This is a genomic window from Streptomyces sp. NBC_00727, from assembly GCF_045161745.1.
Lineage (GTDB): Bacteria > Actinomycetota > Actinomycetes > Streptomycetales > Streptomycetaceae > Streptomyces.
Genome location: NZ_CP108981.1, coordinates 5,415,850 through 5,473,520, shown reverse-complemented (window position 1 = coordinate 5,473,520; position 57,671 = coordinate 5,415,850). Strand labels below are relative to the sequence as shown.

Sequence of the window (57,671 nt, the reverse complement as noted above, 5' to 3'; positions counted from 1 at the left end):
GCCTACGGGTCGCGACTGACATCGGCGGCCACTCCCGGCCTCACGCGGGGAGGTGGAGCGGGTTGGCCACGCTGCCGTGGACCGCCGCGTGCGGGCGTACCGGCCGGTCGCGGTAGCCGTCCAGGTGCAGGCGGTTGCGGTTGAGACAGAGGCGGTCGATGCGCGGGGTCAGCATGTCGAACATCTCGAACCGTTCCTTCAGCTCCGGGAACCGGGCGTGGTGGCGCAGAATCTCCGCCCGCACGAGTGACCAGAATTCGCCCTCGGGGACGCCCAGCTGTTCCTCGCAGAGCGGGGAGAGGAAGCGGAAGACCCCGGTGAAGAGGCCGGAGTGGATGAACTGGGTGAGGAAGGCCGGCTCCTCGGTCAGCAGGACGCGGCGCACGTCCTCCGGCATGGTGTCGTGCTCGGGGAGCGGCTGCGCGCTGACGTTGACGTCGTCCACGAAGTCCTTGATCGCGAGGCGCACGGGCACGTCCTGCTCGTCGAAGACCACGATCGCGTTCTCGCCGTGCGGGGAGAAGACGGTGCCGTAGCGGTAGAGGAAGTGCAGGAGTGGCGGCAGCAGGGCGGCGAAGAGCCGGGACAGCCAGACGGTGGGCGCCAGTCCGGAGCGGGCGACCAGTTCGGCGGTGAAGGCCCGTCCCCGCGGGTCGGTGTGCAGCAGGGACGCGAGGGTACGGGCACGCTCGCCCGGTGCCAGGCGCGGCGGCAGGGGCTCGCGCCAGATCGCCCCGAGGATCTCCTTGAACTGGTACGGCGCCTCGGGGAGGTGGTCGTACAGCGGGTGCTCGACGGTGACCGAGGCGACCTCGCCGAGCAGGATCACGCCGCAGGTGTCCCGCAGGAACGGGTCGTTGTCGCGCAGCCCCTGCACCCAGCCGGTGACGGCGGGCGCGGCGACGGTGCGCTCGGTCGGCAGCCCGCGCCAGACCAGGGTGTTGAGGATCGAGAGCGGGAGCTTGACCGTGTGCCGGTCGGGCCGCGCGATGTTGGCGAACGTACGGATGGACTGCTGCGGCAGCCGTACGTCCGGGTCGGCGGGCAACGGCACGATCTCGCCGGCGGCGATGGCCGGGGCGAACAGCGGCACGATCCACTCGTCCCACTGCCAGGGGTGGACGGGCAGGAAGTGATAGCCGTCCGGGTCGAGGCCGCGGCCGCGCAGGATGTCCGCGAAGGCCGCGCGGACGTCCGGGTCGAGCTCCTGTGCGTAGAGCCGGTCCGGGGTGGCCAGAGCGGGCACGCCCCGGTACTCGGCGATCCGGTGGGAGACGGCGAGCCAGGGCAGCCGGACCGGCTCGCGGGCCTCGGGGGCGTAGCGGGAGGCGTCGGTGGCGGAGAAGCCCAGGCGGCCCTTGTTGGCGACGATCCAGGGGTGGCCGGTCTGGTGGCCCTCCAGTTCCGCGTAGCCGAGGCCGGCCAGCTCCGCTGCTGTGAGCGCGGTGTGGTCCAGGCGGGCGTCCGCGGCGAGCGTGTGGGTCAGCTCGCGGACCAGGTGGCCGAGCGTGGCGCCGTCGAGGCCGAGGAGGCGGCGGGCCCGGGTGAGGAACAGCAGCGGATCACGGAAGGGGACACTGCCCTCCTCGCGTACGAAGGCACTCTCCGTGGCCGCGCAGTCCGCTGCCCGGATCGAGTCGGGGTCCACCCGCCAGCTCCCGTACACACCGCGCCGGGCGGTGAAGGTGATGCTGCCGCCGTCGTCCAGCGGCAGGGTGTACGTGCTGCCGCCGGCGGTTCGTGGAGCCGGCTCGATGACTTCCTCGTAGGCGAATTCACCGAGCATCTTCGCGAGCATCCGGGAGGCGGCCCGGTCCCAGGCGGTGCGGTTCAGTTCGGGGGTGCTGAGCAGTGCGGGCGGCTCCGTTGCGTCGTGGTGCGCAGGGTATTTCGGCACGGGGACTCCTCGGGAGGGAACCGATGGGGTTCGAGCGGTGCGGGCGGATGAGGGAAGCGTTCATGGCTGGCTGCGGTGGGCTCGGTCGCGGATCATCAGCGCGGCCCGCTTCTCCGGGAGTTCGATCTCGGCGGAGAAGCGAAATCCGGCGCTCAGGAAGGCGGAGACGGACGGGACGTTGCGGATGTCGGGCTCGGCCACGACCCGGGTGCAGAAGGGGACGTGGCCGAGCACGAGATCGGTCACGGCACGCAGCAGCGTCGTGCCGGTGCCGCGGCCCCGGCGGCGTCCTTCGCCGATGAGGAGGTGGACGCCCATGTCGTGCGGCCGGGCCGGGTAGTGGCGGGCGAGCGGGTCGAGGTCGGCGCGGTAGAGCTCCCAGTAGCTCATGGGCGTGCCCGACAGCACCCCGACGCACGGGGTGCTGTGACTGGCGCCGTCGAGCTGGGGGGCGAGGTGCCGGGCCATGACGCTCTCGTCGCCGGCCAGCTCCCAGAAGGCGGCGACGACGGGGTCGTTCATCCAGCGGCTGATCGTCGCGAGATCCCGCTCCGGGTGCACCGGAACGAGCTGGAACTCCCCGGCCGGTGTGGTCACGGGGGCCCAGTCCGCCGTCAGGACGGAACCGGCGTGCGCGTCGGGCGGAGACACGGGCGGCGCTCCTTTCTCGGCTCTCGACGACCGGCTGTCGATATCCGGCTATCGACGACCGGCTGTCGATCCAGCTGCCAACGACCGGTCTTCGGCGATCAGCTCTAGCCCCCGCGCTCAGCCGTGCAGGGGATTGGTGATGGTGACGTAAACGGACTGGGTGTCCACGGGACCGACGAGTTCATCGAGTCCGTGGAGACGGGTCAGCATGTTGGCCTTGCAGCGCAGGCGCGGGTTTTGGAGCAGGTGGGCGGGGAACGGCGAACCCAGTTCGCTCGCCGACTTCAGGAAGCGGCGGAACGCGTCCAGGAGCATCTGCTCGTCGGCGAGCCGCTGGGCGCCGAACGCCCCGATCAGTCCGAATACGTTGTTGATGCCGAGGTAGTAGGCGAAGCGTTCGTCCGTGACGGCGTCGGAGACGAAGGTGTCGCTGACCTTTCCGATGCCGGGGAGCCTGCGGTCGAGCGCCGCGCGGTGGGATTCGCGGAAGTAATAGCCCTGATTGTCACGGTAACGGCCGCCGGCGGGCCAGCCGTCGGCGTCGAGCAGGACCAGGGTGTTCTGCTGGTGGGCTTCGAGCGCGACACCGGCATGGGCGTCGAGCCAGAGCACCGGGTTCACGACGCGTTCCAGGTAGCGCAGGAACCACTCGGCGGCGACCGCCGTCGTGGTCCGCCCGGTGGCCGCGGCGAGGCGGTGGACGACGTCGGCGAGGCGGGAGTAGAGGCCCGTCCGGCCCGGCCAGGGGCGTGGGGCGGTGAGTCCGGCGATGCAGACCGCGTCGTCGTACCGCTCGAAGGGGTTGTGCCGCAGCATGACGTCCAGGCCGTGCACGGGCGCGCCGTCCGGGGTGTCGACGGCGAGCCAGGCGGGGTCGCGCACGATGTCGAAGCCGGGGTGCACTGCGTGCCACTGGCGGGCGAGGCCGGTGCGGAGCAGCCGGTGGACCTCGACGCCCCGATGGAGCTCCTTGCGGAGGTTCTCCCGGCGGGAGTTGGTGATGCGGACGCCGAGGGAGAGCTTCAGCATCAGGTCGGCGCCCGGCCGGTGCACGGTGCGCACCGACGAGGTGGGGTGCCAGGGCGCGCCGTACGGGCCGAGGTCGTGGAGGAGGCCGGAGTCGAGCAGGGCGGCGACCTCGGGCCTGCTCCGCAGCTCACGGGCCTGCCAGGGGTGGAGGGGAATGAGCGCGGCGTGTTCGGGGAAGAGCAGGCCCTGGGCGTGCCGGGCGACGAGGTCGGCGGCGGAGACGGGACGGCCCTGATCGGTCCACGCGGAGTCGGTCGCCAGTACGGCGCGGTCGGCGGCCATCCAGTGGAGCGGGAAGGAACCGTGCAACTCGGGTGAGTAGAGGCGCGTTTCGGCGTCGGTGAGCCCTTCCCTGCTCTTGGGCGAGGGATGCAGCGGGTGGCCGAGCAGGAGCGACTGTTCGGCGGTGAGGAAGAGGTCCGCCTCGTCGGGGGTGTGGGGCCGGCGGCGCCGTTCGTCGATGAACGCGGCGGTGCGCCGTACGGAGTCGGCGACCCGGCCGGCCATGTCGGCGCCGTCGTGGTGGCCGGCCTCCCGGCCGAGCAGCGCGGCCACGGTGACGGCGTCGGCGGTGGGCGCGGTGGCGGGCGCCTGCTCCAGGGCGGGCGGCCCGAAGCGGTGCCAGCCCGTGGGGGACCAGTGGAGGACCGGGACGAGGAGCGCGGTGCCGCTCGCGGGGAGCGGGATGCGCAGGGTCTCCCCCGCGGGCCGGGGCAGGTCGCTCTCCCGGACCCAGCAGCGCAGCAGGTTCTCGACGCCGGCCGTGTCGGCGGCGCGGAGCGGGTCGGGATGGTCCAGGGGGTCGGCGGAATCGGTCGCCTCGTCCGGGTTTGTCGCCGCCGGGGCCGGGGAAGCCGGCCTCGACGTGTGCCACAGCCCGTGCGGTGTCTCCTTCTGGCGCGGCACGGTCGTCGCCTCGACGGCGAGTTGACCGGGGGTGTCGGCCTCGGGGAGGTGGCTGGGGGGAGGGCCGTCGGCCTCGGGCGCGGGGGTGGGGTTCACGGCGGTCTTCCTGTGCTGGTGTCCGGGGTCAGCGGATCGATCCGGTCGGCAGGCGGCGGTGCGGTGAGCGCTCCGCGGCTGCCAGGGCGTCGGCGAGGCGGTCGACGACCGCCGTCGCCTGTTCGTCGGTGAGCGTGAGGGGCGGGAGCAGGCGTACGACGGTGGAGTGGCGGCCGCCGAGTTCGACGATGAGGCCGCGGCTCAGGCACTCCTGCTGGAGGGCGACGGCGAGGACCGGGTCGGGTGGCGGCTCGGTGCCGGTGCCCGACGGTCGGGCTTCGGGGTCGACGATCTCCACGCCGATCATCAGGCCCCTCCCCCGGACGTCACCGATGCACGGGTGGTCGGCGGCGAGCGACCTGAGGCTCGTCAGCATGCGGTCGCCGAGGGCCCCGGCCCGCTCGGCGAGGCCGTTCTCCCGGACGTACGCGAGGGTGGCGGTGCCGGCGGCCATGGCAAGCTGGTTGCCGCGGAAGGTGCCTGCGTGGGCGCCGGGCTGCCAGGTGTCGAGCTCGGAGCGGTACACGATCACGGCGAGCGGGAGGGAGCCGCCGATGGCCTTGGACAGCACCATCACGTCGGGCACGATCCCGCTGTGCTCGACGGCCCAGAAGGCACCGGTCCGGCCTACGCCGGTCTGCACCTCGTCGGCGATCAGCGGGATGGACCGGGTCTCGGTGATCTCCCGCATCCGGCGCATCCAGCCGTCCGGCGCGGGGTTGACCCCGCCCTCGCCCTGGACCGGTTCGAGGATCATTCCGGCGGGTGCGGGCGTCCCGCTCTTGGGGTCGTCCAGCAGGCTCTCGGTCCAGCGGGCGGCGGTCCGCGCTCCGGCTTCGCCGCCGATGCCGAAGGGACAGCGGTAGTCCTGCGGGAACGGCAGCCTGGTCACCCGTACGTCCTCGGCGCCGCCGGAAGCGGCGAGGGCGCCCGCCGTCATGCCGTGGTAGGCGCCGGTGAAGGCCAGCAGACCGCTCCGGCCGGTGGCGGCGCGGACGAGCTTGAACGCCGCCTCGACCGCGTCCGTACCGGCGGGACCGCAGAACTGGATGCGGGCGTTGTCGGCGAACTGCCGCGGCAGGGTGGCGAAGAGCTCCGTGGTGAAGGCGTCCTTGACGGGGGTCGCGAGGTCCAGCACATGCAGTGGGGCACCCGAGTCGATGACCTTCTTGATCGCCTCCAGGACGACCGGGTGGTTGTGGCCGAGCGCCAACGTCCCCGCCCCGGACAGGCAGTCGAGATAGCGCCGCCCGTCCGCGCCCTCGATGGTCAGTCCCCGGGCCCGCACCGGCACGATCGGCAGCGACCTGGCGTAGGTACGGGCGGCCGATTCGCGCAGCGACTGGCGGCGCAGGATGCCTTCGTGGGCGGCCAGGGGTGGCGCCGGAGCTGGTTCGGTCACGGCCACGGCTCTTGATCCTCCCGCTGTAACAGTTGCGTTGCACGTCAGTACGATTTCGCAAGGACGGCCTGCGAGGGTGAACGCTGTCTCCGTGCCCCCGGACGTACCAACGACCGAGGGGGCAAAGGATCACGGGTAAATCCGAAGATCCTTGCGGGGCGCAACCCTGCCGCGCACCGCCGACAGCGGCACCGGCATAGTGGGGGGCCGCGCCGGGCTCGGGCACCTCCCGAAGGCCGCCGCGCACCTGCCCGTTCGGGGCACCATGCGGTGCGTCGCGCGCAAGTGCAGTACGGAAGCGTTGAGTTACGAAGTCCCAGGGGGATCAGCAGATGCGTCTCATTCGACCAGGAAACACCGCACGCCGCCGGGGAAGTGCGCGTCGCGCCTCCTCCCCCGTGCTCGCCACCGCCGCGTTCGCCGCCGTGCTCGCGCTCACGGCCACCGCCTGCGGGCCGACCGAGGACGACGCCAACGCCGAGCCGAGCAGCAGCTCGGCGGGTGCGACGTCGGACGGCAAGATCTCCCTTCCGGACGATCTGAAGGACCGGCTCAAGGAACACGGGATCGACGTCGACAAGTGGAAGAACGGCGAGTGGAAGAACTGGGACAAGGACAAGTGGCTGCGTGAGGCCAAGGACTACATCAACCCGATCATCGCGGGCCTCTGGGACCCGGACCGCATGCGGGACGCGGACAAGCCGCCGGAGAAGCCTGTCGACAACGACATCTCGGGCGACGAGGGTGTGACGGACCCGACGCCCGCGCCGGTCCGGGCCGTGGGCGTGAAGACGCCGTACCACGACAACGCCCCGGAGTCGGGCAAGCTGTTCTTCGACGGCCCCGAGGGCTCGATGGTCTGCTCGGCGACCGTGGTGAAGGACCCTGCGCACCCCGGCAAGTCCAACATGGTGTGGACGGCCGGCCACTGCGTGCACGCGGGCAAGAAGGGCGGCTGGTACCGCAACATCGCCTTCGTCCCCTCGTACAACAACAGCGGTCTGTCGACGGCCGAGCTGCGCGACAACCCGCCGAAGGAGAAGGTCGCCCCCTACGGCATCTGGTGGGGCACCTGGGCGCAGACCTCGCAGCAGTGGATCGACCAGGGTGCGTCGGTCGGTGGCCTGGGCGCCCCGTACGACTTCGCCGTGCTGCACGTCACGCCCGAGGAGGGCGCCGGCGGCAAGTCCCTGGAGGAGACGGTCGGCTCGGCCCTGCCGGTCGAGTTCAACGCTCCGGCCGTGCCCAAGATCTCCGGCATGACGGCCACCGGCTTCCCGGCGGCGGCCCCGTACGACGGCCAGAAGATGTTCCAGTGCCAGGACAAGCCGGGCCGTCTCTCCCTCGCCCAGGCCGACCCGACGATGTACCGCATCGGCTGCTCGATGACCGGCGGTTCCTCCGGCGGCGGCTGGGTCGCCACCGGCCAGGACGGCAAGCCCGCGCTGGTCTCGAACACCTCCATCGGCCCGGTGACGGCGGGCTGGCTCGCCGGACCGCGCTTCGGCAAGGAGGCCAAGGGCGTCTACGACTCGGTCAGCAAGAAGTACGCGGAGAAGTAACAACGGGGCCGCGCCCGCAGGGGCGCGGCCGGGCAGAGGTCAGAGGCCCCCGGAGCGGCACGGTCCGCTTCGGGGGCCTCTGGCGCGCGGACACCGATTGTGCAGAATCCAGGGGGATTCCCTTTCATGCGTTCCATACGTCCCTTGCTCGCCGCGACCGGTCTGGTCGCCGCGAGCGCGCTGACCGTCACGGCCTGCGGCCCGACCGAGGACGAGGGCGCCGACAAGCCGGCTGCCACCGCGTCCGCCTCCGCGTCCGGCGGCACCGAGAAAAGCGGCGGCATCCCCGCCGACCTGGCCGACAAGCTCAAGAAGCACGGGGGGAGCGACAAGTACGGCGCCCGGTAGGGATGTCGTCGGCACCACGGCCGGAGGCCCGTTCCCTCGCGAGGGAACGGGCCTCCGGTTGTTCCGGCGCGGCGCGGCTCAGTGCACCGCGGGGACGAACGCGGCCAGCTCGGAGGCCAGCTCCTCGTTGACCCGCGCCTTGATCAGCGTGCCCTCCGAGGTGTGCTCCTCGGAGACCACTTCGCCCTCGGCGTGCACCCGGGAGACGAGTCCGCCCTGGGTGTACGGCACGAGCGCCTCGACCGAGACCGACGGACGGGGCAGCTCGCTGTCGATCAGGGCGAGCAGCTCGTCGATCCCGGCGCCGGTGCGCGCGGAGACCGCGATGGCGTGCTTCTCGTTGCGCAGGAGGCGCTGGAGGACCAGCGGGTCCGCCGCGTCCGCCTTGTTGATCACGACGATCTCGGGGACGTCCGTCGCCCCGACCTCGCGGATCACCTCGCGTACGGCGGCGAGCTGCTCCTCCGGCACCGGGTGCGCGCCGTCCACCACGTGCAGGATGAGATCGGACTCGCCGACCTCCTCCATGGTGGAACGGAACGCCTCGACGAGGTGGTGCGGCAGATGCCGTACGAACCCGACGGTGTCGGCGAGCGTGTAGATCCGGCCGCTCGGTGTCTCGGCCCGGCGCACGGTCGGGTCCAGGGTGGCGAACAGGGCGTTCTCCACGAGCACGCCCGCCCCGGTGAGGCGGTTGAGGAGCGAGGACTTGCCCGCGTTGGTGTAGCCGGCGATGGCGACCGAGGGGACCTTGTTGCGCCGGCGTTCCTGGCGCTTGAGGTCGCGGCCGGTCTTCATCTCCGCGATCTCCCGGCGCATCTTCGCCATCTTCTCGCGGATGCGACGCCGGTCGGTCTCGATCTTGGTCTCACCGGGACCACGGGTCGCCATGCCGCCACCACCGCTGGTACCGCCACCGCCCATCTGGCGGGACAGCGACTGGCCCCAGCCGCGGAGCCTCGGCAGCATGTACTGCATCTGCGCCAGGGACACCTGCGCCTTGCCCTCGCGGGACTTGGCGTGCTGGGCGAAGATGTCGAGGATCAGGGCGGTCCGGTCGACCACCTTGACCTTGACGACGTCTTCGAGGTGGATCAGCTGGCCGGGGCTGAGCTCACCGTCGCAGACGACGGTGTCGGCCCCGGTCTCGACGACGAGGTCACGCAGTTGGAGCGCCTTGCCGGACCCGATGTACGTGGCCGGGTCGGGCTTGTCACGGCGCTGGAAGACGGCGTCGAGCACCTGGGCTCCGGCCGTCTCGGCGAGCGCCGCAAGCTCGGCGAGCGAATTCTCCGCGTCCTGCACGGTGCCCGAGGTCCAGACACCGACGAGCACCACACGCTCCAGGCGGAGCTGTCGGTACTCGACCTCGGTGACGTCCTCGAGCTCGGTGGAGAGTCCGGCCACGCGTCGCAGCGCGGCCCGCTCCGAGCGGTCCAGCTGTTCGCCGTCCCGCTCTCCGTCGATCTCGAAGCTCCAGGCGACGTCCTCTTCCATCAGGGCGTCGGCCCGCAGGCCCTCGGTGAGGCTCTCGGTCGCGTTCTCCGTGGCACTCTGCGCGTTGTGCGCGTCCTGGGGAAGGGAAGAAGAGGAGGTCATTGGATCCTTACGTCGATAGGAGTGCTTGTGTCAGTCACAACGCGTGACCTGTCCGGATGATTCCCGTCCCGGAAATCCTCCGCCCCGGCGCCGCGGCGACCCGTCGATAGTGGCACGGTCCGTGCGGGGCGTCACCCGGGTTTACGAGTGCGGCGCACCGCTGTGCCAGTCGGGGTGCCCCGGCATGGGCGGTGTCTTCGTCCCGTACAGCCAGCCGTCGAAGAACGCGGTCAGGTCGCGTCCCGACACCTGCGAGGCGAGCCGGACGAAATCGGCCGTGGCGGCGTTGGAGTCGCGGTGCTTGTGCACCCAGCGCCGTTCGAGCCGGTCGAAGGCGTCGCGTCCGATCTCCTGGCGCAGCGCGTACAGGACGAGGGCGCTGCCGTCGTAGACGACCGGCCGGAACAGGCTGATCTTCTGGCCGGGCTTCGGCGCCGCGGGCCGGCCGGGCGGGCCTCCGGCGGCACGCCAGTCATCCGACCGGGTGTAGGCGTTCCGCATGCGCGCCTCCAGGGGCGCGCCGATGCGGTCCTCGGTGTAGCGCGCCTCGTACCAGCTGGCGTGCCCCTCGTTCAGCCAGAGGTCGGACCAGGACTTCGGAGAGACGCTGTCGCCGAACCACTGGTGGGCCAGTTCGTGGACCATGACCGACTCGACGTACCACTCGGGGAAGCGCGTGTCGGTGAACAGGCGCTTCTCGAACAGGGAGAGGGTCTGGGTCTCCAGCTCGAACCCGGTCCGGGTGTCGGCGACGAGGATTCCGTAGTTCTCGAACGGGTACGGGCCGACCTGCCGCTCCATCCACTCCAGCTGGCCGGGGGTCCTCTTCAGCCAGGGTTCCACGCGGTCGCGGTCGGCCGTCGGTACGACGTCGCGCACCGGCAGTCCGTGCGGCCCGGTACGCCGCACCACGGTCGATCCGCCGATGCTGACCTGGGCCAGTTCGGTGGCCATGGGGTGTTGGGTGCGGTAGGTCCAGGTGGTGCCGGCGCCGTCGCGGCTGCGGCCGGTGGGCAGCCCGTTGGCCACCACGGTCAGGTCGTTCGGCGCGGTGACACGGAAGGTGAAGTACGCCTTGTCGGCCGGGTGGTCGTTGCTCGGGAAGACCCGGTGTCCGGCGTCGGCCTGGTTGGCCATGGCGAGCCCGTCGGCAGTGCGCACCCAGCCGCCGCTGTCCTGCTCACCGCCCGGGTCGCTGGTGTGGCGGACGGTGATGCGCAGGGGGATGCCGGCCGGGATGGGGCCCGCCGGGCGGACGACGAGGTCCTCGCCCACGGTCTCGAAGGCGGCGCGCAGCCCGTTGACGGCGACGGAGCGGACGGTGCCTCGGGTGAAGTCGAGGTTGATCCGGTCCAGCGGCTCGGTCGTCCGCGCGTCGATGGTGGTGACGGCGTCCAGCGGCTCGTCGTTGCGGCCCTTGTAGGTGAGGCCGATGTCGTACGCGAGCACGTCGTATCCGGGGTTGCCGAGGTGCGGGAAGAGCGGGTCGCCGATACCGAGGGGCACCGGGTCGGCGGGCAGGGTGGCGGCGACGAGCGCGGCCGACGCGGCGGCCAGCAGAGCGGCCCGCGAGCGGCGGAAGAGGAACGGCATGGACTACGGCTATCAGCGCCGGCCGGCCCGAAGGGCGCGGCGCGCGCCGCGCCACCCGAATGAGAACGCGGTTGACGGCCCGGACCTCAGAGCGCCCCGGCCGGATGCTGGGCGCGACTCACGTCGTAGACGCCGGGCACCTCGCGCATGGCGCGCATCAGCGCGGGCAGACCGGCCGCGTCCGGGAGCCGCAGCGTGTAGGTGTGCCGTACGCGCTGTTCGCTCGGGGGCTCCACGGTGGCGGAGATGACCGCCGCGTCCGCCCGCGCGATCGTCTCGGTGAGGTCGGCGAGCAGCCGGGGGCGGCCGAACGATTCAGCGACCAGTGTCACCCGGCACGCCTGCTCGTCGCCCCAGCTGACGGCGACCGGTGCCCGGCCGACGGCCTTCATGCGGGCCACCGCGGGACACTCCAGGCGGTGCACGGTGACGGCGGCGCCGCCGCGTACGGGGAAGCCGGTGACCTCGTCGGGGGGTACGGGCGTACAGCAGCCGGCGAGCCGTACCGCCGCGTCCGGCCGCTCGGCCACGGCGGTCGCGGTACGGGCCCTGGCGATCTCGGGCACGGCGGGCGGGGCCGGCTGCGGATCGCGGTCCGCCGGTGCGCCCGGCTGCCCGGTCTCCGCCGCCTGCGGGTGGGCGTCGAGCCACCTGGTGATGGCGATGCGGGCGGCGGGCGTGCGCGCGTGGTCGAGCCAGTCCGGCGAAGGGCCGGACGCGGCGTCCTCGGCCAGCAGCGGCTGCACGGTGTCGCCGTCCTTCAGGACGGTGCTGAGGGTGGCCAGCCGGCCGTTCACCCGGGCCCCGATACAGGCGTGGGCCGCGTCCCCGTGCTGGGCGTAGGCCGCGTCGACACAGCTGGCGCCCGCGGGCAGGCCCAGCATGCCGCCGTCCGTGCGGAAGACGGTGATCTCGCGGTCCTGGGCGAGGTCGGCGCGCAGGGTGGTCCAGAAGGTGTCGGGGTCGGGCGCGGACTGCTGCCACTGGAGGAGGCGGGAGAGCCAGCCGGGGCGGGTGGGGTCGGCGCGCTCGCCGTCGGACGGTTCGGCGGTCTGGGGGGCGCCCTCGGAGGCGTACGGATTGCCGAGGGCGACGACGCCGGCCTCGGCGACCTTGTGCATCCGGTGTGTGCGGATGAGGATCTCGGCGACCTCGCCGTCCGGGCCGGCCACCGCGGTGTGCAGCGACTGGTACAGGTTGAACTTGGGGGCGGCGATGAAGTCCTTGAACTCGGAGATCACCGGTGTGAAGCAGGTGTGCAGCTCACCGAGGACGGCGTAGCAGTCGGCGTCCTCACCGACGAGCACCAGGACCCGTCCGAAGTCGCTGCCGCGCAGCTCGCCGCGTTTGATCCGGACGCGGTGGACGGAGACGAAGTGGCGGGGCCTGACCATGACCTCCGAGGAGATGCCCGCCTCCCGCAGGACCGAGGCGATGTTCTCCGCCGTGGCTCCCAGGGGGTCGGGTCCTTCCGCCGCCGCGGCGATCAGCGCGTCGGTGCGGGCGTACTCCTCGGGACGGAGGATGGCGAAGACCAGGTCCTCCAGCTCGGTCTTGAGCGCCTGGACGCCGAGCCGTTCGGCGAGGGGGATCAGCACGTCGCGGGTGACTTTGGCGATCCTGGCCTGTTTCTCGGGGCGCATCACGCCGAGGGTGCGCATGTTGTGCAGCCGGTCGGCGAGCTTGATCGACATGACGCGGACGTCGTCCCCGGTGGCGACCAGCATCTTGCGGAAGGTCTCGGGTTCGGCGGCGGCCCCGTAGTCGACCTTCTCGAGTTTGGTGACCCCGTCGACGAGGTAGCAGACCTCTTCGCCGAACTGTTCCCGCACCTGGTCGAGGGTCACCTCGGTGTCCTCGACCGTGTCGTGGAGCAGGGAGGCGGTCAGCGTGGTGGTCTCGGCGCCCAGCTCGGCGAGGATGAGAGTGACGGCGAGCGGATGGGTGATGTAGGGCTCGCCGCTCTTGCGCATCTGCCCCCGGTGCGAGGTCTCGGCGAGCAGGTAGGCCCGCTGCAGCACGGAGAGGTCGGCGTCGGGGTGGTGGGCCCGGTGCGCCTCGACGACGTGCGCGATGGCGTCGGGGAGCCGGTCGCGGGAGACCGGGCCGAAGAGGGCGGCCCTGCCGAGCCTGCGGAGGTCGATCCGGGGGCGGCCCCGCCTGCGGATGGGAGCACCTGGGCTGGTGGCCTCTGCACTCATGGGGGCACCTCCGGCGACGTCGACCGGCGGTGGGGAGGTGCGGCGCGCCTCCCGGCCGGTGCTTGATGCTACCGAGCCCACCACGTGGCGGAGTCCCGCTCTCGCCCAGCGTGAAACGGATCACCCATTCGAGCGAAGCGTTATCCGTTCAGCGTTTCGAGCCAGGCCGGGTCGATCGTGCCCTCGGCCACGATGACGGCCGGTCCAGTCATCTCGATCTCGCCGTCGGGGTGCTCGGTGATGGCGAGGCTGCCGCCCGGAAGATCGACGGTGTACGTGACCGGCTCGCCGGTCCTCGCGGGGTCGGCCTGGTCGCGGCGGGCCGCCGCCACGGCCACCGCGCACGCTCCGGTGCCGCAGGAGCGGGTCTCGCCGGAGCCCCGCTCGTGGACCCTCATGGCGACGTGGCGGGGCCCGCGGTCCACGACGAACTCGATGTTGACGCCGTCGGGGTAGACGGCGGCCGGGGCGAAGGACGGCTCGGTGAACAGATCACCGGCGTGGGCCAGGTCCTCGACGAACGCGACCGCGTGCGGGTTGCCCATGTTGACGTTGCGGGTCTCCCAGTCGCGGCCGCCGACGGTGACGGTGACGCCGTCGGCGGGGAGCAGGGCGCGTCCCATGGAGACGGTGACGTCGCCGTTCTTGGCGAGGTGGACCTTCTTGACGCCGCCCCGGGTGGCGATCGCGAGGTCGCCCTCCTCGACGAGGCCGGCGCGCTGGAGGTAGCGCGCGAAGACCCGCACGCCGTTGCCGCACATCTCGGCGACGGAGCCGTCGGAGTTGCGGTAGTCCATGAACCACTCGGCGTCCTGCGCCATGGCCTTCGCCTCGGGGTGCGCGGCGGAGCGCACGACGTGGAGCAGGCCGTCGCCGCCGATGCCGGCACGCCGGTCGCAGAGCCGCGCGACGACGGGGGCGGGCAGGTCGACGGCGTTGTCCGGGTCGGGAACGATCACGAAGTCGTTCTCGGTGCCGTGGCCCTTGAGGAAGGCGATCTGCGAGGTGGTCACGGGACAACTGTACGAGGCGGGGCCGACAGCGCGGTAAACGGCCCGCTGTGCGGACAGGGGCGCGGGGCGCTCTCAGGTCCGGCGGCTCCCGCAGGTCAGCGCAGTCGCGCCACGCGCCAGACGGCGAGCGCGACGAGCACGGCGCAGACACCGGCGTAGAGCGCGACCACACGCCAGTCGGGGCGCTGGGACGAGCCCCTGGACGGCAGCCCGGGCCAGGTGTGGCCGACGCGGCGGGCGGCCATCATGGACCAGCCGGCGGCGCAGCAGCTGATCAGCAGGCCGAGCATGGCCACGACCGCCCCGCCGTCGCCGAACTCGAAGGCGAGGGGGAAGGCGAACATCAGCGAGCCCACCGCGGCGAGCGTGACGATCGGCGCGAGCTGCCAGATGCGCAGCCTGCGGACGGGGCGCAGCTCGACCTCGACCTCGGGGGTCACGTCGAGCTCGTCGGGCCCGTCCGGGCTGAGGCTTCCCGCCTCACGCCCGGTCTCCGGTGCGCCGTGTTCCGGTGCGCCGTGTTCCGGTACGCCGTGTTCCGGTGCGTCTTGTTCCGTGTCGCGAGGGCCGGCCTCCATCGCCACGCGCCCTCCCAACTCGGACTCCAGTCGATCGATGCTCGATGATGGCACGCCCGGGGTCGCCGAAATGACGTGCGGAGCGTCCCGATGCCATCACGTGATCAGGCTGTAACCGCCCGTTCGACCAACGCCAGCGCCCGGCCCGGGAGTTCCCCGCGGTGCTCCGCGGCGCCGCTCAGCCACTCGACGCGCGGGTCGCGGCGGAACCAGGAGTCCTGACGGCGCGCGAAGCGTTTGGTGGCGCGCACGGTCTCGGCGCGCGCCTGGTCCTCGGTGCACTCGCCTGCGAGCGCGGACAGCACCTGCTGGTAGCCGAGCGCGCGGGAGGCCGTACGCCCCTCGCGCAGCCCGTGCGTCTCCAGGGCTCGCACCTCGTCGACGAGTCCCGCCTCCCACATGCGGTCGACGCGCAGGGCGATGCGCTCGTCGAGCTCGGGGCGGTCCACGTCGACGCCGATCTGGACGGCGTCGTAGACCCCGTCGTCGCCGGGGAGGTTGGCGGTGAAGGGCTTGCCGGTGATCTCGATGACCTCCAGGGCCCGGACGATGCGCCGGCCGTTGCTCGGCAGGATCGCGCGGCCGGCCTCGGGGTCGGCGGCGGCGAGCCGCGCGTGCAGGGCCCCGGAACCGTGCTCCTCCAGTTCCGCCTCCAGCGCGGCCCGGACGCCGGGGTCCGTGCCGGGGAACTCCAGGGCGTCGATCGCGCCCTTCACGTACAGGCCGGAGCCGCCGACCAGGATCGGGGTGCGGCCGTCGGCGAGCAGCCGGTCGATCTCGGCGCGGGCGAGGCGCTGGTACTCGGCGACGCTGGCGGTCTCGGTGACGTCCCAGATGTCCAGCAGCCGGTGCGGGACCGCCGCGCGCTCGGCGAGCGTCAGCTTGGCGGTGCCGATGTCCATCCCCCGGTAGAGCTGCATGGAGTCGGCGTTGATCACCTCGCCGTCGAGCTGCTGGGCGAGGTACACCCCCAGGTCGGACTTTCCTGCTGCGGTGGGGCCGACGACGGTGATGACCTGAGGTGCGGGAGCTGAGCTTGTCACCGGCCCAGTCTCCCCCAAACCCGCGCCTCACATCCCGAATGAGGGAAGCCCGGGCGGGGAAGGTGACGCGACAGTGCGGTCTTCCCCGTACAGTGGTTGTACATATGGGTTATTTCTCACAGTTTCCGAGTGGAGAAGGTGCCCGATGGGCTTCATGGACAATGTGAAGGCGAAGCTGGCCCCGGCGAAGGAGAAGGTCAGCGACCTCGCGCAGCAGCACGGGGACAAGATCGACCAGGGGCTCGAGAAGGCCGCCCGGACGGTGGACGAGAAGACCAAGGGCAAGTACAGCGACAAGATCGTGACCGGCCGGCAGAAGGCCAAGGACGCGGTGGACAAGCTGGCGAACAAGGACGGCGGGACGACGCCGCCGCCCGCGGCCTGACCGCACGAAGCGAAGGGCCCCGGAGCGCGTCGCTCCGGGGCCCTTCGTACGTTCCGCGGTCCTCAGGACCAGGCGGCGACCAGATAGCCCACCCCGTAGGGCGCGTCCTCATACAGCAGCCGGCCGGCCACACCCGCGCCCTCGGCCGCCCCCGCCAGCACCTGCCAGGGCGCGCGCCCCGCGGCCTTGAGTTCGTACGCGAGCGCCTCGTCGAGGGCGGTCAGCGCCTGCGGGCCGGCGGCGCCCAGGGCGCGCGCGGCCGCCGCGTCGAACGCCGCGGCGCGCTCGTCCAGATAGCCGGGGGCCTTCACGGTGCGGCAGGCGCTGCCGTCGCCCATCACCAGCAGCGCGACCCGGTCCGTCCGGCGTGCCAGCTCGCGCCCGGTCTCCACGCAGCGCGCCGTCTCCAGCGGTTCGCCCACGCCCAGGCCCTCGACGGGGGCGTCCGCCCAGCCCGTACGGGCCAGCAGCCAGGCGCCCACCGCGAGCGAGGGCGGGAGCGGGCGACCGGCCCGCGTTCCCCTGTCCCGGCCGAGCCGAACCTCCAGATCGACGCCGAACTCGCGGAAATCGCCGACGGCCCCCTCCGGGTGGGTGCCGCGCCCCGCCGAGTCGGCCGGGCCGATCACCACGAGCAGGTCGGGCCGGGAGGCCGCGAGGACGCCCAGGGCGTCGGTGCACGCCGTCCGGGCGTCATCCAGCTCGGGTGCGGCGCCGGCGGCGACGTCGGGTACGAGGAGCGGCGGGCAGGGGCAGACAGCGGCGGCGACAAGCATGGTCGGCAGCGTACTGCGGCCCCTCCCCCGCCCGGACCCGGCCGCCCCGTCTCGGGCGTCGGAGGTCAGTCGCAGCCGCAGCCCGGGGCCGCCGCGGCCGGCAGGGGCGCCGGGGCGCCGATGCCGGGCAGGCCGAGCATGACGCCGGCCGGCTTGGCGGCCGCGGCGGCGTCGCGCTTCTCCCAGGCGTCGCCGGAGCGGGTCCGGCGCACCCCGAGCGGGGCGCCCTCGGCGAGCAGGTGGTGCGGGGCGGCGTAGCTGATCTCGACGGTCACCACGTCGCCGGGGCGCACGTCCTGGTCCGGCTTGGTGAAGTGGACCAGGCGGTTGTCGGGGGCGCGGCCGGACAGCCGGTGGGTGGCACCGTCCTTGCGGCCCTCGCCCTCGGCGACCATGACCTCCAGGGTGCGGCCGACCTGCTTCTTGTTCTCCTCCCAGGAGATGTCCTCCTGGAGGGCGGACAGGCGCATGTAGCGCTCCTGGACGACCTCCTTGGGGATCTGCCCCTCCATGTCGGCGGCGGGCGTGCCGGGCCGCTTGGAGTACTGGAAGGTGAAGGCGTTCGCGAAGCGCGCCTCGCGGACCGCGTGCATGGTCTGCTCGAAGTCCTCCTCGGTCTCACCGGGGAAGCCGACGATGATGTCGGTGGAGATCGCGGCGTCCGGCATCGCGGCGCGCACCTTCTCGATGATGCCGAGGAAGCGTTCCTGCCGGTAGGAGCGGCGCATCGCCTTGAGGACCCTGTCCGAACCGGACTGCATCGGCATGTGCAGCTGCGGCATCACGTTCGGCGTCTCGGCCATGGCGGCGATCACGTCGTCGGTGAAGTCGCGCGGGTGCGGCGAGGTGAAGCGGACGCGCTCCAGGCCCTCGATCTTCCCGCAGGCGCGCAGCAGCTTGGAGAAGGCCTCCCGGTCACCGATGTCGGAGCCGTACGCGTTGACGTTCTGGCCGAGCAGGGTGATCTCGGAGACGCCCTCGGCGACCAGGGCCTCGATCTCGGCGAGGATGTCGCCGGTGCGGCGGTCCTTCTCCTTCCCGCGCAGGGCGGGGACGATGCAGAAGGTGCAGGTGTTGTTGCAGCCCACGGAGATGGAGACCCACGCGGCGTACGCGGACTCGCGGCGGGTGGGCAGCGTGGAGGGGAATGCCTCCAGGGACTCGGCGATCTCGACCTGCGCCTCGTCCTGGATCCGGGCGCGCTCCAGCAGCACCGGCAGCTTGCCGATGTTGTGCGTACCGAAGACGACGTCCACCCAGGGAGCCCGCCGCACGATGGTGTCGCGGTCCTTCTGGGCGAGGCAGCCGCCGACCGCGATCTGCATCCCGGGGCGCTTGGTCTTCATCGGGGCGAGCCGGCCGAGGTTGCCGTAGAGCTTGTTGTCGGCGTTCTCACGGACCGCGCACGTGTTGAAGACGACGACGTCGGCGTCGCCGTCGGAGCCCTCGGGCGCCCGGACGTATCCGGCGTCCTCCAGGAGCCCCGACAAGCGTTCGGAGTCGTGGACGTTCATCTGGCACCCGTAGGTGCGCACCTCATAGCTTTTTCTGACGTCCACTGCTTCGCTCCGGTTGCCGCTGCTCATGCGACAAGGGTAGGCGCTGCCCGGACCCCGTCCGTCTCGGGCGGTGTGGGGCACCCCGCACCGGGCGGCCGATCCGCCGGCACCCCTGGTCACGGCCGGGAACGACCTGGCAGGATCGCCGCCATGCTCCCGGCCCTGTCCCGAATCGGCCGGCGTCACGCCCTGCGGGCCGGCGCCGCCCTCGCCGTCGTGCTCGGGATGCTGCTCTGGTGGCTGCTCCCGCTGGGCGACCCGGCGCCGACGGGCAGCCTGTCGTTCAGTACGGGGGTGCGCAGCGGCGTCTACCAGCGCTACGGGGAGCGGCTGAAGGGCGCCCTGGCCACGGATCTGCCCCATGTGTCGATAAAGCTCCAGACGAGCGAGGGTTCGCAGCAGAACCTCGCCAGGGTCGCGGCGGGCGAGGCGGACTTCACCATCGCCACCACCGACGCCGTCGCCACCTATCTGCATGACCGCAAGCCCGGCTACCGGCGGCTGCGCGGCTGTGTCCGGCTCTACGACGACTACATACAGCTGATCGTGAAGCGGGACTCGAACATCCGCAGCGTGGCGGACCTGCGGGGCAGGCGGGTCGCGGTGGGACAGCCGGGGTCCGGCGTGAAGCTGGTCGCCGACCGGCTGATGACGGCCGCCGGTCTCGACCCGGTCCACGACGTGACGCCCTTGCCGGTGGGAATCGACACCATGCCGAGGCTGCTGGAGGAGGGGGAGCTCGACGCGTTCTTCTGGTCCGGCGGGCTGCCCACGACGGCGGTGGCCGATCTGTCGAAACGGTTCTCGATCCGGCTGGTCCCGCTGGAGGAGCCCCTGGTCAAGCAGCTCCAGTCGGCGGGCGGCTCCACGCGCTACTACCGCTCGGCCGTGATGCCCGCCGACGCCTACCGCAACGCGCAGCAGGGCCAGGCCGTCCCCACGGTGGCCGTCGCCAATGTGCTGGTCACCACGGACCGCACCGACGCGGCGATGACCGAGGCGTTCACCCGTACCGTGATCGACAGCCGCGACCGCATCGGACGCGAGGTGCACGCGGCGCAGCTGGTGGACCTGCGCACGGCCATCTACACGGACCCGCTCCCGCTGCACGAAGGGGCGAAGCGCTACTACCGCTCGGTCAAGCCGTAGCGCCTTCCCGGGCCGCGCGGGGCGGCTGCGGGAGTGCGGGCGCGCTCCTCAGCCCTTCGGGTCGTGGCGGGGTACGGAGACCGTCACGCTCAGTCCGCACGGTTCCTTGCGGGCGTACGAGAGCGAGCCGCCGCCCGCCGCCAGGAGCGCCTGGGAGATGGAGAGGCCGAGCCCCGAGCCGTGGATGTTCTGGTGCTGGGGGCTGCGCCAGAAGCGGTCGCCGACCCGTTCGAGCTCCTGCTCGGTGAGGCCGGGGCCGCCGTCCGCGACGACGACCGTCACGTCCTGGCTGCCGGAGGCGACCGTGACGCGGACCTCCTCGTCGGGGGGCGTGAACTTCAGGGCGTTGTCGATGATGGCGTCGAGCGCGCTGGACAGGGCGATGGGGTCCGCCCAGGCGGTGACGGCGGGCGGTCCATCGGCCCGGAGCCGTACGCCCTTCTCCTCGGCCACCGGCCGCCAGGACGCGACCCGTTCGGCGGTGAGCGCGCCGATGTCCGTGAGCTGGAGGTCGCTCTCGGCGTGCTCGGCGAGGGCGAGGTCGAGGAGGTCGTCGAGGACCTGGCCGAGGCGGCGGCCCTCGGTGCGCACGGAGGCGATCTCCTCGTTGCCCTCGGGGAGTTCGAGGGCGAGGAGCTCGATGCGCAGCAGCAGGGCGGCCAGCGGGTTGCGCAACTGGTGGGAGGCGTCGGCGACGAAGGCGCGCTGCTGCTCCAGCACGTCCTCGACGTTGTCGGCCATCTCGTTGAACGAGCGGGCCAGCCGCCTGAGTTCCGGGGGCCCGCCGGACGCGGCGACCCGGGACCGCATCCGGCCGCTGGCGATGTCGTGGGCGGCGGCGTCCAGCGTCTTGACCGGCAGCAGGACCCAGCCGGTGAGGCGGATCGCGGCGCCGACGGCCACCAGCATCGCGACGGCCTCGCCCGCCGCGATCAGCAGCCAGCCCCGCATCGTGTCGCCGCGCATCTGGCCGGTGGGCGAGTCGATGACGACGACGGCGATGACGTCTCCGTCGCGCACGACGGGCGAGGCGACGACGACGCGGCCTTCCTGCCAGGGCCAGACCTGCGGCGGGTCGTGGCTGCGACGGCCGAGCAGCGCCTCGCTGAACGCGGCTCGCCCCTCCCCCTCGACGGGCAGCCGCCAGGCGGCCGGGGCCTTCGCCATGGCGGAGTCGTCGCGGTAGAAGACACCGGCCCGGATGCCGTACACCGAGTTGTACGTTTTCAGCTCGGTCTGGAGGGTACGGCGCCGTTCGTCGTAGCCGCGGGTGCGTTCGGTGATGAACTGGGCGAGCGCGGCGAAGCGTGCCGTGTCGTCGATGCGGTCGATCACGACGCGCTGCTGCTCGGCGGCGGCCACGCTGACGGCCAGCGGGAAGCCGAGGGCGAGCAGGACACTCGCCATCAGGACGATGAGCAGCGGGAGCAGCCGGGTACGCACCGGGGACGTATGCCTTTACGCGGACGGGGAGACGAGGCGGTAGCCGACCCCGCGCACCGTCTCGATCAGTGCGGGCAGCCGCAGCTTGGAGCGCAGTGAGGCGACGTGCACCTCCAGCGTGCGGCCCGTTCCCTCCCAGCTGGTGCGCCACACCTCGCTGATGATCTGTTCGCGGCGGAAGACCACGCCGGGCCGCTGGGCGAGCAGCGCGAGCAGATCGAACTCCTTGCGGGTGAGCTGCACTTCGCTCCCGTCGACGCTGACCCGGCGCGTGGGCAGCTCGATACTGACGTGCCCGAGACGCAGTGCGGCGACGGGCGTGGACACGGTGTCCTCGTTGCCCGCCTTGCGCCGGCTGACCGCGTGGATACGGGCCAGCAGCTCGCCGGTGTCGTACGGCTTGGTCACGTAGTCGTCGGCGCCGAGGTTGAGCCCGTGGATGCGGGAGCGCACGTCGGCCCGGGCGGTCACCATGATCACCGGTACGGAACTGCGCTTGCGGATCTTGCCGCACACCTCGTAGCCGTCCTGGTCGGGCAGCCCGAGGTCGAGGAGCACGACGCCGAAGGGCTCGGTGTCGGCCGGCAGGAGCGCCTGGAGGGCCTCGTCGCCGCTGCGGGCGTGGACCACCTGGAAGCCGTGCCGGGCGAGGATCGCGGACAGGGCGGCGGCCACGTGGTTGTCGTCCTCGACGAGCAGCAGTCTCATGGCCCCCCTTGGCAGCGGCGTGTGTCGGTGGTCGGTCCCTGCGGTCGTGTACGCCCCCGGTCACTTCCCCGTTCCGGGGCGTTTCACGTAGGGGTGTACCAGGGAATCCACGCCGATCAGGGGTGGACAGTCAAGGGCCTGCCCGATGTATCCGGGTTTCCGTTATGCACCCGGTACGCCCGGCGCCGCAGCCGTGACGTCCCCTTCACGCGGAGTGTCCGGTTGCCGCCGGATCGTTATGCTCAATTTCCGCTCAGATGTAATGACGCTGGTAGCACTGCGTCACTAGGGTCCTTCCCAACCGAGGAGGACGGAGCAAGAAGCCGATGAGCGGAGTTTCAGTGACCAAGGGCGCCGAGGACGCTGCACCCGCGCCCGGTGGCGATCTGGTGGTGCTGAGCAACGTCAACAAGCACTTCGGCGCGCTGCATGTGCTCCAGGACATCGACCTGACGATCGCCCGCGGCGAGGTCGTGGTCGTCATCGGGCCGTCCGGGTCCGGGAAGTCCACGCTGTGCCGCACGATCAACCGCCTGGAGACGATCGACACGGGTGCGATCACCATCGACGGGAAGCCGCTGCCCGCGGAGGGCAAGGAACTGGCTCGGCTGCGTGCCGATGTCGGCATGGTCTTCCAGTCGTTCAATCTGTTCGCCCACAAGACGGTCCTCGAGAACGTGATGCTCGGGCAGCTGAAGGTCCGCAAGACGGACAAGAAGGCTGCCGAGGACAGGGCGCGTTCGCTGCTCGACCGGGTGGGCGTCGGTACGCAGGCCGACAAGTACCCCTCCCAGCTCTCCGGGGGCCAGCAGCAGCGCGTGGCGATCGCCCGCGCCCTGGCGATGGACCCGAAGGTCATGCTCTTCGACGAGCCGACCTCGGCGCTCGACCCGGAGATGATCAACGAGGTCCTCGAGGTCATGCAGCAGCTCGCCCGCGAGGGCATGACGATGGTCGTCGTCACCCACGAGATGGGCTTCGCGCGCTCCGCGGCGAACCGGGTCGTCTTCATGGCGGACGGAAAGATCGTCGAAGAGGCCACGCCCGACCAGTTCTTCAGCAACCCGCGCAGTGACCGGGCGAAGGACTTCCTGTCGAAGATCCTTCACCACTGACGGAGCCCGCAGTGCCGGCTTCCGCATCTGTTGATCACTCACTTCGCGTCAACTCTAGGGAATTTCACCATGCAGCTTCGTAAGGTCACCGCCGCCTCGGCCGCCGTGCTCGCCCTCGCCCTGACCGCCACGGCCTGTGGCTCCGACGACAAGGACGACTCGGCTTCGGGCGGTGGCAAGAAGATCACGGTCGGCATCAAGATCGACCAGCCGGGTATCGGCCTGAAGACGCCGGACGGCAAGTACACCGGCTTCGACGTCGACGTCGCCACGTACGTCGCCAAGGAGCTCGGCTACGACGCCAAGAACATCGAGTTCAAGGAGACCAAGAGCCAGGACCGCGAGACGGCGATCTCGCGCGGTGACGTGAAGTTCATCGTCGCCTCCTACTCGATCAACGACGAGCGTCTGAAGAAGGTCGACTTCGCCGGTCCGTACCTGCTCGCCCACCAGGACATCCTGGTCCGCGCGGACGACGACTCGATCAAGAAGCCGGAGGACCTCAACAACAAGAAGCTCTGCTCGGTCACCGGCTCGACCTCGGCGCAGAACATCCACGACACGCTGGCCCCGAAGGCGGATCTGCAGGAGTACGGCGGCTACTCGGAGTGCCTGACCGGCCTGGAGAACAAGGCCGTCGACGCGCTGACCACGGACGACAGCATCCTCGCCGGCTACGCCTCGCAGGACGTCAACAAGGGCAAGTTCAAGCTGGCCGGCTTCAAGATGACCAACGAGAACTACGGCATCGGCCTGAAGAAGGGCGACGCCGACCTCAAGAAGAAGATCAACGACGCGCTGACCAAGATGGTCTCGGACGGCTCGTGGCAGAAGGCCGTGGACGCGAACTTCGGTCCGGCCGGCTACAAGAACGAGAAGGCTCCGAAGATCGGCAACGTCGTCAAGTGAAGCAGGGCTGACCGGGCGCGCCGTCGCTGAACGGCGGCGCGCCGCGCCCTCCTACACGCGGAAGCACGGGAGATCGTGTTCGACTTTCTTGATGGTTATGACCTGTTGGGGGCCTTCTGGGTCACGGTGAAGCTCACCGTGTTCTCCGCCCTCGGCTCCCTCATATGGGGAACGCTGCTGGCCGGCATGAGGGTCAGCCCGGTCCCCCTGATGCGCGGTTTCGCGACCGCCTACGTGAACGTGGTCCGGAACATTCCGCTGACCGTCATCATCATGTTCGCCTCGCTGGGTCTGTACTCGACGCTCGGCATCGCCCTCGGTTCCACCGACATCAAGGGCATCAACTTCCGGCTCGCGGTGCTCGCCTTCATCGTCTACACCGCGTCGTTCGTGTGCGAGGCCATACGTTCGGGCATCAACACGGTGCCGGTCGGCCAGGCCGAGGCTGCCCGGGCACTTGGGCTCAGCTTCACCCAGGTGCTGCGGCTGATCGTGCTCCCGCAGGCGTTCCGGTCGGTGGTCAACCCGCTGTCCAACGTGCTCATCGCGCTGACGAAGAACACCACGGTCGCTTCGGCGATCGGCGTGGCCGAAGCCTCGTACCTCATGAAGGAAATGATCGAGAACGAGGCGCAGCTGCTGCTGATCTCGGGCGTCTTCGCCCTCGGCTTCGTGATCCTGACCCTCCCGACCGGCCTCATCCTCGGATGGGTGGCCAAGAAGGTGGCGGTGAAGCGATGAGTTCCGTCCTCTACGACACGCAGGGGCCCCGCGCCAAGCGGCGCAACATCCTGTACACCGTCCTCTTCGTGCTGGCCGCCGCGGCGGTGGTGTGGTGGGTGTACGACGGCCTCGCCGAGAAGCACCAGCTCGACTGGGTCAAGTGGAAGCCGTTCTTCGCCGGCACCCAGGCGTGGGAGACGTTCATCTGGCCGGGCTTCCAGAACACGATCAAGGCGGCGTTCTTCGCTCTGATCATCGCTCTGCCGCTGGGCGCGCTGTTCGGCATCGGGCGGCTCTCGGACCACCGCTGGGTGCGCGTGCCCGGCGGGGTGGTCGTGGAGTTCTTCCGCGCCATTCCCGTGCTGCTCCTGATGATCATCGCCAACCAGGCGTACTCCGAGTACACCGACCTCGACCCGGACACGCGTCTGCTGTACGCAGTCGTCACGGGCCTGGTGCTCTACAACGCCTCGGTGCTCGCCGAGATCGTGCGCGCCGGCATCCTGACGCTCCCCCGCGGGCAGACGGACGCGGCCAAGGCGATCGGCATGCGCAAGGGCCAGACGATGGTCTTCGTGCTGCTGCCGCAGGCGGTCACCGCGATGCTGCCGGCCATCGTCAGCCAGCTCGTGGTCATCGTGAAGGACACCGCCCTCGGCGGCGCGGTGCTCAGCTTCCCGGAGCTGCTCGCGTCGGTCCGGCCGATGTCCGCGAACTACGGCTCGAACACCATCGCGTGCTTCACGATCGTCGCGCTGGTCTACCTCGCGCTGAACTTCGCCCTGACGTCCTTCGCGAGCTGGCTGGAGCGTCGGCTCCGGCGCGGGAAGAAGAGCACGGGCGAGGTCGTGGGCACGGGCCCGGGGGGCGAGCTGGAGACGATCGGTGCGCCGTCGCTCAAGACGGACGACGGAAGCGCCGTCTGACGGTCCGTCGCACGACGCCCGCGAGGGGCGGTGGCACTCCTGCCACCGCCCCTCGCCGCGTTCCGGCGTCGCTTGACGCAAGCACCGGCAGTAGGTTGCATACGTTCTGTGATCGCGCACCGAGCCCCCGACGCCGCAGCACCCCCTTCGACGCCCGCGCACCTTCCGTTCCGTTGCACCGGACCGTTCCGTTTCACCAGCCTTTCGACGGGGGACGCGCCGTGGACCCGGTGATCGTCGTCGGTGCCGGGCCGGTCGGCCTGGCGCTGTCGCTCGCCCTCGCCGGGCAGGGCGTGCCGTCCGTGCTGCTCGACGAGGACCCCTCCAAGGACGAGACACGCCCCGCCCGCACGGTCGTACTGCGCGAGGACACCGCGGCCTTTTTGGACCGTCTGGGCTGCAAGGCGCTTCGGGACGAGGGGCTGCGCTGGACCGGCTGGCGGTCGGTGCGGCGCAGGCAGCTGGTGCGCGAGCTGCCGCTCGGCGAGGAGCCGTCCCCCGGCAGCGGTGTGTCGGCCGCCCCGGTACACGTACCCCAGCACGCGCTGGTGCGGAGTCTGCGCGACGCGGTGTCCGCGCACGAGCTGGTGCAGACGGCCGGGCCCAGCCGGATCGACACGCTGGAGCAGGACCCGGCGGGGGTCACCGTGCACACCAGGGAGCCCGGTTCGACCTGGTGGCGCGGGAGTTACCTGGTCGGCTGCGACGGGGCCCGGTCCACCGTGCGCAAACTCCTAGACATCAGGTTTCCCGGGCGTACGGCGGTGGAACGGCACGCCGTGGCCGCCCTGCGCACCGAACTGCCCTGGCCCGGCGAGGCCGTGCTGCACCGGTCGCCGCCGTGGCGCACCGGTGGCACCGAGGTCACCGCACGCCCGCTGCCCGACGACGTGTGGCGGCTGGACTGGCTGCTGCCCACGCGCGGCGAACTGGTCACGCCGGACGCGCTGGTCACGCGGGTCCGGGACACCCTGGCCGGCTGGTGCGGCGAGACACCCCCGTACGAGCTGCTGGACACCGGCGTCTACACGCTGCACCACCGGCTGGCCCGCCGCTGGCGCGTGAAGCGGGCCTTCCTCGCCGGGGACGCAGCCCATCTGCTGGGCGCCCTGGGGACACAGGGGCTCGACGAAGGGCTGCGGGACGCCGAGAACCTCGCCTGGAAGCTGGCCCTCGCCTGGCACCACGGGGCGTCCGACGCGCTCCTCGACAGCTACCAGGCCGAACGCCGCGCCGCCGTCGCCTCACGGCTGCGCGCCGCCGACCAGTCGCTGCCGATACTGCGGGGCGGCGGAGGTCTGCGGACGCTCGTACCGGGGAGCGCACGGGGGCACGACTCGCTGCTCATCGACGGGCATCTGGGCTGCGGCCCCCTCGGTGCGCCCCCCTCCTACGCGCTGTCCCCCCTTGCGCCCCCGCGCGCCGAGGCGCACACCTCGGTGGGTACGCCCCCCGGTGCGCCGGTGGCCGATGTCCGGGTCACGGCGCCCGACGGCACCGCGGTACGGCTGCGTGAGCGGCTGGGTCAGGGGCAGTTGCTGGTGGTGCTCGTCGCGCCGGGAACCGGAGTCTGGGACCGGCGCCACTGGATGCGCGCCGGAGTGATGCCCCGGCTGGCGGAGGCCGTGACGGCAATGCCGGTGAAGGCCGAGCTGCTGGTGGCCGAGAGCTATCCGGGGGCCTCCGCGCACACGGTGCTGCTGGTCAGGCCGGACGGGCATCTCGTCGAGGCGTTCGGCGGGGTGCGTCCGGCGGAGCTGCTGGCGGCGGCGGAAGCGGCGCGCGGCGGTGCGGCCCGGGCGTCGGTGGGTGCCGACCGGACCGCAGACGTCAATTGACCCTCACGGGCGCGCATGGTCTACTCCGGGTCATGACCGACACCGATGTGCGCCTGTGGCGGAGGGTCCATATGGACCTGCTCCGCTATGCGGGCTGCGTGTGTCGTCCGTCCTGCTGAATCGCCTTCACCTGCCGTCGCCGTGCGCTCTGCCGTGCGGCGGGGCGTCCGCGCGAACTCTCAGGACGGTCTCCGTGTCTGCCTCTCCCTTCCCCACTGTCCCCGTGCCCACGCACACGCCCGCTCCGGCTCCGGCCGCGGCGGAACTGCTCGACTTCGTCCGCCGCACCGCCGCGGACACCGCACTCATCGCCTCCCTTCCTCTCGACCCCGAGGGCCGGACCTGGATCCGGCTCGACGGTCCCGGTGGCAGCGAGGCGTGGCTGATCGGCTGGCCGCCGGGTACCGGCACCGGCTGGCACGACCACGCCGACTCGATCGGCGCCTTCCTCACCGCGGCCGGCACGCTCAGGGAACGCTCCCTCGCCGCCCGGCTGCCCACCGACGGCTGGAAGACCCTGGAGCTGGCCGAGGACATCGACCGGACCCGGGACCTGACGCCCGGCCGGGGCAGGGCCTTCGGCCGCCACCACGTCCACGAGGTGCTGAACGAGTCGACCACGGAGCACGCCGTCTCCGTACACGCCTACTACCCGCCACTGCCGCGCATCCGGCGCTACAGCCGCACCGGCGCGGTGCTCCGGCTGGAGCAGACCGAGGGACCGGAGGACTGGCAGTGAGCCGCGGACCGCACGAGGGCGACGACACCCCGCCCGGGATCGACGAGCTGCTGGAGCGGGTCAGGGCCGGTTACGTACGGCTCGGCCCCCAGGAGGCGTGGGCGGCGGCCGTCGAGGGCGCCCTGCTCGTGGACATCCGTTACGCGGAACTGCGCGAGCGGGACGGGCTGATCCCGGGGGCACTGGTCATCGAACGCAATGAACTGGAGTGGCGGCTCGACCCGCGGGGAAGCCACCGGGTCCCGGAGGCGGTGGACCACGGCATCCGGGTGGTGGTGATCTGCAACGAGGGGTACGCGTCGAGCCTGGCCGCCGAGTCCCTGCACCGGCTCGGCCTGTATCGGGCGACGGACCTGGACGGCGGCTTCCATGCCTGGCGCACGGCGGGTCTCCCGGTCCAGGCATGAGGTGAGGGGGACGCCCTCCGCCGTCCCCCTCACCCGTCTCCCCGTCACCGGCCGGTCGCGGCCTCCACCGGGCGGGTGCGCAACGCGAACCGGCCGGGCAGCGCCGTGGCGACCAGGGCGAGCAGCGCTGCGACGCCCACCACGGTCCCGTACACCAGCGGCAGCACACCGGGCGCCGCACCGCCCGTCATCCCGACGCTGAAGGCGGTCAGCACGGCGAGCGCGATGCCGGTGCCGAGAGCGGTGGCGATGACCAGGACCGACAGGGTCTCGGTCCGGAGCATCCGCAGCACCTGGCGGCGGGTGGCTCCGGCGAGCCGCAGGAGGGCGAATTCGCGGAACCGCTCGGAGACGGACATGGCCAGCGTGTTGACGACGGCGATGGCGGTGAAGGCGAGGACGAGCCCCATGGCGAGCAGGTTGACCTCGGCGTTCTCCTGCTGCCGGTCTGCCTGGAGCCGGTCGGCGACGGCCGGGGCGACGACATTGACGCCGGGGAACCTCCTGACGGCGGCGGACAGTTGGGCTTCGGATGCCGCACCGGCCACCATCACCGTCGCGGCCAGCGGGTTGTCCATGTGCCGTGCGACCAGGTCATGCGGCAGGGTCAGGTCCCCGAAACCGAGGCCGCGTCGGTAGACGGCGGCAACCGTGAGGGTGGCGGGAGTGCCGTCGCCGAGGTGCAGCTTCAGTTCGCTGCCGGGGCGCAGCCCGAGGCCGTCGGCGGCCGACTCGCTGATCGCGGCGGACCGCTCGTTCGCGGCGAACGCGGCGAGGGAACCGCTCGTCACGCCCGGGTCCCAGGTCCGGGTGAGCCCCGGGCCGGTGACGCCCTGCGCCGCGTACTTCTCCAGACCGACCCGCACGGTGGTCCGTACGACCTCCGTGGCCGCGGTGACGCCGGGCGTCGCACGGACCGCCTCCGCCGCCGCCGAGGGAACGCCCGGGCCCTGTGCGCCGAGCACCCAGGTGGCGCGGATGCCCTCCCTGGCCTGGGAGCGCGCGGCGCCGTCGACGGTCGGCTGGAGGAAGAGAACCGTGCAGGTCATGCCGATGAGCAGGGTGAGCGGGGTGACGACGGAGGCAATCCGGGTGGAGTTCCCCCGGACGTTCGCGGTGGCCAGGGTGCTCATCGGACCCGTCCGCCGGAACACGCCCGCCATCAGGAAGGCGGCAGCCCGCACGAGGAGGGGACCGAGCAGCGAGACCGCCGTGGCCAGCACCACCACCGCCAGGAAGGTGACCGGTGTCGAGGCGGCCTCGGTGTGCAGCACGCTCAGGACTCCGACCAGCGTGCCACCGCCGGCGAGCAGGAACAGCCCCACGAGGACGCGTCCCCGGGCCGGGCGGCGGCGCTCGACCGCGGACTCGGCCATGGCCTCGGCCGGACGCAGACCGGCGATCCGGCGGCCGGAGATCCGGGCGGCGGCCCAGGCGCCGAGCAGGGTGACCGCGACGGCGACGCAGGCGGGGAATATTCCGGGCGTACGTTCCAGGGTCGGCGGTGTCACGCCCATGCCGGTGAACCTGCCGTACAGCCAGTCGGCGAGCGGCAGTCCGGCGAGCGCGCCGAGGACCCCGGCGAAGGCGCCGACGACCAGGGCCTCCCGGCCGAGCAGCCGGCGGACCTGCCGCGAGGTGGCGGCGATGGTACGGAGCAGGGCCAGCTCGCGGTGGCGCTGCTGGATGGAGAGGGCGAACGTCCCGACGACGACGAGCACCGCGACCAGCAACGAGGTGCCGCCCATGGCGCCGCCCATCGAGACCAGCTTGACGCGGGCCCCCGCCGCGTCGAGGAATTCGACCGGTCCGCGCCCGTCCCCCGTCGCCACCTGGGCGGTGGTGCCCTCGAGGGCGGCCGTGACCTGCTCCTTGAGCGTGCCGATGTCGGTCCCGGGCTCGGGAAGGACACCGATCGCGCTGACCCGGCCGGTGCGGTCGGCGAGCCGCTGGGCCTCCGCGTCGGAGAAGAACAGCGAGCGCTGCTGCCGGAGTTCGCCCCGCCCCTGGGGCGTCGCGATGCCGCTGATCCGGTACGTGCGCGGGGCACGGGTCGACTGCACGGTGACCCGGTCCCCGGTCGCGAGGCCCGCCCGTACGGCGAGGGTCCGGTCGATCACCACGTCGTCGGCGGACGCCGGGGCACGGCCGGCGGTGAGCGCGAAGGGGGTCAGCGGGGCGGACGACCAGGCGTGCCCGTGGAGGGGGACGTCGTCCGCCGCTTGGGCGGGGAGCTCCAGCGGCTGGGCGAGGAAGGTCAGTTCGGGGACGACCTTGCGGACACCCGGCAGGCGGCGCAGCCGGTCGGCGGTGGCTGCGGGAAGCCAGGCCCGTTCAGCGACGGGCTTCGCCTTGTGCTTGATCTTCGTCTTGCCGCCCTTGTGCTTGACGGTCGTGCGGTGGACGTTCTGGTCGGCCGAGACGATCAGCGGGGCCGCCGCGTACCGCTCGGTGGCGATGCGGCCGCGCAGCCCGGTCTCCAGCAGGGTGCCGCAGGCGGTGACGAGTGCGGCGGCACACATGAGGGCGAGGAACGCCCCGAGGAATCCCGCCTTGCGGTGCCGGATCGTCCGCAGGGCATAGCGCAGCATCATGAGGCGTCCGTCTCTGATCGATCGGGGTCCGGGAAGGTGAGCAGGCGGGTACGAACCGTCCGGGCACCCGGTGCGAGGCGTTGAAGCAACTGCTGCCGCCGCGCCCGGGCAAGCGCTTTGGGGGCGGCCAACTCCGTGATCCCTGGCATACGTCACACACTGCTCTGTGCACCGGCACCTGCGCACTGGAGCATTCCGGCGTCTCCGTAGGGGGGTTGCCCCCCGGGGATTTACGGCTGCGCGTGGCGGGCGGGGTGAGCGCGGCTTTACGGGGTCGAGGCACGGTTCACCGGAGCGCCGGGGCGCGGTCCCGAAGGAGCCGGGCACCGTGCGGGCACCGGCTTCCCGGTTCGGGTGCGGCGCCGCTCTCCGTCCGACGCGGGCACCACGCCCCGCCGGGCGCCCCAGTCTCGTCTCAGCACCGGTCCGCCACCGGAATGCCCCCGTGACACACCCGTATGGCGTCGCTCAGGTGGAGCGGCCCCGGTGGCGGGCGGACATTCGCCTCACGGCGGGTGCGGCCGCTCCGGCCGGCCCGCCCGCCCGCCGGGACGCCGTCAGGGCGCCGGTACGCCGCTACGACGGGGAGCACGCACCGATGCCCACCACCGCCCTCACCCCCGATGAACTCGACGCCCAGGCCGCGCGCCTCCATGACACGGACGCCTGGCGCCAGATCGTCACCGGCTGGGACCTGACCGCACCGACGACCGAGTCCCCGGGCCCCGCGATCAGCGCCCCGCCCGCGCCGGCCCCCGCTGCCGACTGGCGCGCCCTGCTCTCCGTGCCGGTGGACCAGCTGATCGCCGACAGCGTCCAGGCCCTGCCCCCCGCCGCACCGCGCGAACGTCCGCTCCCCGGGCGCATCGGTGCCATGCTGCCCGACCGGCTCCACACGTGGCGGCGCATCGGGCGGCCCGAGGTGCCGCCGTCCGTCCATCTCGCCCATGCCCGGCAGATCCTGACCGAGTGGGGCTGGCAGAACACCCCGTACCGGCTGCGGAACATCCGGGGCGCGCGCTGCGTCTGCGGCGCCATGCTCACCGCGCACCGCCTGGGCTACGGCTCGGCGGAGACGGTCGACCGGGCCGGCGCCTGGCTGATCGCCGAACTGCGCTCCCAGGGCTGGACCGGGCTGATCGGGCCGTGGAACCGCTACCCGGGGCGTACCGCGACGGACGCCCTCGCCCTGATCGACGCCACCATCAGCCGCGCGGCACGCGCCGGCCAGTAGCGCCCGGCGCCTCCCCGGCGGACCGCTGGGAGGACCACAGCCCCGTCGTCAGAACGGCTCGTCCAGCCCGTCCGTGTCTTCCCCCTCTTCCTCCAGCGCCCGGCGCACCACGCGCAGGGCCATGCCCTCGCCGTACCCCTTGCGGGCGAGCATGCCCGCGAGACGGCGCAGCCGTTTGTCCCGGTCCAGGCCCCGGGTGGACCGGAGCTTGCGGGCGACGAGCTCCCGCGCGGTCTCCTCCTCCTGCTCGGAGTCGAGCTGCCCGACGGCTTCGGCGATCACCGCCGCGTCCACGCCCTTGGTCCGCAGCTCACGGACCAGCGCACGACGGGCGAGCCCGCGGCCGTGGTGCCGGGACTCCACCCAGGCGTCGGCGAACGCCGCGTCGTCGATCAGTCCGACGTCCTCGAAGCGGGACAGCACCTCCTCGGCCGCCTCGTCAGGGATCTCCCGCTTGCGCAGGGCGTCCGCGAGCTGCTTGCGGGTGCGCGGTGTGCCGGTGAGCAGGCGCAGGCAGACGTTGCGGGCCTGCTCGACGGGGTCGCGCGGTTCCCCCTTCTCGGCCCTCGACGAGGAGGGGGAACCGCTGTCACTGGACCGGGAGCGGGCACGGCGCCCCGCTCCCTCCCCGGATCCGGAGGCCGCGCCGGGGTCGGCGGCGCTGCCCGGCCACTGCGTACGACGCGTCACGGCTTAGCTCTTGGCCGCGGCCGCCTTGGCCGGCTTCGTCTTGCCCGCCGCAGCCGTCGCCGGCTTCGCCGCTGCCTCGGCCGGAGCCGCCGCGCCCGCCGCGTCCGCACCGGACTCGGCGACGTCCTCGGGCTGGACGCCCACGCCCAGCTTCACCAGGATCTTCTTCTCGATCTCGTTGGCGAGGTCGGGATTGTCCTTGAGGAAGTTGCGCGCGTTCTCCTTGCCCTGGCCGAGCTGGTCGCCCTCGTACGTGTACCAGGCGCCGGCCTTGCGGACGAAGCCGTGCTCCACGCCCATGTCGATCAGACCGCCCTCGCGGCTGATGCCCTGGCCGTAGAGGATGTCGAACTCGGCCTGCTTGAAGGGCGGCGCGACCTTGTTCTTGACGACCTTGACGCGGGTGCGGTTGCCGACCGCGTCGGTGCCGTCCTTCAGCGTCTCGATCCGGCGGATGTCGAGGCGCACCGAGGCGTAGAACTTCAGCGCGCGGCCTCCGGTGGTGGTCTCCGGCGAGCCGAACATCACACCGATCTTCTCGCGGAGCTGGTTGATGAAGATCGCGGTGGTCTTGGACTGGTTGAGCGCGCTGGTGATCTTCCGGAGCGCCTGGCTCATCAGACGGGCCTGGAGACCCACGTGCGAGTCACCCATCTCGCCCTCGATCTCCGCGCGCGGCACCAGGGCCGCGACGGAGTCGATGACGATCAGGTCGAGGGCGCCCGAACGGACCAGCATGTCGACGATCTCGAGGGCCTGCTCACCGTTGTCCGGCTGGGACAGGATGAGGCTGTCGATGTCGACGCCGAGCTTCTTCGCGTACTCGGGGTCGAGGGCGTGCTCCGCGTCGATGAAGGCCACCGAGCCGCCGAGCTTCTGTGCGTTCGCCACCGCGTGCAGCGTCAGCGTCGTCTTACCGGAGGACTCCGGTCCGTACACCTCCACCACACGGCCGCGCGGCAGGCCGCCGACGCCGAGCGCGACGTCGAGCGCGGTGGACCCGGTGGGAATCACCTCGATGGGCTCGTTCGGCCGCTCGCCGAGGCGCATCACCGCGCCCTTGCCGAATTGCCGTTCAATCTGTGCGAGTGCGGCGTCCAGCGCCTTCTCGCGGTCGGTTCCTGCCATGGGTTCCACCCGATTTGCTTGAGTCGATCGCTTCACGTCAAAGACGCTAACCCCTGCCACTGACAATGGGCCTCGACGTCCTCCCGGCCTGTGGACAACTCCACGGTCGGGCCCGGGAAAACCCGGCCGGAATCCCATGAGAATGGATGTTCGATTTTAGTGTCAAGCGCACCACGTCGCCCCGGGACGGGTGGCGCCGCGGCCTGACAGGACCGGCCGCCGGCCTCGGGAGCGTCCTCAGGCACTCGGCCTGGCAGGCCCCTCCGGCCGCTGGGGATCCTCCGTCTCGCCGCCTTCCGGCTCCCGGCCGTCCTCGCCCGAGAGGGCGGCGCGCATCCGTCTCAGACGGGCCCACAGGGGCTCTCCCCGCACTCCGGGTCGGTTGCCGTGGACGCGCGGGTCGTCCGTGACGTCGTACCGCTTCACATACGCGCCGAGGAACGCCTGGAGCGTGGCCACGGCCGGGATGGCGATCAGCGCGCCGACGGCGCCCATCAGTGCCGTACCCGCGATGACCGAGCCGAACGCGACCGCGGGGTGGATGTCCACCGTCTTCGCGGTCAGCTTCGGCTGGAGCATGTAGTTCTCGAACTGCTGGTACACCACGACGAAGCCGAGGACCCACAGCGCGTACCAGGGATCGACGGTGAAGGCGATCAGCATCGGCAGGGCGCCCGCCAGGTAGGTGCCGATCGTGGGGATGAACTGGGAGACGAGCCCGACCCAGACCGCGAGTGCCGGCGCGTACGGCACTCCGAGGGCGGCCAGCAGGACGTAGTGCGCGATACCGGAGATGAGCGCCATCAGGCCGCGCGAGTAAAGGTAACCGCCGGTCTTGTCGACCGCGATCTCCCAGGCCCGCAGCACCTCGGTCTGGCGGGCCGGGGGCAGCACGGAGCACAGCCCGCGACGCAGCCTGGGTCCGTCGGCCGCGAAGTAGAAGGAGAACAGGAAGATCGTCAGCAGCCGGAACAGGCCCCCGAGGACCGTCGCCGAGACGTCGAGCACACCGGTCGCGCTGTTCTGGACGTACTTCTGCAGCCAGTCGGAGTGCAGCAGGCTGTCCTGGACCTCGACGCGGGAGAGTTCCGTGTGGAAGGTCTGGTTGACCCAGTTGATCACCGAGTCGAGGTACTTCGGGAAGTCCTCCACCATGTCGACGATCTGGCCCGCGAGCATCGAGCCGAGCAGGACGACGAAACCCGCCCCGGCGACCAGCACGAGGAGGAAGACCAGGAAGGTGGCGAGGCCACGGCGCATACCGCGGGCCGACATCCGGCTCACGGCGGGCTCGATGGCGAGCGCCAGGAAGAAGGCGATCAGCACATTGATGAGCAGACCGATGAGCTGGTCGAACGCCCAGCTGCCGAGCCGGAAACAGGCGTAGAGCGCGAGGGCGAGGACCATGGCACGCGGCAGCCAGGCCGGCATGCGGGCGGGCCCGGTGCCGGACGGCGGGGCCGGGGGTGCGGGCGGCGTGCGGGGCGGCTGGATCTGAGCGGTCTCGTCTGTGGGTGCCACGGAGCAAGTCTGGCCTATCCGGGTGACGATCCGTCGCGCGCCCCGGGAGGTGGAGGGCCCGCCTCCGGTCGAGGGCCGAAGGACCTCAGCGCTTGTCGGCGGGGATGTCCATCGCCCTGCAGACCCCGCGCCAGACGTCCTTGGCCTCCCAGCCGGCCGCAAGCGCCTCGTGGACCGTGCGTCCCCCCAATTCGGCCATCACATGGTCGCGTGAGAAGGAGTCCGCGTAGGCCGCGCCGAAGTGGTCCGCCATCCGTTCCCAGAAAATCGTCAACCGCATGCCCTCAGTATCCCGCTCCTGAGAGTGCAGCCGGACGGCTCCCGCCCTGCTCGGGGCGCCCCAAGCCCTACGGTCGGTCCATGGCTGCAACTGGAACAAGTCCCCTCGACCGTGCCGAGCAGTTCATCTGGCTCACGGCCCGCGTCCTCGAACAGCGGCGGTTCGCCCACCAATTCCTGGCCGGAGGCCCGGACCCGGTGGAGACGGCCCTCACCGCGTACGCCAACGAGGACGGCGGCTACGGCCACGCACTCGAACCCGATCTCCGCGGCCCCGCAAGTCAGCCGCTGCACACGGCCCACGCACTCAGCGTCCTCGACTCCATCGGCCGTTGCAGCGGCCTGCGGGTGGAGCGGATCTGCCGGTACCTGACCGACGTGTCGACCAGGGAGGGCGCCCTGCCCGCACTGCTTCCCACACAGCGGGGCTATCCGGCGGCCCCCTTCATCCCGATCGTCGACGACCCGCCGGCCGAGCTGCTGGCCACCGGGCCCGTCGTCGGGCTGCTGCACCGCAACGCCGTGTGGCACGCCTGGCTCTTCCGGGCCACCGACTTCTGCTGGTCGGCCGTGGACGCCCTGGAGGTGTCGCACCCGTACGAGATCGAGGCGGCGGTCGCCTTCCTGGACGGGGTGCCGGACCGGCCCCGGGCGGAGGCCGCCGCCGAACGGCTGGGGCGGCTGGTACGCGAACAGCGGCTCGCCGTGCTCGATCCGGAGCGGCGCGCGGAGTACCCGGTGGCGGCCGGGTACGCACCCGGTGAGCAGCACTTCCCGTACGACTACGCCCGTACACCTGAATCGCTCGCCCGGCGGTGGTTCACCGACGCCGAGATGGAGCGCGCGCTCGACCACCTCGCCGCCACGCAGGAGGAGGACGGCGGCTGGCCGGTGACCTGGCGGCAGTGGGCACCCGGGACTGCGCTGGAAGGGCGGCCCCTGGTGACCCTCAGGGCACTGGAGACCCTGCGGGCCCACGGTCGCACGTTGGGCTGAGACGGTCGCACTCTGGGGTGGGGAAGATGCCGGGTAAGGGGCAGGGCCCATGGAGCGAGCCCCTTACCGGTCAAGGCCCCGGCTCACCCCAGCGCGCGCACCCCGGCGGTAACGGCCACGGCCGCGCCCACGACCACCAGAAACGGGGCGCGCAGGACGAGGGCGAGCGCCGCCGCCGCGAGCCCGGCACCCCTGGCGTCCAGGGCCAGGTGCTGTCCGTCACCGAAGGTCTGCTGGGCGGTGAGCGCGGCCAGCAGAGCCACCGGCAGCAGGGCTGCGAGGCGCTGGACGAGCGGGCGTTCCAGGGCACCCGCGGGCACCAGGAGACCGAGGAGTTTGGCGAGGTAGCAGCCGACGAAGGTGAGGGCGATGGCGATCCAGACGTTCATCGGCCGTCCTCCGCCCGGGTCGCGCCGGCGTCCTTCGCCCCGGTCACATGCGCCTCGCCGCCCTTGGCCCGTCCCATCAGGAACAGGACGACGGGAGCGGCGAGCGCGGACAGCAGGACGGGCACCCCGGCCGGCAGCACCGGCAGGAGGCCGAGGGCGAGCAGGACGGCGAGCCCCGCGGTGACGCGCTCCGTCGTCGACTTCAGCATCGGGGCGAGCAGGGCGAGGAAGACCGCCGGGCTGGCCGCGTCGAGCCCCCAGGCGTCGGTGTCGCCGAGCGCCTCGGCCCCCAGGGCGCCCACCAGGGTGGTCAGGTTCCACAGCACGTAGAGGGTGAGCCCGGTGACGGTGAAGCCGATCCGCGCCGCCCGCCGGGTGGGCTGGGGCAGCGTCACGGCGGTCGTCTCGTCGATGACCCACTGGGCGGCGAGCGGGCGCAGGGCGCGCGGCAGGGCGAGGAGCTGTGACAGGCGCAGCCCGTAGAAGGCGTTGCGCACGCCGAGGAAGAAGGCCCCGGCGGCCGCGGTGTACGGGTTGCCGCCGACGGCGAGCGCGCCGACCAGGGCGAACTGGGAGGCGCCGGTGAAGACGAGCAGGCTGAGCGCGCACGTCTGGAGCAGGCTCAGGCCGGAGCCCGCCGAGGTGACGCCGAAGGCGAAGCCGGAGAGGCCGACGGCTATGCCGACGCCGAGTGCGTCGCGTACGACGGCCGCGTCCGGTTTGGCACCGGCGGCGAGTGTGCTGCCGCCGCCCGGTTCGGCGGTGGTGCGAAGGGGTGCTGTCTGTTCTGCCACGTCCCGCACGCTACCGGGACCGCTCCCGGCCGGTCTTGTACGTTCTTGCACGTTCGCGCTGGTAGGCGCCGGGTGGTACGCCCACGATCCGGGTGAAGTGACGGTTCAGATGCGGCTGGTCGGTGAAGCCGACCTCCGTCGCCGCGACCGAGGGGGCCGTGCCCGCGTCGAGCATCCTGCGCGCACGCCGCACCCGGGCGTCGGTGAGCCAGGTGTGCGGAGGCATGCCGTACTGCTTCTTGAACGCGCGCAGCAGGGCGAAGGGGCTCGTGCCCAGCTCGCCGGCCAGTGCCTCCAGGGTCGGCGGGTCGGCCATCCGGGACTCCAGGAGAGCCCGGGCGCGCGCCGCGTCACGGACCCCTCCGGCGCGTGGCACGCGGACGGGGAAGGCGCTGCCGTGCCGGGCGAGCAGGCGGGTGACGACGATCCGGAGCACGCTGTCGGCGGCCAGGGCGTTGCCCTCCTCGGCCGCCCGGTGGACCTCGCCTATCAGCCGGGCCGCGCACGGATCGGCCACCCCGGTCTCGGTGAAGCCGACGGTGCCGCGCAGATCCGTCGTATCGGCGGCGATGTCGTTGACCACCTGCGCGGACGGGTAGAGCGTGTCGTACACCCAGCCTTCGGGGACCCCCGCCCGTGCGGTGTGCGGGACCTCCGGGTTGATCATGACGACGGTGCCGGGGCCCGCGTGCAGGGTGCCGCCGGGTGTTCCGATGGCCTCGACGCCCTGGCTGACCGAGGCGAGGACGTAGCCCTCGTGGCTGTGGCGCGGGAAGGTGTGCCGGATGTAGCGGGCCCGCAGCAGGTCGAGGTCGGGCAGCTCGGCGTAACTCCAGTGCCGCGCCCACTCCTCCGGTTGCTGTGCTCCTGCCATGGTGGGATTGTCCCAGCTCGCGGGTGCCCCGGCCGTCGGCACGGGGGCCGCTCGGCGGTTGTCGGGCCCGTTGTCAGTGGCGGGGTGCACGATGGGGAGCATGACCGGCTCCGCACTCGATTCCTTCTCCCCCGCGACCCGCAGCTGGTTCGCGGGGGCCTTCAGCGCGCCGACCGCCGCGCAGGAAGGCGCCTGGCGGGCGATCGGCGAGGGGTCCGACGTGCTGGTCGTGGCACCGACCGGTTCCGGCAAGACGCTGGCCGCCTTCCTCGCCGCGCTGGACCGGCTGGCGGCCGTCCCGCCACCTGCCGACGCGAAGAAGCGCTGCCGTGTGCTGTACGTGTCCCCGCTCAAGGCGCTCGCGGTCGACGTGGAGCGCAATCTGCGCTCACCGCTTACCGGCATCCGCCAGGAGTCCGTGCGCCAGGGCCTGCCCGAGCCCGAGGTGCGGGTGGGCATCAGGTCGGGCGACACCCCCGCAGCCGAGCGCCGCTCGATGGCGACCCGCCCGCCGGACATCCTGATCACCACCCCCGAGTCGCTCTTCCTGATGCTGACGTCCTCGGCCAGGGAGGCCCTGTCCGGCATCGAGACGGTGATCCTGGACGAGGTGCACGCGGTGGCGGGCACCAAGCGCGGCGCCCATCTCGCCGTGTCGCTGGAGCGCCTGGACGAACTGCTGCCCCGGCCGGCCCGTCGCATCGGCCTGTCGGCCACTGTTCGGCCGGTCGACGAGGTGGCGCGCTTCCTCTCGCCGCAGCGCAAGGTGGAGATCGTCCAGCCGCCGTCCACCAAACAGTTCGACCTTTCGGTGGTCGTGCCGGTCGAGGACCTCGGCGAGCTGGGCGGCTCCCCCGCCGCCGACGACACCTCCGGGCAGGCCGAGAAGCCGTCGATCTGGCCGCATGTGGAGGAGCGGATCGCCGATCTCGTCCAGGCACACCGCTCCACCATCGTCTTCGCCAACTCCCGCCGCCTGGCGGAGCGCCTGTGCAACCGGCTCAACGAGATCGCGTACGAGAGGGCCACCGGCGAGACCATGCCGGAGGCCCACTCCCCCGCCGAGATCATGGCGGAGTCCGGGGCGGCCAAGGGCGCCCCCGCCGTGCTCGCCCGCGCGCACCACGGGTCGGTCTCCAAGGAGCAGCGCGCCCAGGTCGAGGAGGACCTCAAGGCGGGCCGGCTGCCCGCGGTGGTCGCCACCTCCAGCCTGGAGCTGGGCATCGACATGGGGGCGGTCGACCTGGTGATCCAGGTCGAGTCGCCGCCCTCGGTCGCCTCCGGCCTGCAGCGGGTCGGCCGCGCCGGCCACCAGGTGGGCGCGGTCTCCACCGGTGTCGTCTTCCCGAAGTACCGCGGCGACCTGGTGCAGGCGGCCGTGGTCACCGAGCGGATGCGCACGGGCTCCATCGAGGCGCTGCGCGTGCCGTCCAATCCGCTGGACGTGCTGGCCCAGCAGCTGGTCGCGATGGTCGCCCTGGACAGCTGGCAGGTGGACGACCTGCTCGCGGTGGTCCGCCGGGCCGCCCCCTTCGCCTCGCTGCCCGAGTCGGCGTTCACGGCGGTCCTCGACATGCTCGCCGGCCGATATCCGTCGGACGCCTTCGCGGAGCTGCGCCCCCGCGTCGTCTGGGACCGCGTCGCCGGTACGGTCACGGGCCGCCCCGGGGCCCAGCGCCTCGCCGTCACCTCGGGCGGGACGATCCCCGACCGCGGTCTCTTCGGGGTCTTCCTCGCCGGCGCCGACCCCAAGAAGGGCGGCGGCCGGGTCGGTGAGCTGGACGAGGAGATGGTCTACGAGTCCCGGGTCGGTGACGTCTTCACGCTGGGCACGACCTCCTGGCGGATCGAGGACATCACCCGCGACCGGGTCCTCGTCTCCCCCGCGCCCGGCGTCCCCGGGCGGCTGCCGTTCTGGAAGGGCGACCAGCTGGGCCGCCCGCTGGAGCTGGGCCGCGCGCTGGGGGCCTTCCTGCGCGAGCTCGGCGGGCTCTCCCCGGAGGACGCCCGTGACCGCCTGCTCTCCGCCGGCCTGGACACCTGGGCCGTGGACAACGTCCTGGCGTATCTCGACGAGCAGCGCCGGGCCTGCGGTCATGTCCCGGACGACCGGACCATCCTGGTCGAGCGCTTCCGGGACGAGCTGGGCGACTGGCGCGTGGTCGTGCACTCCCCGTTCGGCGCGCAGGTGCACGCGCCGTGGGCCCTGGCGCTCAGCGCCCGGCTCGCCGAGCGGTACGGGATGGACGCGCAGGTCATGCATGCCGACGACGGCATCGTGCTGCGGCTGCCCGACGCCGACATGATGGGCCTTGACCTCCTCGATTTCGACCCGGAGCAGGACCCCGGCGAGGGCTCCCCCGCACCGCTCGCCCCGGCCAACACCGCCTTCGACAGCGACCAGCCCCCGGTCGGCGCCGCCGACGTTGCCTTCGACAAGGGCGAGATCGCGCAGATCGTCACCGACCAGGTCGGCGGCTCCGCCCTGTTCGCCTCCCGGTTCCGCGAATGCGCGGCCAGGGCGCTGCTGCTTCCCCGCCGCAGCCCGGGCAAACGCACCCCGCTCTGGCAGCAGCGCCAGCGCGCCGCACAGCTCCTCCAGGTCGCCTCCGAGTTCGGCTCCTTCCCCATCGTTCTCGAAGCGGTCCGCGAGTGCCTCCAGGACGTCTTCGACGTTCCGGGGCTCACGGAGGTGATGGGCGATCTGGAGGCCCGCCGCATCCGCCTTGTCGAGGTCACCACCCAGGAGCCCTCCCCCTTCGCCCGCTCGCTCCTGTTCGGGTATGTCGCCCAGTTCCTGTACGAGGGCGACTCGCCGCTCGCCGAACGGCGCGCCGCGGCGCTCTCCCTGGACTCCCGGCTGCTGGCCGAGCTGCTGGGCAGGGCGGAGCTGCGCGAGCTGTTGGACGCCGACGTCCTGACGGAGCTGGAACGGGAACTCCAGTGGCTGACGGACGACCGCCGGGTCAAGGACGCCGAGGGCGTCGCGGACCTGCTGCGGGTGCTCGGCCCGCTCACCGAGCAGGAGCTGGCCGAGCGCGGGGCCGAGTCCGCCTGGGCGAAGGAGCTGGAGGCCGCCCGCCGCGCCATCCGGGTCCGGATCGCCAGAACAGCGCACTGGGCGGCGATCGAGGACGCGGGCCGGCTGCGCGACGCGCTGGGCACGGCGCTCCCTGTCGGAGTCCCCGAAGCGTTCACCGAACCGGTCAAGGATCCCCTCGGTGACCTCCTCGCCCGGTACGCGCGTACACACGGCCCGTTCACCTCGACCGCGGCCGCCGCCCGCTTCGGCCTCGGCACCGCGGTCACCGACGGGGCGTTGCAACGGCTCGCGGCCTCGGGCCGGATCGTCCAGGGCGAGTTCCACCCCGCCGGAATCGGCCAGGAGTGGTGCGACGCGACGGTCCTGCGGCGGCTCCGACGCCGTTCACTGGCCGCCCTCCGCCACGAGCTGGAGCCGGTCCCGCCCGCCGCCCTCGCCGGATTCCTGCCGCAGTGGCAGCACCTCGGCGGCAACAGCCTGCGCGGGATCGACGGACTGGCCCGCGCCATCGAGCAGCTGCAGGGCGCTCCCGTCCCCGCCTCCGCGCTGGAGCGGCTCGTCCTCCCCGGCCGCGTCAGCGGCTACACGCCCGCGCTCCTCGACGAGCTGACCACCACCGGGGAGGTCGTGTGGGCGGGCGCCGGAGCGCTGCCCGGCAAGGACGGCTGGCTCTCCCTCTACCTCGCCGACAGCGCGCCTCTGCTCCTCCCCCCGCCCCGGCCGCTGGAGCTCAGCGCACTGCACGAGTCCGTACTGACCGTGCTCGGCGGCGGCTACGGCCTCTTCTTCCGCCAGATCGCCGACCAGGTCCGCACCACCACCCACCCCGACTGCACCGATCCGCAACTGGCGGACGCCCTGTGGGACCTCGCCTGGTCGGGCCGGCTGACCAACGACACACTCGCGCCGCTGCGCTCCCTCCTGGGCTCGGGCCGCACGGCGGGATCGACCGCGCACCGCGCTCGGCGCAACGTCCCGCGCGGCCGCTACGGCACCCTCACCGCCGCCGCGCGCCCCGCCTCACGCACCGGGCCGCCCACGGTCTCGGGCCGCTGGTCCCTGCTGCCGGCCCTCGAGCCCGAGCCCACGCACCGAGCCCACGCCCTGGCGCGCACCCTGCTCGACCGGCACGGCGTGGTGACCCGCGGCGCGGTGCAGGCGGAGGGCGTCGAGGGCGGATTCTCCGCGGCGTACCGGGTGCTGTCCGCCTTCGAGGACAACGGCCAGGCGCGCCGGGGCTACGTGGTGGAGGGACTGGGGGCCGCGCAGTTCGCGATGGACGGCGCGGTCGACCGGCTCCGCGCCGTCTCCACCGCCCGGGACCGTACGGATCCGGGCGCCGACCCCCGCGCCCTCGTCCTCGCGGCGGCCGACCCGGCCAATGCGTACGGGGCCGCTCTGCCGTGGCCGGAGCCGCCGGACGGGGCCGGGCACAAGCCGGGCCGCAAGGCGGGCTCGCTCGTCGTCCTGGTCGACGGCGAGCTGACGCTGTACATGGAGCGCGGGGGCAAGACGCTGCTGGCCTGGCCGACCGACCCCGACGCCCCCGCACTCCGGGCAGCGGCCACGGCACTGGCCTCGGCCGCCCGCGCCGGGGCCCTCGGCGCGGTGACCGTCGAGCGCACCAACGGCGTCTCCGCCCTGACCTCGCCCCTGGGGCGCACGCTGGAGGCGGCCGGCTTCCTGGCCACCCCGAGGGGCCTGCGCCTGCGCGCGTAACCCGCTCCGAGCCCGCCCCACCCCCGGAGCCCCGCAGAAGAACGCCCCACACCTCGCCCCCGCAGCCCGCAGCCCGCAGCCCGCAGAAGAACGCCCCCACACGCCTCGTCCACAGAGACCCCGGAACCCGCCCCACCCCCGCCCCGCCGCATCATGGAGGCATGCCCGAAGGAGACACCGTCCTGCAGACCGCCGGGCGGCTGCACCACGCGCTGGCCGGTCAGGTCCTCACCACGTCCGACCTCCGCGTCCCCCGGTTCGCCACCGCCGACCTCACCGGCCGGTCGGTCCTGGACGTCACGGCGCGGGGCAAGCACCTGCTGACCCGGATCGAGGGCGGGCTCACCCTGCACAGCCATCTCCGGATGGACGGGGCCTGGCGGATCTACGCCGCCGGCGAGCGCTGGCGCGGCGGCCCCGGCCACCAGATCCGGGCCGTCCTGGGCAACGCGGCGCACACCGCCGTCGGCTACCGCCTGCCTGTCCTGGAACTTCTGCGTACCCGGGACGAGGAACAGGCGGTCGGCCACCTCGGACCCGATCTGCTGGGCCCGGACTGGGACGCCGACACCGCTCTGCGCAATCTCCTGAGCGACCCCGCCCGCCCCCTCGGCGAGGCCCTGCTCGACCAGCGCAACCTGGCCGGCATCGGCAACATCTACAAGGCCGAACTCTGCTTCCTGGCCCGCGCCACCCCCTGGCTCCCCATCGGCGAGGTGCCGGCCCCGACGGCCGCCCTGCTGGTCAGCACGGCACAGCAGTTGCTCGACGCCAACCGGGACCGCCCGAACCGCATCACGACCGTGGGCGGCCGCTCCCGTACCGTCGCCCACGCGTCGGCCCGCGCGCGGCGGCCGAGCGAGAATCTCTGGGTCTACGGCCGGACGGACCGCCCCTGCCTGCGCTGTGGGACCCCGATCCGCGCGGCCGAGCAGGACGGCCGTCCCGCGTACTGGTGCCCGCGCTGCCAGTCCGGTCCGGCCCCTGCGTAAGGAGCGCTCGGCTCGCAGCAAATCCCCTGGGTCCCTACCTGACGACCCACTGCCGCCAGGACCGCGCCGCTCTCCGTATCCAGGCCGCGCCGCGCCGCAGCAGACCCGTTGCGGCGTCGAAGACGCCCATGGGCCGGGCGGTCGCCGCCACGTGCACCGGCAGGAGGCTCAGCCCCCAGCCCCCCGCCGCCACCGCTCCCTCGACCACCCCGGCGCGCGCCGGCTCCAGGACCAGCCGCAGCACGGCCCACCACCACAGCCCGCAGAGAACGAGCGCCGGTACCCATCGCCGTACCATGGCTGCCTCCTCCGGCCGAACCTAGTCGCGCCCGCAGCAGGGGGCGAGAGCGCACCGTTGCGCCACCGGCGCGCGCGGGGCGCCCGCACCACCCCGCCACATCACCGCCCCCCTCTCAGCGCAGAGCCCCCACCCGCAGGTGGGGGCTCGTCGCGTGGACGGGTCAGTCCTTGTCGTCGGACAGGGAGTCCCTGACGCCGCCCGCCCGGTCACGGGCGCCGTCCATGGCGTCCTTGGTCTTCCCCTTGGCCTGGTCCGCCTTGCCCTCGGCCTCCTTGCGACGGTCGCCGGTCATCTTGCCCATGGCTTCCTTCGCCTTGCCGGTGACCTTGTCCTTCGCGCCTTCGTTCTTCATGCTCATTCCTCCATTGGGGAGAACTGGTGGGTGTCGCGGAATCCGCTCAGGCGCTCTCGGCCTGGAACATCCACGCGTGCTTCTCGAGGTCGGCGGTCAGCGTGATCAGGATGTCCTGGCTGACCGGGTCGGGGCTCTCGGTCACCTCGATGCGCTCACGCATCCGTCCGATCACCACGCCCAGGGCGTCGACCAGGGTCTTCACCGCGTCCACGTCCTTGATCCAGCCTTCGGACACGGAGGCGATGGCCGTGCTCCTGGCGATCGTGGCGGCTCGGCCGTCCGGGTTGACGCCGAGCGCGGACGCCCGCTCGGCGACCGTGTCGGAGTGCTGGCGGGCCGTGTCGACGACGTCGTCGAGCTGGAGGTGCACGGACCTGAACCGCGGCCCGACCACGTTCCAGTGGACCTGCTTGGCCACCAGAGAAAGGTCGAGAAGATCCACCAGGGCGCCCTGGAGGGCGTCCCCGACGGTCTTGAGGTCGGTCTCGGACAGTGGGCTCTTCACCACAGACATGCACGTCTCCGATCTGAAATCCGTTCCGTTCAGCAGCACCCACGATGGCACAAACGAAGCAAAACGGTCATTCGAGGAAGTCTCCGGTGCGATGAGCTCGTCGGCTCGGAAGGTGCTTGAACGGCCCCGCACGAATGCGGTGGCCAGGAACGAGTTCGTTCCGGAGCGTTCCTCGGTCTCTCATCCAGCCGCCTGCCCCCCATCGCCCCGCTGACACACGAACCGCCACGAAAAGAACGGCCCGTCCACATGCGAAAACCCCGGCGCATGCGAAAGCCCCGGCCCACCCCACGAAGGGGAGGACCGGGGCCTCGGTCAACACCGAACCAATCGGATCAGGCGGCGACGACGTCCACCGCTTCTGCGGGCGCCTTGATGGTCACCCGCCCCGTCGGTACACCCGCCACCGAGGTAACGGAGACGGAGTTGAGCATGGGGCGCACCGGTACAGGTACCGGATCGCTGGCCGCTGCCGACTCGGCCAGTTCGGCCAGGGACAGCTCATCGCTCACTTCACGCATGAGCTCGGACATCCGTACGTCAAGCGCGTCGCAAATGGCGGAGAGCAGTTCGGAGGATGCCTCCTTCTGCCCCCGCTCCACCTCGGAGAGATAGCCGAGCGAAACTCGGGCGGACGAGGAGACTTCGCGCAGAGTACGGCCTTGGCGCTGGCGCTGCCGACGCAGCACGTCACCCAGCAGGCGACGGAGCAGAATCATCGGTGGCTCCCTCCTCGGACCGCGTAGCCGCATCCTTCACGCCCCACCGTACCGCCTAGCGCTGCGGCCGTGCGGGGAGCGATGTCGTGTTCACTCAGGGCTGCAAACATCAATTCCCCCCGTTCTCTTCCGTATCCTGTGCGCTCGCATTCTCGTCGAGTTCGCCTGAGAGCAGGTCGAGCGCGCTTCTTACGCTCTCCTTACGGATGTCCGCACGGTCGCCGTTCAACCGCAGGGCAGCCACATTCCCGGTGCCGTGCGGGCCGCTGACCGCGACAAAGACCGTCCCGACGGGCCGGCCGTCCTGTGGTTCGGGGCCGGCGACGCCGGTGGTCGCCACTCCCCAGTCTGCGCCCAGAGCTCGTCGTACGCCTGTTGCCATCTGGCGCGCGACCTCGGCGTCGACCGCCCCGCGCTCCGCCAGGAGGTCCGCGTCGACCCCCAGGACTTCACTCTTGAGGGGGGTCGCGTAAGCCGTGACCGAGCCGCGGAATGCCTGTGAGGCGCCGGGTACGGACGTCAGTTCGGCCGCGACCAGGCCGCCGGTCAGCGACTCCGCGACGGCGAGGGTCTCCCCCCGCTCGACGAGCCGCCGCAGCACCCGGCCCGCGGCAGTCACCGCTCGGCCTCCGCCGCGCTCCGGGCCGAGGAAACCGTCCCGGCCACTTCAGAGGCGCCCTCGGCCGCACGCTCCGCCGCCAGCCCCTGGCGGCGCAGCACGACGGCCTGGCGGACGTAGTCGAGGCCGGTGACGACCGTCAGCACGACGGCCACCGCCATCACCCAGAAGCGCAGGGTGGCCAGCGGACCGGTCAGCGCCAGCACGTACATCCCGACCGCCGTCCCCTGCGCCAGCGTCTTCATCTTGCCGCCGCGGCTGGCCGGAATGACCCCGTGCCGGATCACCCAGAACCGCAACAGCGTGATGCCCAGCTCACGGAAGAGGATCACGCCCGTGACCCACCAGGGCAGGTCGCCCAGATACGACAGGCAGACCAGCGCCGCGCCCATGATCGCCTTGTCGGCGATCGGGTCGGCGATCTTCCCGAAGTCGGTGACCAGGTTGTACGTCCGCGCCAGATGCCCGTCGAACAGGTCGGTGATCATGGCGATGGCGAAGGCGGCCCAGGCGAAGGAACGCCAGGCCGGGTCGTACCCGCCGTTGTGGAGCAGCAGCACCACGAAGCCGGGGACGAGCACCAGCCGGGCCATCGTCAGGAGGTTGGCGATGTTCCACAGACTGGCCTGATTGACCGCAGCGGCGCCCAGCTTTCCGCTACGGACCGGCGTCGCGCCGGAACCGCCTGCCGCGGATGCCGGGACTCCGGTCATCTGGCTACCTCCACAAGCTCACTGCACTCGGCGATCAGGTCCACGCCTTCGGTGCCCACGACCTTTGCCTCGACCATACGGCCCGGGACCAGGCCCTGGCGTGTGGTGAAGAGCACCTGGCCATCCGTTTCGGGCGCCTGGTGCGCGGCACGGCCGATGGCGCGCGGCTCGTCCTCGGTGGGTTCGACGGACTCCACCAGCACCTGGAGCGATTCACCCATGCGCTCCTCGGCCCGCTGCGAGGTCAGTTCCTCGGCGAGCTGGGAGATGTGCGCGAGGCGCTCCGCGATGACGTCGGCGTCGAGCTTGTTCTCGTAGCCGACCGCTTCGGTGCCCTCCTCGTCGGAGTAGCCGAAGACGCCGATGGCGTCGAGACGCGCACCCGTGAGGAACCGTTCCAGCTCCGCGAGGTCATCCTCGGTCTCGCCGGGGAAGCCCACGATGAAGTTGGAGCGGGCACCTGCCTGCGGTGCCTTGCTCCGGATCGTGTCGAGCAGCTCCAGGAAGCGGTCGGTGTCGCCGAAGCGGCGCATCGCCCGCAGCACGGCGGGCGCGGAGTGCTGGAAGGAGAGGTCGAAGTAGGGCGCGACCTTCGGCGTCGAGGTGAGGACGTCGATCAGGCCGGGCCGCATCTCGGCGGGCTGCAGGTAGCTGACGCGGATGCGCTCGATCCCGTCGACCTCCGCGAGCTCCGGCAGCAGGGTCTCCAGGAGACGGATGTCACCGAGGTCCTTGCCGTACGAGGTGTTGTTCTCGGAGACGAGCATGACCTCCTTCACACCCTGCTCGGCCAGCCAGCGGGTCTCGCCGAGCACGTCCGAGGGGCGCCGGGAGATGAAGGAGCCGCGGAAGGACGGGATGGCGCAGAAGGAGCAGCGGCGGTCGCAGCCGGAGGCCAGCTTGACCGAGGCGACGGGGCTGGTGCCCAGCCGGCGGCGCAGGGGCGCGCGCGGCCCGGAGACCGGGGCGACGCCCTCGGGCAGGTCGGCGGGGGCGGGGGCCACCTCCTGCGCGTGGCCGGGCAGGGACACCGCGGCGTCCTGCCGCTCGGCGGGGCTGATCGGCAGCAGCTTGCGGCGGTCGCGCGGGGTGTGGGAGGCGTGGATGCCGCCGTTGAGGATGGTCTGGAGGCGGTCGGAGATGTCGGCGTAGTCGTCGAAGCCGAGGACGCCGTCCGCTTCCGGCAGGGCCTCGGCGAGGTCCTTGCCGTAGCGCTCGGCCATGCAGCCGACGGCGACGACGGCCTGGGTGCGGCCGTGGTCCTTCAGATCATTGGCTTCGAGGAGGGCATCGACGGAGTCCTTCTTGGCGGCCTCGACGAACCCACAGGTGTTGACGACGGCGACATCGGCATCGGAGGCATCCTCGACGAGCTCCCAGCCGTCCGCTGCCAGGCGGCCTGCGAGCTCCTCCGAGTCCACCTCGTTACGGGCGCAGCCAAGAGTGACAAGGGCGACGGTACGGCGTTCGGGCATGGACTCAAGACTACTTTGTCCCGGCACCGACCCCGGCGCGGAGGGTTGGCCCGTTACCCGGAGTGACAAAGCGGCGAGCGCCCGGCACGGTGGCCGGGCGCTCGCCGCGCCGCTGTACTCGGGGTCGGACGGTCAGCCGACCTCGGGGTCGCCCTTGGTGTACGAGAGCCGCTCGACCTGTCCGGGCTGGAACTGGTCCTCGACCTTCTTGCCGTTGACGAAGAGCTCTATCGACCCGGCGTTGCCGAGAACGAGGTCGACGCGCTCCTTGTCCTGGAAGGTCTTCGACTCGCCCTGCTGGAGCGTGCCGTCGAACAGCGACCGGCCGTTGTGGTCCTTGGCCGAGATCCAGCTCTTGCCCTGGGTGGCGCTGAGCTTGACCGTGACCTTGTCCTGGGGCGCCGCGGCGATGGCGCTCTCGGACGGGGCCGGCTTGGGGTCGGCGGGCCTGCTGGCGGAGGGCTTCGGGGCGATCTTGTCGGACGTCGGGCCCTCGGCGACGCGGCCTGCTGTCGCGGGCTCGTCGCCGCCCTTGAAGAAGGTGAAGCCGACGAAGCCGATCACAGCGACGATCGCCGCGACCATGGCCGCGGTCCAGTTGGGCCGACGGGGTTCGGAACGGATGCGTTCGGCCTCGAACAGCGGCGCCGCCGGGGTGGGCGCGGGACGGCCGCCGTGCTCGGCGTCGTACTGCGTGACCAGGGGTTCCGGATCGGTGCCGACGGCACGGGCGAATGTGCGGATATGACCGCGGGCGTACACGTCGCCGCCGCAGCGGGAGAAGTCGTCCTGCTCGATCGCGTGCACGATGGGGATGCGCACCCGGGTGGACGTGCTGACCTCTTCGACCGTGAGGCCTGCGGCCAGACGAGCCTGCTGAAGCACTCGGCCGATCGAAGGCCGGTCGTCTTCGGGGGAGTTGCCGATGGACACGGGGGCGCCTTTCGAGCGTGAGCCACCTGCTGGGTGTTCAGTCTAGGGGGGGTACGAAAGGGTGGGGCAACCGGGCGGGTGGACTTTGTACGCCATCAGATTCGAACAGAGCCGGTTTCACCGGGCCGCCCCGGGGAAGGACGTTCCGTCCCTCCCTTCAACTTGACGTGCGGCCCGGCGAAACGGTTGCCCGCAAAACTCTTACGAACCCGTTTCCCCGCGAATCTGTGCCAACACCCCGTCGAGCTCGTCCGGTTTCACCAGGACGTCGCGCGCCTTGGACCCCTCGCTCGGTCCGACGATGTTGCGCGACTCCATCAGGTCCATCAGCCGCCCGGCCTTGGCGAAGCCGACCCGCAGCTTGCGCTGGAGCATCGAGGTCGATCCGAACTGGGTGGAGACGACCAGCTCGACGGCCTGGCACAGCAGGTCGAGGTCGTCGCCGATGTCCTCGTCGATCTCCTTCTTCTGCTTCGTCCCGACCACCACGTCGTCGCGGAAGACGGGGGCCATCTGGTCCTTGCAGTGCTGGACGACCGCCGCGACCTCGTCCTCGGTGACGAAGGCGCCCTGCATGCGGACCGGCTTGTTCGCCCCCATCGGCAGGAACAGTCCGTCACCCTTCCCGATGAGCTTCTCGGCTCCGGGCTGGTCCAGGATGACGCGGCTGTCGGCGAGCGACGAGGTGGCGAAGGCGAGCCGGGAGGGCACGTTCGCCTTGATCAGCCCGGTGACGACGTCCACCGAGGGGCGCTGCGTGGCGAGCACCAGGTGGATGCCGGCGGCGCGGGCCAGCTGGGTGATACGGACGATCGAGTCCTCGACGTCGCGCGGGGCGACCATCATCAGGTCGGCCAGCTCGTCGACGATCACCAGCAGATACGGGTACGGCGCCAGCTCTCGTTCGCTGCCCTCGGGCGTCTTGAGCTTGCCGGTACGCACCGCCTGGTTGAAGTCGTCGATGTGCCGGTAGCCGAACGCCGCGAGGTCGTCGTAGCGCAGGTCCATCTCGCGTACGACCCACTGGAGGGCCTCGGCGGCCTTCTTGGGGTTCGTGATGATCGGCGTGATCAGGTGCGGGATGCCCTCGTACGCGGTCAGCTCGACGCGCTTGGGGTCGACGAGCACCATCCGGACGTCCTCCGGCGTGGCCCGCACCATGATCGAGGTGATCAGGCAGTTGATGCAGGAGGACTTGCCGGAGCCGGTCGCGCCGGCCACCAGGACGTGCGGCATCTTCGCCAGGTTGGCCATCTCGTAGCCGCCCTCGACGTTCTTGCCGAGCGCGACGAGCATGGGGTGGTCGTCCTCCGCCGCGTCCGCGAGCCGCAGCACGTCGCCGAGGTTGACCATCTCCCGGTCCGAGTTGGGGATCTCGATGCCGACCGCGGACTTGCCCGGGATCGGCGAGATGATCCGGACGTCGGGGCTGGCGACGGCGTACGCGATGTTCTTGGCGAGCGCCGTGATCCGCTCGACCTTCACGGCCGGGCCGAGCTGCACCTCGTACCGCGTCACCGTCGGCCCGCGGGTGAAGCCGGTGACGGCGGCATCCACCTTGAACTCGCTGAACACGTTGGTCAGCGAGGCCACGATCGCGTCGTTGGCGGCGCTGCGGGTCTTGCCGGGCCCGCCGCGCTCCAGCAGGTCGAGCGAGGGCAGCGAGTACGTGATGTCGCCGGAGAGCTGGAGCTGCTCGGCGCGGGCGGGCAGCGGCTGCGACTCGGAGCGCTCGGGGACCGGCTTGGTCAGATCCGGTACGCCACCGGCGGGCGTCGGCTCCGTACGCTTCCCGGCGGGCTTCGCGGCCGGCTCCGCCTCCCGGGCGCCCGGCACCGGTGTGCCCGTGCGTTCGCGGTCCACCGAGACGCCCTGCGTGAGGTCGGCGACGACCGGCGAGGGCGGCATTCCGTTGAGCACGGCCCCGTCCAGCGCGGCGGCAGCGGCGGCAGCGACGTCCACCGCGTCCATCGGGCGGTTCATCGCGGGCTGCACCGAGGGCCTGCGCGGCCTGCGGCGCTTGGACAGCGCCTCGGACTCCGCGACGTCCGGGTCGTACGTGTCGGACGCCTGGGAGCGGCGTGAGCGGGACGGCAGCGCCTCGCGCCACTGCTCGTCGTACCGCTCGTCGTCGCCGCCCTCCTGCGCCTCGGGGTCGTACGCCGGTTCGACGATGCCCAGCTTGACGCCGAGGAGCCGAAGCCGCTGCGGGATGGCGTTGACCGGGGTCGCGGTGACGACCAGCAGACCGAAGACGGTGAGGAGCAGGAGCAGCGGTACGGCCAGCACCTCGCCCATGGCGAAGATCAGCGGCTTCGACGCGGCCCAGCCGATCAGGCCGCCCGCGTCCTGCATGGCCTCGGTCCCCTCGTCGCGCCCGGGCGAACCGCACGCGATGTGGACCTGGCCGAGCACTCCGATGACCAGGGCGGAGAGGCCGATGACGATGCGGCCGTTGGCCTCGGGCTTCTCCGGGTAGAGGATCAGCCGCACCGCGATGGCACCCAGCAGTATCGGCACCAGCAGGTCGAGCCGGCCGAACGCGCCGGTGACGAGCATCTCCACGAGGTCGCCGACGGGGCCGCGCAGGTTCGACCAGGTGCCCGCGGCGACGATCAGCGCGAGGCCGAGCAGCAGCAGCGCGACACCGTCCTTGCGGTGGGCGGGGTCGAGACCCTTGGCGCCGCGCCCTATGCCGCGGAACATCGCGCCGACCGCGTGGGCCGCGCCGAGCCAGACGGCCCGCGCCAGCCGGTACACCCCGCTCGTGGGCGAGGGCGCCGGCGGCGGAGCGGTCTTCCTGGCCGCCGCCTTTTTGGCGGGCGCCTTCTTCGCGGGCGCGGTCTTCTTGGCTGCGGTCTTCTTGGCGGGCGCGGCCTTCTTCGCCGGACCCGGGCCACCGCCGACGCGCTTCGCGGTGCCCGCAGTGCCCTGGGAACCCTTGCCGGACGTACGTGAGGCCATGGGGCCGAGGTTACCGGTGTCCACGCCGGTGAACACGTGCGCGTACCGGTTCACCCGTCCGTGTCGTCCTGCGGGGGCCGGAAACTGACGCGCCCTCACCGGCGGGCGCACGCCGAACGCCCGCGACCGCCGGTCAGTTGCGACCGGCCCCCCCAAGGCGCCCCACCCACACGGCGGGTGCGCCGTTACGAGGGGACGGCCGCCGACGCGCCGCCGGTGCCGGGCTCCAGCGCGTCCAGCGCGCGGCGCAGCCCGGTCAGCTTCCGTTCGAGATGGGCGGCCGTCGCCACCGCGCCCGCGTCCGCCGACTCGTCGTCGAGCTGCTTGGACAGCGCCTCCGCCTGCTCCTCGACGGCGGCGAGCCGCGCGGAGAGTTCGGCCAGCAGACCGGCCGGCTCCTTCTCCTGCTGGGCGCTCGACTGTCCGCCGCCCTCCAGCTGGAGCCGCAGCAGCGCCGCCTGCTCCCGCAGCTGGCAGTTCTTCATGTACAGCTCGACGAAGACCGAGACCTTGGCGCGCAGCACCCACGGGTCGAACGGCTTCGAGATGTAGTCCACCGCGCCGGCCGCGTAACCCCGGAAGGTGTGGTGCGGACCGTGATTGATCGCGGTGAGAAAGATGATCGGGATGTCCCGGGTCCGTTCCCGCCGCTTGATGTGCGCGGCGGTTTCGAAACCGTCCATGCCCGGCATCTGGACGTCCAGCAGAATGACCGCGAAGTCGTCCGTGAGCAGCGCTTTGAGCGCCTCCTCCCCTGACGATGCCCGTACCAGTGTCTGATCGAGCGCAGAGAGGATGGCCTCCAGCGCCAGCAGATTCTCCGGCCGGTCATCGACCAGGAGGATCTTGGCCTTCTGCACCATGGCCCGTCCTCCTCGCCCCGGAATTGCACCGGGCGCCGCCCCGGGGGACGGCTCCCTTACGCCGTCCGTCCTTGTGCCGGTCATGGTAGCCGCACCCCGGCGGTCACCACACCCTGTCACCGCGATGTCACCGTGCACGTACCGGAAACGCGGCGGGGGACCAGAAGGTTCCCCGCAATCCGCGTTCCCACACTCCTTCGGACATCGCCGGTCAACAAAACTACGTAAATTCGCTCAGTGAGTGCTCACTCTCCGCTCATCCACTGTTCCATGACCGAAAGAAGATGGTCGGGGTCGACCGGCTTGGTGACATAGTCCGACGCACCGGACTCGATCGCCTTCTCCCGGTCGCCCTTCATCGCCTTCGCGGTCAGCGCCACGATCGGCAGGCCGGCGAACTGCGGCATCCTGCGGATCGCCGAGGTCGTCGCGTAACCGTCCATCTCCGGCATCATGATGTCCATCAGCACCACCGTCACATCGTCGTGCTGCTCCAGGACTTCGATGCCCTCGCGCCCGTTCTCGGCGTAGAGGACGGTCAGTCCGTGCTGCTCCAGCACGCTGGTGAGCGCGAAGACGTTACGGATGTCGTCGTCGACGATCAGCACCTTCTCGCCGCTGAACCGGAACGTCCTGCGCACCTCCGGTTCGTCCTGGCCGCCCACGGCCCACGGCTCCTGCGGGGCGGCCTGAGCCGGCTGCGGAGCGGGCGCCGGACGCGGCGGCAGCGCGGGCTGCTGCCGCCCGCCTCCCAGCGCCTTGCGCCGTTGGCTCAGCCGTCCCGCCGCTCCTGCGGGCTCCTGCGCGGCGTCCGGCGCGCCCGGCACGTACACCTGCCCGGCGTCCGTGACCCGGCCGCCCGCGACCATGCCGGTATGGCCCTCGGCCTGACCGGGAGCGAGCTGCGGGTAGCCCTGCGGCGGGAGTTCGCTCGGGTGCAGCGGGAGGTACAGCGTGAACGTCGAGCCGCGACCCGGTTCGCTCGCCGCGTGGATCTCGCCGCCCAGCAGCCGCGCGATCTCGCGGCTGATGGAGAGGCCGAGGCCCGTACCGCCGTACTTGCGGCTGGTCGTGCCGTCCGCCTGCTTGAACGCCTCGAAGATGACCCGCATCTTGCTGGCCGCGATCCCGATGCCCGTGTCGGTCACCGAGAAGGCGATCAGGTCGCCGTCCGCGTCCCGCAGCGAACCGGCCTCCAGCAGCTGCTCACGGATGGCGTCCGGCACCTCCTGGCCCGCGTGCCTGATCACCAGCTCGACAGCCCCGCTGTCGGTGAACTTCACCGCGTTGGAGAGCAGGTTGCGCAGCACCTGGAGGAGCCGCTGCTCGTCGGTGTGCAGCGTGGCCGGCAGCTCCGGCGACACCCGTACGGAGAAATCCAGCCCCTTTTCCGCGGTGAGCGGCCGGAAGGTCGCCTCCACGTAATCCACCAGCTGCACCAGGGCGATCCGGGTCGGGCTGACGTCCATCTTGCCCGCCTCGACCTTCGACAGGTCGAGGATGTCGTTGATCAGCTGGAGCAGGTCGGAACCGGCCCCGTGGATCGTCTCGGCGAATTCCACCTGCTTCGGCGAGAGATTGCCCTCGGCGTTGTCCGCGAGCAACTTGGCCAGAATGAGCAGCGAGTTGAGCGGCGTTCGCAGCTCGTGCGACATGTTCGCCAGGAACTCGGACTTGTAGCGCATCGAGACGGCGAGCTGTTCGGCGCGCTCCTCCAGGACCTGCCGCGCCTCCTCGATCTCGGTGTTCTTGACCTCGATGTCGCGGTTCTGGCGGGCCAGCAGCTCGGCCTTCTCCTCCAGTTCGGCGTTGGACGCCTGGAGGGCCTTCTGCCGGTTCTCCAATTCCTGCGAGCGGTCGCGCAATTGCTCGGTGAGCTCCTGCGACTGTTCGAGCAGCTTCTCCGTCGTCGTGTTGACGCTGATGGTGTTGACGCTCGTGGCGATCATTTCCGCGAGCTGGTTGAGGAAGTCCCGCTGGATGTGCGTGAACGGCTGGAACGAGGCCAGTTCGATGACACCGAGGACCTTGCCCTCGAACAGCACCGGCAGCACGATCACATGCGCGGGCGGCGCCTCGCCGAGCCCGGAGGAGATCTTCAGGTATCCCGGCGGAACGTTGTCCACCTGGATCGTCCGCTTCTCCTCGGCGGCCGTGCCGATGAGCGTCTCGCCCGGCCGGAAGGACGTCGGCATGGAGCCGGCGGAGTAGCCGTAGCTTCCCCGCATGCGCAGCTCGTACGCCCCCTCGGCCTCGGCACCCAGCGCGTCGGTCTCGCCGGTGGGCGTGGCCAGGAAGAACGCGCCGTGCTGCGCGGAGACCACGGGCGTCAGCTCGCTCATGATCAGCGACGCGACGTCGTCCAGGTCGCGCCGGCCCTGCATCAGACCGGAGATCCGGGCGAGGTTGCCCTTGAGCCAGTCCTGCTCCTTGTTGGTGGCGGTGGTGTCGCGCAGGTTCGCGATCATCGTGTTGATGTTGTCCTGGAGGGCCTGGATCTCGCCCGCCGCGTCCACGTCGATCTTCAGGTTGAGGTCGCCGCGCGTCACCGCCGTCGCCACGGCCGCGATGGCCCGCACCTGACGGGTCAGGTTCCCGGCCATCTCGTTCACCGACTCGGTGAGGTCGCGCCAGGTGCCGTCCACGTCGCGCACCCGCGCCTGGCCGCCCAGCTGCCCCTCGGTGCCCACCTCGCGGGCGACGCGGGTCACCTGCTCGGCGAACGAGGACAGCTGGTCGACCATCGTGTTGATGGTGTTCTTCAGCTGCTGGATCTCGCCACGCGCATCGATGTCGATCTTCTTGGTCAGGTCGCCCTTGGCGATGGCTGTGGTGACGGCGGCGATCTGGCGCACCTGGCCCGTCAGGTTCGACGCCATCGAGTTCACGGACTCGGTGAGGTCCTTCCACGTACCCGAGACGCCCGGGACGCGCGCCTGGCCGCCCAGCTCACCCTCCGTACCCACCTCGCGGGCGACACGCGTCACCTCGTCCGCGAACGAGGACAGGGTCGTCACCATCGTGTTGACGGTGTCGGCCAGCTCGGCGACCTCGCCGCGCGCCTCGACGGTGACCTTCTTCGTCAGGTCGCCGTTGGCCACGGCGGACGAGACGCGGGAGATGTTCCGCACCTGGCTGGTCAGGTTGTTGGCCATCAGGTTGACGTTGTCGCTGAGGTCCTTCCAGATGCCCGTCGCGCCGCGCACCCGTGCCTGGCCGCCGAGGATGCCCTCGGTGCCCACCTCGCGGGCAACCCTCGTCACCTCGTCGGCGAAGTTGAGCAACTGGTCGACCATCGTGTTGACGGTCGTCACCAGTTCGAGGATCTCGCCCTTGGCGTCGACGGTGATCTTCTTGGACAGGTCAC

The 57,671-nt window shown here is 71.7% G+C and carries 49 protein-coding genes (1 of these 49 running past the window's edge); 16 read left to right on the top strand and 33 right to left on the bottom strand.

Features of this window, described 5'->3' with window-relative positions:
- Positions 1–40: 40 nt before the first annotated feature.
- The 4 genes from OG242_RS24865 to OG242_RS24850 form a co-directional block, all read right to left on the bottom strand.
- Positions 41–1,897 (bottom strand): IucA/IucC family protein, encoded by a 1,857-nt coding sequence (locus tag OG242_RS24865; RefSeq protein WP_405900253.1) that lies wholly within the window; start codon positions 1,895–1,897, stop codon positions 41–43.
- Between the two features lie 60 nt (positions 1,898–1,957).
- Complete coding sequence (locus tag OG242_RS24860) at positions 1,958–2,548, bottom strand: GNAT family N-acetyltransferase (protein WP_405900252.1); 591 nt, start codon at positions 2,546–2,548, stop codon at positions 1,958–1,960.
- Between the two features lie 117 nt (positions 2,549–2,665).
- Positions 2,666–4,579, bottom strand: coding sequence for an IucA/IucC family protein (locus OG242_RS24855; RefSeq protein WP_405900251.1), 1,914 nt, complete (start codon positions 4,577–4,579; stop codon positions 2,666–2,668).
- A 28-nt stretch (positions 4,580–4,607) separates the two neighbouring features.
- Positions 4,608–5,987 (bottom strand): diaminobutyrate--2-oxoglutarate transaminase family protein, encoded by a 1,380-nt coding sequence (locus OG242_RS24850; RefSeq protein WP_405900250.1) that lies wholly within the window; start codon positions 5,985–5,987, stop codon positions 4,608–4,610.
- 326 nt (positions 5,988–6,313) lie between these two features.
- Here OG242_RS24850 and OG242_RS24845 point away from each other — a divergent pair, with 326 nt between their 5' ends.
- Together OG242_RS24845 and OG242_RS24840 are read left to right on the top strand one after the other, a co-directional pair.
- A complete protein-coding gene (locus OG242_RS24845; protein ID WP_405900249.1) occupies positions 6,314–7,543 on the top strand; it encodes a trypsin-like serine peptidase in 1,230 nt (409 codons plus the stop codon).
- 126 nt (positions 7,544–7,669) lie between these two features.
- Positions 7,670–7,891 (top strand): hypothetical protein, encoded by a 222-nt coding sequence (locus OG242_RS24840; protein ID WP_405900248.1) that lies wholly within the window; start codon positions 7,670–7,672, stop codon positions 7,889–7,891.
- A gap of 78 nt (positions 7,892–7,969) precedes the next feature.
- On the opposite strand, the gene hflX is transcribed toward OG242_RS24840, so the two are convergent.
- The 6 genes from hflX to miaA form a co-directional block, all read right to left on the bottom strand.
- Positions 7,970–9,490, bottom strand: coding sequence for a GTPase HflX (hflX, locus tag OG242_RS24835; protein WP_405900247.1), 1,521 nt, complete (start codon positions 9,488–9,490; stop codon positions 7,970–7,972).
- 141 nt (positions 9,491–9,631) lie between these two features.
- Positions 9,632–11,083, bottom strand: a complete 1,452-nt coding sequence (locus tag OG242_RS24830) for a M1 family metallopeptidase (RefSeq protein WP_405900246.1) — start codon at positions 11,081–11,083, stop codon at positions 9,632–9,634.
- Between the two features lie 86 nt (positions 11,084–11,169).
- Positions 11,170–13,284: a RelA/SpoT family protein gene (locus OG242_RS24825; protein WP_405900245.1), complete on the bottom strand. Its 2,115-nt coding sequence runs from the start codon at positions 13,282–13,284 to the stop codon at positions 11,170–11,172.
- Positions 13,285–13,424: 140 nt separating this feature from the next.
- Positions 13,425–14,297: a diaminopimelate epimerase gene (gene dapF, locus OG242_RS24820; RefSeq protein WP_405900244.1), complete on the bottom strand. Its 873-nt coding sequence runs from the start codon at positions 14,295–14,297 to the stop codon at positions 13,425–13,427.
- A gap of 95 nt (positions 14,298–14,392) precedes the next feature.
- Positions 14,393–14,875 carry a hypothetical protein gene (locus OG242_RS24815; RefSeq protein ID WP_405901720.1) on the bottom strand — a complete coding sequence of 161 codons (483 nt, stop codon included), beginning with the start codon at positions 14,873–14,875 and terminating at the stop codon, positions 14,393–14,395.
- A 104-nt stretch (positions 14,876–14,979) separates the two neighbouring features.
- Positions 14,980–15,918, bottom strand: a complete 939-nt coding sequence (gene miaA, locus OG242_RS24810) for a tRNA (adenosine(37)-N6)-dimethylallyltransferase MiaA (protein WP_405900243.1) — start codon at positions 15,916–15,918, stop codon at positions 14,980–14,982.
- A 145-nt stretch (positions 15,919–16,063) separates the two neighbouring features.
- Between miaA and OG242_RS24805 the strand changes: the two genes are divergently transcribed.
- On the top strand, positions 16,064–16,303 hold the full coding sequence (locus OG242_RS24805; RefSeq protein WP_405900242.1) for an antitoxin: 240 nt from the start codon (positions 16,064–16,066) through the stop codon (positions 16,301–16,303).
- A gap of 62 nt (positions 16,304–16,365) precedes the next feature.
- Here OG242_RS24805 and OG242_RS24800 read toward each other — a convergent pair whose 3' ends face one another.
- Positions 16,366–17,079 carry a class III extradiol dioxygenase subunit B-like domain-containing protein gene (locus OG242_RS24800; protein WP_405900241.1) on the bottom strand — a complete coding sequence of 238 codons (714 nt, stop codon included), beginning with the start codon at positions 17,077–17,079 and terminating at the stop codon, positions 16,366–16,368.
- Between the two features lie 65 nt (positions 17,080–17,144).
- Entirely contained in the window at positions 17,145–18,665 is a 1,521-nt protein-coding gene (gene miaB, locus OG242_RS24795; RefSeq protein ID WP_405900240.1) for a tRNA (N6-isopentenyl adenosine(37)-C2)-methylthiotransferase MiaB, read from the bottom strand.
- Positions 18,666–18,788: 123 nt separating this feature from the next.
- Here miaB and OG242_RS24790 point away from each other — a divergent pair, with 123 nt between their 5' ends.
- On the top strand, positions 18,789–19,787 hold the full coding sequence (locus OG242_RS24790; RefSeq protein ID WP_405900239.1) for a TAXI family TRAP transporter solute-binding subunit: 999 nt from the start codon (positions 18,789–18,791) through the stop codon (positions 19,785–19,787).
- A 48-nt stretch (positions 19,788–19,835) separates the two neighbouring features.
- Here OG242_RS24790 and OG242_RS24785 read toward each other — a convergent pair whose 3' ends face one another.
- Complete coding sequence (locus OG242_RS24785; protein ID WP_405900238.1) at positions 19,836–21,230, bottom strand: sensor histidine kinase; 1,395 nt, start codon at positions 21,228–21,230, stop codon at positions 19,836–19,838.
- A 15-nt stretch (positions 21,231–21,245) separates the two neighbouring features.
- On the bottom strand, positions 21,246–21,938 hold the full coding sequence (locus OG242_RS24780; protein WP_093705557.1) for a response regulator transcription factor: 693 nt from the start codon (positions 21,936–21,938) through the stop codon (positions 21,246–21,248).
- 326 nt (positions 21,939–22,264) lie between these two features.
- Here OG242_RS24780 and OG242_RS24775 point away from each other — a divergent pair, with 326 nt between their 5' ends.
- From OG242_RS24775 to OG242_RS24740, 8 genes are all read left to right on the top strand, one after another.
- Entirely contained in the window at positions 22,265–23,053 is a 789-nt protein-coding gene (locus tag OG242_RS24775; protein ID WP_405900237.1) for an amino acid ABC transporter ATP-binding protein, read from the top strand.
- A gap of 69 nt (positions 23,054–23,122) precedes the next feature.
- On the top strand, positions 23,123–23,962 hold the full coding sequence (locus OG242_RS24770) for a glutamate ABC transporter substrate-binding protein (RefSeq protein WP_405900236.1): 840 nt from the start codon (positions 23,123–23,125) through the stop codon (positions 23,960–23,962).
- A 75-nt stretch (positions 23,963–24,037) separates the two neighbouring features.
- Positions 24,038–24,703: an amino acid ABC transporter permease gene (locus OG242_RS24765; RefSeq protein ID WP_132903956.1), complete on the top strand. Its 666-nt coding sequence runs from the start codon at positions 24,038–24,040 to the stop codon at positions 24,701–24,703.
- Complete coding sequence (locus OG242_RS24760; RefSeq protein ID WP_405900235.1) at positions 24,700–25,611, top strand: amino acid ABC transporter permease; 912 nt, start codon at positions 24,700–24,702, stop codon at positions 25,609–25,611. Before OG242_RS24765 ends, OG242_RS24760 begins: the two co-directional genes overlap by 4 nt.
- A 221-nt stretch (positions 25,612–25,832) precedes the next feature.
- Positions 25,833–27,449 carry an FAD-dependent monooxygenase gene (locus tag OG242_RS24755; protein ID WP_405900234.1) on the top strand — a complete coding sequence of 539 codons (1,617 nt, stop codon included), beginning with the start codon at positions 25,833–25,835 and terminating at the stop codon, positions 27,447–27,449.
- A 32-nt stretch (positions 27,450–27,481) separates the two neighbouring features.
- Positions 27,482–27,568, top strand: coding sequence for a putative leader peptide (locus OG242_RS24750; RefSeq protein ID WP_311307652.1), 87 nt, complete (start codon positions 27,482–27,484; stop codon positions 27,566–27,568).
- A gap of 104 nt (positions 27,569–27,672) precedes the next feature.
- Positions 27,673–28,188, top strand: a complete 516-nt coding sequence (locus OG242_RS24745; RefSeq protein ID WP_405900233.1) for a cysteine dioxygenase — start codon at positions 27,673–27,675, stop codon at positions 28,186–28,188.
- Positions 28,185–28,595, top strand: coding sequence for a rhodanese-like domain-containing protein (locus OG242_RS24740; RefSeq protein WP_405900232.1), 411 nt, complete (start codon positions 28,185–28,187; stop codon positions 28,593–28,595). Before OG242_RS24745 ends, OG242_RS24740 begins: the two co-directional genes overlap by 4 nt.
- A gap of 44 nt (positions 28,596–28,639) precedes the next feature.
- On the opposite strand, the gene OG242_RS24735 is transcribed toward OG242_RS24740, so the two are convergent.
- A complete protein-coding gene (locus tag OG242_RS24735; RefSeq protein WP_405900231.1) occupies positions 28,640–31,189 on the bottom strand; it encodes an FtsX-like permease family protein in 2,550 nt (849 codons plus the stop codon).
- A gap of 598 nt (positions 31,190–31,787) precedes the next feature.
- Here OG242_RS24735 and OG242_RS24730 point away from each other — a divergent pair.
- Positions 31,788–32,423 carry a hypothetical protein gene (locus tag OG242_RS24730; protein ID WP_405901719.1) on the top strand — a complete coding sequence of 212 codons (636 nt, stop codon included), beginning with the start codon at positions 31,788–31,790 and terminating at the stop codon, positions 32,421–32,423.
- 48 nt (positions 32,424–32,471) lie between these two features.
- On the opposite strand, the gene recX is transcribed toward OG242_RS24730, so the two are convergent.
- From recX to OG242_RS24710, 4 genes are all read right to left on the bottom strand, one after another.
- Positions 32,472–33,113 (bottom strand): recombination regulator RecX, encoded by a 642-nt coding sequence (gene recX, locus OG242_RS24725; RefSeq protein ID WP_405900230.1) that lies wholly within the window; start codon positions 33,111–33,113, stop codon positions 32,472–32,474.
- A 3-nt stretch (positions 33,114–33,116) separates the two neighbouring features.
- Positions 33,117–34,241, bottom strand: a complete 1,125-nt coding sequence (gene recA / locus OG242_RS24720) for a recombinase RecA (RefSeq protein ID WP_405900229.1) — start codon at positions 34,239–34,241, stop codon at positions 33,117–33,119.
- A 237-nt stretch (positions 34,242–34,478) separates the two neighbouring features.
- Positions 34,479–35,672 (bottom strand): AI-2E family transporter, encoded by a 1,194-nt coding sequence (locus OG242_RS24715; protein WP_405901718.1) that lies wholly within the window; start codon positions 35,670–35,672, stop codon positions 34,479–34,481.
- A gap of 175 nt (positions 35,673–35,847) precedes the next feature.
- Entirely contained in the window at positions 35,848–36,042 is a 195-nt protein-coding gene (locus tag OG242_RS24710; RefSeq protein ID WP_405900228.1) for a DUF3046 domain-containing protein, read from the bottom strand.
- A gap of 80 nt (positions 36,043–36,122) precedes the next feature.
- Between OG242_RS24710 and OG242_RS24705 the strand changes: the two genes are divergently transcribed.
- Positions 36,123–37,037, top strand: coding sequence for a hypothetical protein (locus tag OG242_RS24705; protein WP_405900227.1), 915 nt, complete (start codon positions 36,123–36,125; stop codon positions 37,035–37,037).
- Between the two features lie 83 nt (positions 37,038–37,120).
- Here the strand turns inward: OG242_RS24705 and OG242_RS24700 are convergent, their stop codons facing one another.
- Genes OG242_RS24700 through OG242_RS24690 form a run of 3 tightly spaced genes read right to left on the bottom strand, consistent with a single transcriptional unit; the run spans position 37,121 to position 39,094 of the window.
- Positions 37,121–37,426: an AzlD domain-containing protein gene (locus OG242_RS24700; RefSeq protein ID WP_143617633.1), complete on the bottom strand. Its 306-nt coding sequence runs from the start codon at positions 37,424–37,426 to the stop codon at positions 37,121–37,123.
- A complete protein-coding gene (locus tag OG242_RS24695) occupies positions 37,423–38,220 on the bottom strand; it encodes an AzlC family ABC transporter permease (protein WP_405900226.1) in 798 nt (265 codons plus the stop codon). The genes OG242_RS24700 and OG242_RS24695 overlap by 4 nt, the downstream gene beginning before the upstream one ends.
- 10 nt (positions 38,221–38,230) lie before the next feature.
- Complete coding sequence (locus OG242_RS24690; RefSeq protein ID WP_405900225.1) at positions 38,231–39,094, bottom strand: AraC family ligand binding domain-containing protein; 864 nt, start codon at positions 39,092–39,094, stop codon at positions 38,231–38,233.
- Between the two features lie 100 nt (positions 39,095–39,194).
- On the opposite strand from OG242_RS24690, the gene OG242_RS24685 reads away from it, so the two are divergent.
- Together OG242_RS24685 and OG242_RS24680 are read left to right on the top strand one after the other, a co-directional pair.
- Positions 39,195–43,856 (top strand): DEAD/DEAH box helicase, encoded by a 4,662-nt coding sequence (locus OG242_RS24685; protein ID WP_405900224.1) that lies wholly within the window; start codon positions 39,195–39,197, stop codon positions 43,854–43,856.
- 161 nt (positions 43,857–44,017) lie between these two features.
- Positions 44,018–44,848: a DNA-formamidopyrimidine glycosylase family protein gene (locus OG242_RS24680; protein WP_405900223.1), complete on the top strand. Its 831-nt coding sequence runs from the start codon at positions 44,018–44,020 to the stop codon at positions 44,846–44,848.
- 34 nt (positions 44,849–44,882) lie between these two features.
- Here OG242_RS24680 and OG242_RS24675 read toward each other — a convergent pair whose 3' ends face one another.
- The 11 genes from OG242_RS24675 to OG242_RS24625 all read right to left on the bottom strand — a co-directional run.
- The gene (locus tag OG242_RS24675) at positions 44,883–45,146 is read right to left on the bottom strand and encodes a hypothetical protein (RefSeq protein WP_405900222.1); all 264 of its coding nucleotides are present in this window, start codon (positions 45,144–45,146) and stop codon (positions 44,883–44,885) included.
- A gap of 163 nt (positions 45,147–45,309) precedes the next feature.
- Positions 45,310–45,507 (bottom strand): CsbD family protein, encoded by a 198-nt coding sequence (locus tag OG242_RS24670; protein ID WP_405900221.1) that lies wholly within the window; start codon positions 45,505–45,507, stop codon positions 45,310–45,312.
- A gap of 40 nt (positions 45,508–45,547) precedes the next feature.
- Positions 45,548–46,018, bottom strand: a complete 471-nt coding sequence (locus OG242_RS24665) for a Dps family protein (protein ID WP_405900220.1) — start codon at positions 46,016–46,018, stop codon at positions 45,548–45,550.
- A 335-nt stretch (positions 46,019–46,353) separates the two neighbouring features.
- Positions 46,354–46,737 carry a helix-turn-helix domain-containing protein gene (locus OG242_RS24660; RefSeq protein WP_018105285.1) on the bottom strand — a complete coding sequence of 128 codons (384 nt, stop codon included), beginning with the start codon at positions 46,735–46,737 and terminating at the stop codon, positions 46,354–46,356.
- Positions 46,738–46,846: 109 nt separating this feature from the next.
- Complete coding sequence (locus OG242_RS24655) at positions 46,847–47,356, bottom strand: CinA family protein (RefSeq protein WP_405900219.1); 510 nt, start codon at positions 47,354–47,356, stop codon at positions 46,847–46,849.
- Entirely contained in the window at positions 47,353–48,069 is a 717-nt protein-coding gene (pgsA, locus tag OG242_RS24650) for a CDP-diacylglycerol--glycerol-3-phosphate 3-phosphatidyltransferase (protein ID WP_405900218.1), read from the bottom strand. The genes OG242_RS24655 and pgsA overlap by 4 nt, the downstream gene beginning before the upstream one ends.
- Complete coding sequence (rimO, locus tag OG242_RS24645) at positions 48,066–49,544, bottom strand: 30S ribosomal protein S12 methylthiotransferase RimO (RefSeq protein ID WP_405900217.1); 1,479 nt, start codon at positions 49,542–49,544, stop codon at positions 48,066–48,068. Before rimO ends, pgsA begins: the two co-directional genes overlap by 4 nt.
- A gap of 132 nt (positions 49,545–49,676) precedes the next feature.
- Positions 49,677–50,477: a helix-turn-helix domain-containing protein gene (locus OG242_RS24640; RefSeq protein WP_405900216.1), complete on the bottom strand. Its 801-nt coding sequence runs from the start codon at positions 50,475–50,477 to the stop codon at positions 49,677–49,679.
- A 201-nt stretch (positions 50,478–50,678) separates the two neighbouring features.
- Positions 50,679–53,441, bottom strand: coding sequence for a DNA translocase FtsK (locus tag OG242_RS24635; RefSeq protein WP_405900215.1), 2,763 nt, complete (start codon positions 53,439–53,441; stop codon positions 50,679–50,681).
- A 185-nt stretch (positions 53,442–53,626) separates the two neighbouring features.
- Positions 53,627–54,304, bottom strand: coding sequence for a two-component system response regulator (locus OG242_RS24630; protein ID WP_405900214.1), 678 nt, complete (start codon positions 54,302–54,304; stop codon positions 53,627–53,629).
- A gap of 245 nt (positions 54,305–54,549) precedes the next feature.
- On the bottom strand, positions 54,550–57,671 hold the 3' portion of the coding sequence (locus tag OG242_RS24625) for a HAMP domain-containing protein (protein WP_405900213.1). It continues 2,323 nt past the right edge of the window; the window shows 3,122 of its 5,445 coding nt (coding positions 2,324–5,445); its start codon lies off the right edge, out of view; it ends in the stop codon at positions 54,550–54,552.

Excerpts from the sequence above, each read along its gene's own strand:
- OG242_RS24780 (WP_093705557.1), bottom strand. The coding sequence starts at position 21,938 with ATGAGACTGCTGCTCGTCGAGGACGACAACCACGTGGCCGCCGCCCTG.
- OG242_RS24665 (WP_405900220.1), bottom strand. The coding sequence starts at position 46,018 with ATGTCTGTGGTGAAGAGCCCACTGTCCGAGACCGACCTCAAGACCGTC.
- OG242_RS24735 (WP_405900231.1), bottom strand. The coding sequence starts at position 31,189 with ATGATGCTGCGCTATGCCCTGCGGACGATCCGGCACCGCAAGGCGGGA.
- OG242_RS24800 (WP_405900241.1), bottom strand. The coding sequence starts at position 17,079 with ATGCTTGTCGCCGCCGCTGTCTGCCCCTGCCCGCCGCTCCTCGTACCC.
- OG242_RS24715 (WP_405901718.1), bottom strand. The coding sequence starts at position 35,672 with ATGCCGGCCTGGCTGCCGCGTGCCATGGTCCTCGCCCTCGCGCTCTAC.
- OG242_RS24700 (WP_143617633.1), bottom strand. The coding sequence starts at position 37,426 with ATGAACGTCTGGATCGCCATCGCCCTCACCTTCGTCGGCTGCTACCTC.
- OG242_RS24690 (WP_405900225.1), bottom strand. The coding sequence starts at position 39,094 with ATGGCAGGAGCACAGCAACCGGAGGAGTGGGCGCGGCACTGGAGTTAC.
- OG242_RS24790 (WP_405900239.1), top strand. The coding sequence starts at position 18,789 with ATGCTCCCGGCCCTGTCCCGAATCGGCCGGCGTCACGCCCTGCGGGCC.
- OG242_RS24710 (WP_405900228.1), bottom strand. The coding sequence starts at position 36,042 with ATGCGGTTGACGATTTTCTGGGAACGGATGGCGGACCACTTCGGCGCG.
- OG242_RS24750 (WP_311307652.1), top strand. The coding sequence starts at position 27,482 with ATGACCGACACCGATGTGCGCCTGTGGCGGAGGGTCCATATGGACCTG.
- OG242_RS24680 (WP_405900223.1), top strand. The coding sequence starts at position 44,018 with ATGCCCGAAGGAGACACCGTCCTGCAGACCGCCGGGCGGCTGCACCAC.
- OG242_RS24675 (WP_405900222.1), bottom strand. The coding sequence starts at position 45,146 with ATGGTACGGCGATGGGTACCGGCGCTCGTTCTCTGCGGGCTGTGGTGG.
- rimO (WP_405900217.1), bottom strand. The coding sequence starts at position 49,544 with ATGCCCGAACGCCGTACCGTCGCCCTTGTCACTCTTGGCTGCGCCCGT.
- hflX (WP_405900247.1), bottom strand. The coding sequence starts at position 9,490 with ATGACCTCCTCTTCTTCCCTTCCCCAGGACGCGCACAACGCGCAGAGT.
- OG242_RS24660 (WP_018105285.1), bottom strand. The coding sequence starts at position 46,737 with ATGATTCTGCTCCGTCGCCTGCTGGGTGACGTGCTGCGTCGGCAGCGC.
- OG242_RS24705 (WP_405900227.1), top strand. The coding sequence starts at position 36,123 with ATGGCTGCAACTGGAACAAGTCCCCTCGACCGTGCCGAGCAGTTCATC.
- recA (WP_405900229.1), bottom strand. The coding sequence starts at position 34,241 with ATGGCAGGAACCGACCGCGAGAAGGCGCTGGACGCCGCACTCGCACAG.
- OG242_RS24685 (WP_405900224.1), top strand. The coding sequence starts at position 39,195 with ATGACCGGCTCCGCACTCGATTCCTTCTCCCCCGCGACCCGCAGCTGG.
- OG242_RS24830 (WP_405900246.1), bottom strand. The coding sequence starts at position 11,083 with ATGCCGTTCCTCTTCCGCCGCTCGCGGGCCGCTCTGCTGGCCGCCGCG.
- miaB (WP_405900240.1), bottom strand. The coding sequence starts at position 18,665 with ATGAGCAGCGGCAACCGGAGCGAAGCAGTGGACGTCAGAAAAAGCTAT.
- pgsA (WP_405900218.1), bottom strand. The coding sequence starts at position 48,069 with ATGACCGGAGTCCCGGCATCCGCGGCAGGCGGTTCCGGCGCGACGCCG.
- OG242_RS24825 (WP_405900245.1), bottom strand. The coding sequence starts at position 13,284 with ATGAGTGCAGAGGCCACCAGCCCAGGTGCTCCCATCCGCAGGCGGGGC.
- OG242_RS24815 (WP_405901720.1), bottom strand. The coding sequence starts at position 14,875 with ATGGAGGCCGGCCCTCGCGACACGGAACAAGACGCACCGGAACACGGC.
- OG242_RS24840 (WP_405900248.1), top strand. The coding sequence starts at position 7,670 with ATGCGTTCCATACGTCCCTTGCTCGCCGCGACCGGTCTGGTCGCCGCG.
- OG242_RS24775 (WP_405900237.1), top strand. The coding sequence starts at position 22,265 with ATGAGCGGAGTTTCAGTGACCAAGGGCGCCGAGGACGCTGCACCCGCG.
- OG242_RS24630 (WP_405900214.1), bottom strand. The coding sequence starts at position 54,304 with ATGGTGCAGAAGGCCAAGATCCTCCTGGTCGATGACCGGCCGGAGAAT.
- OG242_RS24845 (WP_405900249.1), top strand. The coding sequence starts at position 6,314 with ATGCGTCTCATTCGACCAGGAAACACCGCACGCCGCCGGGGAAGTGCG.
- OG242_RS24805 (WP_405900242.1), top strand. The coding sequence starts at position 16,064 with ATGGGCTTCATGGACAATGTGAAGGCGAAGCTGGCCCCGGCGAAGGAG.
- OG242_RS24760 (WP_405900235.1), top strand. The coding sequence starts at position 24,700 with ATGAGTTCCGTCCTCTACGACACGCAGGGGCCCCGCGCCAAGCGGCGC.
- OG242_RS24770 (WP_405900236.1), top strand. The coding sequence starts at position 23,123 with ATGCAGCTTCGTAAGGTCACCGCCGCCTCGGCCGCCGTGCTCGCCCTC.
- OG242_RS24670 (WP_405900221.1), bottom strand. The coding sequence starts at position 45,507 with ATGAGCATGAAGAACGAAGGCGCGAAGGACAAGGTCACCGGCAAGGCG.
- OG242_RS24730 (WP_405901719.1), top strand. The coding sequence starts at position 31,788 with ATGCCCACCACCGCCCTCACCCCCGATGAACTCGACGCCCAGGCCGCG.
- OG242_RS24635 (WP_405900215.1), bottom strand. The coding sequence starts at position 53,441 with ATGGCCTCACGTACGTCCGGCAAGGGTTCCCAGGGCACTGCGGGCACC.